This is a genomic window from Bradyrhizobium sp. NAS80.1, from assembly GCF_001908205.1.
Classification (GTDB): domain Bacteria; phylum Pseudomonadota; class Alphaproteobacteria; order Rhizobiales; family Xanthobacteraceae; genus Bradyrhizobium.
Genome location: NZ_LGHL01000123.1, coordinates 1 through 57,326, shown reverse-complemented (window position 1 = coordinate 57,326; position 57,326 = coordinate 1). Strand labels below are relative to the sequence as shown.

Here is a 57,326-nt window from a genome sequence, read left to right as displayed (position 1 = left end):
CTGGATTTCGGACTCGCTCAGGCCGGCCTCGCGCAGCACTTCACGTGAATGCTCGCCGAGGCGCGGCGCCATACGGTGGATGCCCGCCGGGCTTTCGGAGAATTTTGTCGCGGGACGCGCCTGCCTGATACGTCCTTCCGAGGGATGATCGATATCTGCAAACAGCCCGACGGCGGCGAGATGCGGCTGCTCACCGATCTCGGTGAGCCGGGCGAAAGCGGTGTGTGGCACGTCCAGCCGCAGCAACAACTCCTCCCACTCCACCGTGGTGCGGGTCGGCCCGATCTCGCTCATGCGGTCGTAGATCCGGTCGATGTTCTGCGAACGCTGCACAGGATCGCGCACGCCGAGTTCCTCGATCAACTCGGGGCGGCCAACGGCTTCGAAGAAGGCGCACCAGTTGTCCCCGGAATAAGGCAGCATCGTCAGCCAGCCGTCTTTCGTCTGCACCGGACGCCGCTCTTTCATCCGCTTGTAGCCGGTCGGGCCGATCGGCGGATCGAAAGCGTGCCCACCCAGCATCTCGATGCTGTTGAAGCCGGCGATCGTTTCCAGCATCGGCACTTCGACCATCTGGCCCTGCCCGGTGCGCTCGCGCCGGAACAGGGCCGCGGACACCGCGCCGACCATTGCCAGCGCACAGATCTTGTCGCCGACGAGGCTCGGGATGAACTCCGGCTCCTCGTCCGATCCGATCGACGACGCGAGGCCCGACGCCGCCTGGATGATCTCGTCAAATGCGGGCCGCGCCGCCCACGGTCCGTCCTGGCCGAAGCCGGTCGCCGCGGCGTAGATCAAACGCGGGTTGAGCTTCGCGCAGGCGTCATAGCCGAAGCCGAGCCGCGCCATCGCTGCCGGACGCACATTGGTGACGAGCGCATCGACTGTCGGGATCAATCGCGCCAGCGCGGCTTTGCCGTCCGGGTGCTTCAGATCGAGCGCGAGACTGCGCTTGTTGCGGTTGACCGCCATGAACTGGCCGCTCATGCCGCGGTTTCGGAACACGCCGGTGTAGCGCCAGGTATCGCCCGCGGGCGGCTCGACCTTGATGACATCAGCGCCCCAGTCTCCGAGCATCTGCGCGGCATAGGGACCAAACAGCACACTCGTCAGATCGAGAACGCGAATGCCGCTGAGGGGACCGGTCGGTGTCATCATCTCTTCACGGGGGCTGGAGGAAGCGATCACTGCGGGGCAAGGCAAGTCGGCAAGACAGGTAGACAAGACAAACGGGCAAGGCTGGTGCCCTGCCCGCCCGTCACGATGCATCGATACTATTCGCCGATAACGTCGCCGAACAGCTCCCACGACTTTCCGTTGAAGCGCGCCATCTGCAACTGCCGGATCGGCGTGGCCTGCTCGGCCGAGGTGTTGAGCTTGATGCCCGGCAGCAGCATCGGCAGTTCGACGTCCTTGAAGGACTGCGTCTGCTTCATCAGATTTGCCCGCGTGAGATCGTTGCCGGCGCGTTGCAGCACCAGCTCCATCATCTGCGCCATAGTGTAGCCGGTGACATTGAAGATGTCGGCCGGATCCGCGCCCGAATTGTAGGTCTTCATCCACTCGCGCCAGGCCTTCATGCCGGGATCATCGGCCCAGCGCGGATCGCCGGGATCCTTCTGAAACGCGCCGGTGACAATGCCGACGGAATTGTCGAGACCGGCCGGCGTCAGCACGGAGCCGACGGAATTGGAGACGGCCGGAAGGATGATCTGCGGCTTCCAGCCGAGCTCCGCAACTTTCTTGATCGCCTGCGCCGCGAATTTCGGCGTGCACTCGTTGAAAATAACGTCTGCGCCGGCGGCCTTGAACTTGACGATCTGGGAGTCGACGGTCGGATCCGACGTCTCATAGACGGCCTCCGACACAATCTGGTTGACGTGCTCGCCGAGTCCCTCCATGAAGCCGGCGAGATAGTCGCGCCCCGGATCCTCGTTCGGCGTGATGACGGCGATCTTGGCGTCCGGCTTGTTCGCCAAAATCCACTTGGCGTAGATCCTCCCCTCGGTCCTGTAGGTCGGCTGCGAGCCGGTGGTCCAGGGGAAATGCTGCGAATCGTTCCAGCGGCTGGCACCGCTCGACGGGAACAGCTGCGGGATCTTCTTGGCATTGAGGTATTTCTGCGCGGCGATGTTCGGGCCGGTCCCGAGCATCGAGAACATCGCGAACACCTCGTCACTCTCGGCGAGGCGCCGCACCTGCTCCACCGTCTTCGCCGGCGAATAGGCGTCGTCCATGCTGAGGAGTTCGACCTTGCGGCCGTTGATGCCGCCCTTGTCGTTGAGCATCTTGAAATAGGCGATCTCGGCACGGCCGATCGCCGAATAAGCGGAGGCCGGTCCCGAATAGGGCATGGTCTGCCCGAGCTTGATCGTCGTATCGGTCGCGCCCGTATCGTAGTTTCCGGCTACAGCCGCCGAAGCAGCTCCCAGGACTGCGAACAGAGCGACAGCTCCACGAACCAGTCCGCGTTTATTTCCTGGCATCCTCGGGATCTCCTTCACAGGCAGGAGGCATCGACGCGCGCGCGCTCACAGGCCGCCGTCGGCGTCCTCCACTGTTTTCTTGGTTATCGTCAGCCGCATCGATCGCGATGCCAGCGATTGCGACGATACCCCGATTATACAGCGTGAGATGTAGCGGAGAATTCAGATGCGTATGCGCATCTTGCAGCCGTTCTATTTTGCGCGTTCGTCACGCGGAATGTGAGCGTCACACCTCGAGCCACTCCTGGCGCACGGCGGCATTCGCCTTGAGCTCGTCCGGCGTGCCTTCGAACACGACGCGGCCGTGTCCCATGATGTAGACGCGCTTCGAAATCCGCATCGCGATCGACAGCTTCTGCTCGACCAGCAGAATGGCGACACCGGCCTCTGCGATACGCGCGATGAGATCGCCAACCTGCTGCACGATCAGCGGCGCGAGACCTTCGGTCGGCTCGTCGATCATGATGAGATCGGGATCGCCCATCAGCGTCCGGCACGTCGTGAGCATCTGCTTCTCGCCGCCGGACAGCACGCCCGCGGGCGTGTCGGCGCGGGCGGCAAGATTGGGGAACATGTCGAGCATGTCCTGGAGCCGCCATTTGCCGGGACGGCGCGTATCCTTGATCCCGAGCACAAGGTTCTGACGAACCGTCAGGCTCGGAAAGATGTCGCGATGCTCGGGAACATAGCCGAGGCCGAGGCGCGCGATCTTGTAGCTGGGAAGACCGGCGATGTCCTTGCCCTTGAAGCGGATCGTGCCTTGCGGGGCGACCTCGCCCATGATCGCCTTGACCGTGGTGGAGCGACCGACACCATTGCGGCCGAGCAGGCTCACGACCTCGCCTGCGGCGACATCGAGGTCGACGCCCTGGAGAATGTGGCTCTTGCCGTAATAGGCGTGGAGATCCCTGACCTCGAGCATCAGTGCGCTTCCTCGCCGAGATAGGCTTCCTTGACCTTTGGATCGCGCCGGATTTCTTCCGGAGTGCCCGATGCGATGATATGGCCGTAGACCAGCACCGAGATGCGGTCGGCAAGGCCAAACACGACGCTCATGTCGTGCTCGACGATCACCAGCGTCTTTTCCTCGGTCAATCGGCGGATCAGCGATACTGCGCGGTCGGTTTCGGCGTGGCTCATGCCGGCGGTCGGTTCATCCAGCATGACGACGGTGGCGCCGCTCGCGATGGTGATTCCGATCTCGAGCTCGCGCTGCTCGGCATAAGTGAGCAACCCGGCAGGAACGTCGCGCCGGTGCGTGAGATGGATGTCGTCCAGGATTTGCGCCGTCCGCTCACGCACTTCGGGCAGACTGTCGACGTTCTTCCAGAACGCATAGCGGTGACCCGTTGCCCACAGCACGGCGCAGCGGACATTTTCCCAGACCGTCATACGCGCAAACACGTTGGTGACCTGGAACGAGCGCGACAGGCCGCGCCGGTTGATCTCGAACGGCCGCAAGCCGGAGATCAAATCGCCGTTCAGCTTCACCTCGCCCGAGGTTGGCTTGATGTGGCCACTGATCAAATTGAACGTCGTGGACTTACCGGCTCCGTTCGGACCGATAATGGCGTGCCGCTCGCCTTTCGCGACGCTGAGATTCAGATCGCGGATGATGCCGACATTGCCAAAGCGCTTTTCGACAGCGCGGACTTCGATCGCTGCGGTCATGCCAGATACCCCCGGTCACGGGCGACCGTCGCAGCCCTGTCCCAGGCGTCCGCGATCCGCCGCCAGGTCAATCGCGCGACAAGGAAGCCGCCGACCAGCAGAACAGCAGCGGCGATCCATGTCACCCGCGAGGCCGGATTGAAGGCGATGCCGAACAGGTTGATGGCATCGCCGCCGGAATAGCGCGCGATGATCTCGATGGTCAGGATCACGCCGCAGGCGAGCGCCACGGTCGGTACGATGGCCACGAGATAGGACGGAATCACGGTCCACAGCGTTCCGGCGCGAACCAGCGGCCGGTGCATCATCACCAAGCCGGCGATGCCGCCGGGCGCGAACATCACGATGCCGATGAAAATGATGCCGAAATAGAGCTGCCAGACACTGGTGACGTTGGTCAGCCCGAGCTGGAGATAGGTCACCAGGATCGCACCGAGGATCGGCCCGAAGAAATAGGCGGTGCCGCCGATGAAGGTCGCGAACAGCACGAGGCCTGACTGGATCGCGCCAAGATAAGCGGAGTTTGCGATCTCGAAATTGATCGCGGCGAGACTACCGGCAACGCCGGCAAAAAAACCGGCAAAGCAGAAAGCGAGGTAGCGAACGACGTGAGGATCGTAGCCGATGAACTGGACGCGTTCGGGATTGTCTCGGACTGCGTTGCTGATCCGTCCCAGCGGGGTTCGCGTCAATGCGTACATCGCGATCGCCGACAGCACCAGCCAGAACGCGATCAGGTAGTAGACCTGGAGCTGCGGCCCGAACGACCAGCCGAGCATCTTTGGCAAGGCCGTGCGGTCGGTTGTGATGCCGGCTTCGCCGCCGAACACCGAGCGCAGGATCAGCGAGGACGACGCCACCAGCTCGCCGATGCCGAGCGAGATCATCGCGAACACGGTGCCGGCGCGCTTGGTCATCACCCAGCCGATGATGATTGCGAAGACGAGGCCACCCAGCCCGCCGAACAACGGGATGAAGGGAAGCGGGATCGGCCAGCCATGTGACACCACCGCATTCATCATGTGGCAGGCGGCGAAGCCGCCAAGGCCGTAGTGTACGGCATGACCAAACGACAGCAGGCCGGTCTGGCCGAGCAGGATGTTGTAGGACAGCGCGAAGACGATCGCGATGCCGATCAGGCTGAAGGATGTCAGCGAGCCGCCCGACGAGAAGACCAGCGGCAGGACGATCAGCACGGCGATACCGATCAGCCAGACGCCGTAGAAGCGCAGGCTTCCGCCGGCTTGGTCTGCCGCCGCCTTGGATGTCGAAGTCGAAACCGTGGTCATGATTCGCGCGTCCCCATCAGGCCCATGGGGCGTACGATCAGAATGACCACCAGCAGAAGATAAGGCACTATCGGCGCGACCTGAGCGATCGTGACGTTCCAGATGTCGGTGAGAACGGACGGCCCCGCCGACGGATCGAGCGGTCCGAAGGCACTCGCCAACGACCCGTTCAGCGCCACCGCGAAGGTCTGCACCAGGCCGATGACCAGCGAGGCGACGAAGGCGCCGGGCAAGGAGCCAAGGCCGCCAAACACGATGACCACGAACAGGATCGGTCCGAGCGCCGCAGCCATGTCGGACTGCGTCACCAAAGCGGGGCCGGCAATGACGCCGGCAAGACCGGCCAGCGCGCTGCCGACGCCGAACACCACCATGAACACGCGCCCGACATTGTGGCCGAGATGCCCGACCATGTGGGGATGCGTCAGCGCCGCCTGCACGATGAGGCCGACGCGGGTGCGCTTGAGCACGAGCAGGAGCGCTATGAAGATTACGACCGACACGACCAGCATGAAGATCTTGTACGCGGGATAGTTGGTCGAGAACACGGTGAAGGCCGGGAAGTCGAGCAGCGTCGGCACGCGGTAATCGACCGGGCTCTTGCCCCAGATCATCGACACGATTTCTTCGATCGCAAAAGCCAAACCAAAGGTCAGCAGCAACTCCGCGACATGGCCGTGCTTGTGGGTGTTGCGCAGGCCGTAGCGCTCCACCGCCATGCCGATGGCGCCCACCAGCAGCGGCGCGAGCACCAGCGCCGGCCAGAAGCCGATCCACTTCGTGAGCTGGAAGCCGAAGAACGCGCCGAGCATGTAGAAGCTGGCATGGGCGAAGTTGAGCACGCCCATCATGCTGAAGATGACGGTGAGCCCGCTCGACAGCAGGAAGAGCAGCATGCCGAACAGCACGCCGTTCAGGGTCGAAATGACAATGAGTTCAAGCACAGCGCACTCATCTCTATCCGGAGCCTGATGGCCCCGGCGAACATCGCCCAATCAAACGCATTCCGGCCGCCGCCTTCCCGCAACCGATGGCGGCCGCGGGAAGGCGACGTGCTTCGTGATTACGGCCGCACCATCTTGCAGGTCGTGGAGACCATGGCCTGCGGCGTGTCGACCTTGGAGACCAGATGCCAGCCCCAACCGGTGTTCTCCTCGTCGAACGGCTCGTTCGCGGCGAGCTTGCCGAAGGAGGAAATATAGATCGGCTGGAAGAACTGGTGGTCGTCCTTGCGCATGAAGCCCTGGCCGCCGTCGAGGACCTCGAACTTCAGGTCCTCGAGCGCCGCCGCGACCTTCACCGGATCGATCGAGTTGGCCTTCTCGGCCGCCGCCTTGAACATGCGCATCTCGTTGACCGCGCGCGGATACCAGAGCGACATGTTGACCTTGGCGCGGAAGCCCTTCTCGAAGTCCATCGCGGCCTGGTTGCCCGAATTGGCGAAGCCTTCGGTGATCTGGAAGACCTGGTGGTCGAGACCAGTCTGCTTGATCGCGGTCGGGCCGCCGGCGCCGCCGGCATAATAAGTGTACCAGTTGACCTTCAGACCGGCATCGGCAGCGGCCTTGAGCAGCAGCGCGATGTCCTGGCCCCAATTGCCGGTAACGACGCTGTCCGCGCCGGAGGCCTTGATCTTGGCGATGTAGGGCGAGAAGTCAGTGACCTTCAGCAGCGGATGCAGTTCGTCGCCGACGATCTGGATGTCAGGACGCTTCGCGCCCAGCATCTTGCGCGCATCGGTGCGCACCGACTGGCCGAACGAATAGTCCTGGTTGATCAGGTACACCTTTTTGATCGACGGGGTGTCCTTCATGTAGCTGGTGAGCGCTTCCATCTTGATGTCGGAGCTGGCGTCCCAGCGGAAATGCCAATAGCTGCACTTCTCGTTGGTCATGCTCGGATCGACGGCAGCGTAGTTGAAGTACAGAACTTCCTTGCCGGGATTGCGCGTGTTGTTCTTGGTGACGAAGTCCGAGAGCGCCGCGCCGACGGACGAGCCGTTGCCCTGCGTGATGTAGTGGACCCCGGCGTCGATTGCCTTCTGGGCCTGCACCAGGCTCTCTTGCGGATTGGTCTTGTTGTCGAGGGGAACGATCTCGACCTTGTGACCGAGGATGCCGCCCTTGGCGTTGAGCTCGTCGGCCAGATACTGGAACGTCTTCAGACCACCCTCGCCGACGCTGGCGCCGCCGCCGGAGAGCGGATCTATGTAGCCGATCTTGACTGTATCCTCGGCCGACGCCGCATGACCGAGCATCGGGGCGATCACGGCAATGGCCAAAGTAAGCTTGCGCATTATTTCGTTTCCTCGCTGACTATCGACTTTAGTCGATGGGCTTTTTTGCGCATGTTGCGGCGCAATTTCGGGCCCCAATGAGCAGAACGAACTTTGATTTTCAAGCTCAACAGGACATGGCTCGGGCTGCCGCTATGAAATGTGAAGGCGGTCGCCTGTCTGTGCCGCAAAGTTTTCCGCCTCGTGAAATGGAACGCTAGCGGGAACCGCCTCTGGACTACGATGGTAGGGACGGCGCGGCGGTGCTTCGTCAGCCGGCCTTATACGCCCAGCGCCTTCCGGTTGAACGTCCTCAGGGCGCGCAGCGACAAGGTCCGGACATTCGCGACGTTGAGGAGCCACGCCGCGGCGGCGTAGGCAGCGCCGCCTGCGAGGCTGACGATGATGAGCGCGACGAGGCCGGTGCCGTTGACTTGCGACCGCGCAGCGAGGATCGCAGCCGCCATCGCCGCGGCGGAGACGGCAACGCCGGCGAGGCGGTTGAAGTCGAACGGCACGGGATGGGCGCGGTGCATCAGGACGACCGCGACGACGAAGCCGATCGCCTCGGTCGCGACCGTCGCCAGCGCCGCACCGTAAAGGCCATGGCTTGCGACCAGCGCGAACATCAGCGCCACGCTCAGGACGAGCGTGAGGAACGACTGCGCGGCCAACATGAAGGGCCGCTCGGCGAGCTGAAAGCTGAGTTGTACATAGAACTGGTTGGCGATGCCGAAAAAGCGGGCGACCACCAGGGTCGGCAGCAGCGCCGACACGCCGGCGCGGAAGTCCACGCCGACCAGCGTGCCCGCGACCTGGTCCGCCGCAAGCGCAAGCCAGACCGCGACGGGCGTCACGGTGACGAGCAACAGTTCGAGGCTTTCGGTTAGGCGCTCCCGCGTCAATGCCGTGTTCTTCTCCGGCAGCGTCCGGAATACCAGAGGCACGGTGGCCGAGGCAACACTTGCGGCGATCATGACCATGAACTGGCGCGGCAGATCGGCGACGACGCCGAAGATGCCGGCCGCGTCCTTGCCGAGCATCCACGCGACGATGAGCCGATCGCAAGTCGAGTAGAGCGCGACGGAAAGTCCAGCCAGCGTCAGCGGGAGGCCATAGCGCGCCAGCTGCACAAACTGGCTGCGCTGAAAGCGCGCGATCCTGGTGCGGTCACCGACCAGATTGAGAATGATGCCGGTCAGCGAGCCCATGCCGAATGCCGCGAGCAGACCCATGCCGCCCCAGCCGAGCCATATGCCGAGCAGCCCGAAGCCAACGCTCGACACACTGCGCACGATCGCGATGGCCGCGAAGCGGTAGGGCCGCAGCTTGGCGCGTTCGAACTCCTGGCCGACATCGACCGCATTGGCCATGATCGCGACGAACATGCTGGCAAGCAGCAGCTCGACGCTGACATCGTTGCGAAACAGGACAACGAGTGGAGCCGTGGCACAGAGGACGGCGACCGTGAGCGCGAAAGCGACTATCGCCGTGCCACGAAAGTCCACCTCCGCCGACATCGCCTGATAGCGCGACACCGACAGCTTGATCCAGGCGAAGAAGACCGCGCCCAGGATGCCGGCAAGGCTGAGGCCGACGACATAGACGCCGTACTCCGCCGGCGTCAGCAGCCTTGTGTAGGCGGTGACCGCGAAGAAGCCCACCGCCGCAGGCAGGATGTAGGCCATGAGGTAAATCGAGAAATGGCGGTTCAGCATGCGAGCACGGGACCAGTGGCGGTCTTGCGGTTTGGGCGGCCGTTCATCAGTCGGCCATTAATCAGTTGGTCATGGCGTGGCCATCGGACTGCGGCGCAGCATCCTCGAAGATAGTCACATAAGTCTGCAGATCGGACGTCGAATGGCGCGGAGAAGCCGGTTTCACGCGTTAGCGTTAAATTTGCCCTACACTGACGAAGCTATCGGGCTTGGGTTAACCCAACCGTCGGAAAGCACGGCGTGGCACGGCGCCGCTTGGTACGATCACGCGTTGGTTCCGGAAGGAATGCCGCCACGTGATCAGGCTCGACAGACGCGAATTTCTCCTTGGCAGCGCCGCGACGCTCGCGGCAGCTGTACCTGAGTCCGCAACGCCAGCGTCACGATTTTCTCAGCGCCGTCCCGGCTACGGTGCTGCGACCAACCTCTGGAACCTGCAAGCCGATCCAAGGTTCGGCGAAGCCATCAGCACCTATTGCACTCAGGTGGTGCCGGAGGTCGAGCTGAAATGGCCCATGCTGCGGCCAGACGCGCACACCTTCGCCTTCGAACGCGCCGACGCGATCCTGGATTTTGCCCGACAGAACGAGCTGGCGATGCGCGGGCATGCGCTCGCCTGGTATCATGACATTCCGGACTGGACCAGGCAGATCAAGGATGCGAAAGGCGTCGAGCGCGCGTTCGTCGATCACATCGCGACCGTCGTCTCCTATTACAAAGACAAGCTGACGTCGTGGGACGTCGTCAACGAGCCGATCCCGGACAATCCGAAGAGCCTCACCGACAGGCGGGATTCGTTCTGGTCGCAGAATCTGGGCAACCACTGGATCCCCCTCGCCTTCCGAACGGCGGCTGCGGCGGATCCATTCGTGAAGCTCGCGATCAACGAATACGACATCGAACAGGCCAAGGACTCGTTCATCGCCAAGCGCGCCGCCTTCCGCAACCTCATCATGGACCTGCTCGACCAGGGCGTCCCGCTCCACGCCGTGGGCCTCCAGTCGCATCTGCATGTCGAGCTCGAGATCGACACGCACGGGCTGGCCGAATTCGTCACTGAGCTCCGCTCCTGGGGTCTGGAGGTGCTCATCACCGAGCTCGACGTCGACGATCAGAAGCTGAGAGGCGATCCGGCCCAGCGCGACGCCATCGTCGCCAAGCGCGTCGATGATCTCTTGACCGCGATCTCGACCAGCGGACCGGTACGCTCGATCCTGACCTGGGGCATCTCGGATCGCCATAGCTGGATAAACAGCACCTTCGCCCGCAAGGACAAGCAGCCAAACCGCCCCTTGCCGCTCGATGCCGAGTTCAAGCCAAAGCCCTTCATGGACGTCATTACGAAGTTCACGAAGGACGTTTGACGGGAAGAAGCACGAGAGCCATTTCCGTTCCGATTGAATCGGAACGGGGTTTAGATTCTTGTTGGCGCGATTTCTTTCATCGCATCGGCCTGTACACGGACGGGCGCGTCCCCTCCCAGCTCATTGACCAGCTGCAACGCCTGCTTCAGGTCCGGCGTGAGGAAACCCTCGTCGAACTTGCCGACGATCGGCACGAGCAGGAGGCTGGCATGCTCGCGCTTGCCAGCCTCATGCAACAGGCGCGCGAGGCTCACGGCGGTGCGCAGCTCCCAGGACAACGCGCCCTGTTTGCGCGCGACCTCCAGTGACTGGCCGAACAGGTCCTCGGCCTCATGCACCGACCCCGGGTCGCCGTCCGCTAGCGTGATCTCGCCTTGCAGGCGATAGACCTCGGCGAGGTAGGAGTGATCGCCGGTTCGTCTGGCGATCGCGAGCGCGCCGTCCAGCGCGCGCAAGGCCGCATCGCGCATCCCGACCTTGGCATAGGCTTCCGCGAGCAGGCAGCGGAACCAGCAGCCGGCAAGCCAGGAATCCATCGCCTCGTATTCGTCGAGGCCAAAGCGCATCTGGCTCAGACCTTCATCGGCCTCACCGAGCTGGGCCAGCGCCCAGCCGCGCAGGATCGCTGCCTGCTGCTTCCAGTGCAGGAAATTGTGCTCGGTGGCGATGATCATGGCGCGGTTGGCGTGATCGCGCGTGCCCTCGACGTCACGCAGATGCTGGCAGAGATAGGCGCCGAACATGAGCGCGAAGGCCAGCGTGAAGGGGTGGCGGATCTTCTCGGCATTCGCGATCGCCTGCTCGCTATGCTGGCGCGCCGCGTCGGGCCGACCAAGGAACCACAGGAGGTAGCCGAGATAGGACAGCGAGACGACGCCGGGATCGATACCGTGGCGCTCCATCAAATCGGAGTGCAGGTCGGGGCTGTAGAGGTTGATGCAGCGATGCAGATGATGCTGCGCGGCGGCAAAGCGGCCGCGATAAAGCATGGTCATCGCGATCGAGCGGTGCGCCTCGATCAGATAGCCGGTCTGCTGCGCCGGCTGGGTCTGCTCGTTCAGCCGTTCGCGCTTGGCGAACTTCAACAGCTCGACGCTGAGATCGTGCGCGCGGGTGAGATCGGCGCGAATGAAATGACACACCCACAGCCCGCGGGTGGCGGCGAAGACCTTCTCGTCGTCATTGAGCTGCTGACCGAGCTCGAGCGCGCGGATGTAGTTCTCCTCGACCTCCTGTACCGCGTAGCCCTTGGCGGCGATCAGCGCATTGCCGAGCGCGATGCGCAACTCGAGCTCCCTCTCGTCGGCACCTTGCATGCGCGCATGGGCCTGGACGACGCCGAGGCCCCGACGCAGATGGCCGATCGCCTCGAGATTGGCGCCGCTCCTGGCCGCCTGCTTGCCGGCCTTGAGCCAGAAACTTGCGGCGCCCTCGCTCTGGCCGGATTCGGTCAGATGATGGGCGAGCAGCTCCGGCTCGCGGTCGGTCTTCTCCGGATACATCTCGGCGAGCACCTGTGCGATGCGCGCATGCAGCTTGCGCCGCTCGCTGTGCAACAAGCTCGCATGCGCGGCATTCTGAATCATCACGTGCTTGAAGGAGTAGAGCGCATCCGGCGGATGACCGCGGCGCATGATCAGCCCCGCTTCCTCCAGATGATTGAGCGCGGCCTCGATCTGCTCTGCCGGCGTGTTGGCGACCGCGTGCAGCGTCTCGTAGGAGAACTCGCGGCCGATGGTGGCGCCGATCTGCGCGATCCGCTTGAACGGCCCCATCCGGTCCAGCCGCGCCATCAGCGAGTCCGTCAGGGTCGCCGGGATCGCGAGCTGCCGCCATGGGCCCGACAGCACGTAGCGCCCGTGGCGCTCGGTCAGCAGGTTGGATTCGAGAACGGTCTTGGTGAGCTCTTCCAGGAACAGCGGTACGCCGTCGGTCTTGACGATGATCTCCTCGACGACCTCCTTGGGCAGCTCTCTCCCGGCGACGCGCTCGACGAGCGTCGTGCGCAAATGACGGCTCAGGCGGTTCAACACCACGGTGGTGATGTGCGAATGCGCATTCCAGCTCGGCTGGAATTCGGAGCGCGCGGTGATGATGAGCAGGATCGGCCGATTCTGCACCCGGTCGACCAGCAGGTCGATGACCTCACGGGAGGTCGGGTCGATCCAGTGCAAATCCTCGAATGCGATCACCAGCGGCATCTCGCGCGCGAGGCCGAGAAAATGATTGACCAGCGCAGAGACCGTCGCCTCCTTCTGCTGCTGCGGCGACAGCTCGAGCGGCGGATAACGGTCTCCGGTCGATATCGACAACAGCGCGGCAAATAGCGGCGTGACCTGTTCGATGTCGCCGTGGGCGGCGGCGATCGCGTTCTCCAGGCTCGCGAGCGATGTCGCGGATGGGTCCTCGCGATCGAGGCCGAGTGAGAATTTGAGCTGCTCGGCGAACGGATAGAATGCCGTGGAGGTGTGATAGGGCGAGCACTGGAACGAGACCTGTCCGTGCCGGTCGCCCGCGATCCGCTCGAAGATTTCCTGGATGATGCGCGACTTGCCGATGCCGGGCTCGCCGAACTTGACCACGACCTGGCCGTCGCCGTCCTTGATCTGTTGCCAGCGCCCCATCAGCAGCGCGATCTCCTTCTCGCGATCGACGAGCGGGGTCAGCCGCGAGCCCATGGCGGCTGCGAAGCGGGTCTCCACCCGCGAGGCGCGCACCACGTGCCAGGCCTGGGTCTTCTCCGAGATGCCCTTCAACGCGTGGGCGCCGAGATTGCGGTAGTCGAACTTTCCCTTCAGCAGCGACTGGGTCGAGGCGGAGATCACGACGCCGTTGGGCGGCGCGAGGCTCTGCAGGCGCGCAGCAAGATTGACCGTTTCTCCGACCGCGGAGTCGCGCTCTTCGGTGCCTTGCCCCACGAGGTCGCCGACCACGACGAGGCCGGTCGCGATCCCGATGCGGACGGCGGGCGCATGGCTGAGCGCACCGCACGGCTCGATCGCGCGGGCGGTCGACAGCACCCGCACGATCTCGAGCCCGGCGCGCACCGCGCGCTCGGCATCGTCCTCATGCGCGGTCGGATAGCCGAAATAGACCAGAATGCCATCCCCGACGAAGCGGGCGGCAAAACCTTCGTAATGCTTCACAACGCGGACGCAGGTTTCGCGGAAGCTCGCGATCATGTCGCGCACGTCCTCCGGGTCGAACTGCACCGAGAGCGAGGTGGAATCCACCATGTCACAAAACATGGTGGTGAGCTGACGCCGCTCGGCGCCGACCTCGGTCCGGGCTTGCGGGCGAGCCGCCGCGTCGGGCTTCTCAGCGGTCTCGGCCTGGAACAGCCCGGTCATGGCCCGCTGGAGCCGCTTGCGATCGCCCAGAGGCAATCCGAGCTCGACCAGATCGGACTCGGTCAGATCTCCCATGACATCGAGATCGAGACGGTGCTGCGCAAAGAGATCGGTGTAGTGACCAAGACCGATGCCTTCGAGCCAGTGCTTCAGCCCGCCTTCCGTCCTCGTGCCCGGTTCATTCTCCAGCATGGTGATTCTGCCCCACCATCACTCCGTCGAAGGGCTTTGGGCCCCTCAACCACAGATTCTGGGACCCGAACTTCACCTCAGACTGGACGCCTTCCCTAAGTTCCAGGAAGAATAGCCCAATCAGATCAAAAGGGAATGGCATTGTCGGACATTGCAGCCGGTGCAGGAGAGAGATCAGCCGAAACCGTTGCCCATATCGGCGGCATTCTCGACGAGGGCCAGCCGGTGCTGCCGATCGACCAGACCTGGCTGTCGCTGATGCTCAGGGAGCGTCCGACGGTCAATCACCCGTTCATGCAATTAAAAGAGCGAACTGCTCGATGGTCTTATGGTCGGCGAGTGGATGGCCGAACTCATCGCGTTGCTGGGGGCGACCTTCGCCCAACCCGACACGCCGCTCGGCCGGTTGCTCGACCGTAGGGCGGCATGACCAGCTGTTTCAGAACGGGCCGATAGGGGTTCACTCGCCAAAGCTGTGATTGACCAAGTAGCATCTTGATTATTTGCCGCCACCGCGCAAGATTATTCCCGCGTTTTGATTTTTGACGATTATTTTCAATCGGGGGATGTTGTGGGTTTCATCAAATTTACCAAGGGCAACTCGCTGAGCGACAAGGACCGTAAGGCCCTGCAAAAGTTGCTGACCGTCGAGAAGAAGTAGGGCTCGTCGGCCGGGACGCCGCACGAATCTTCGGCTTCATTTTTCGGACGTTTGTCATTCGCGCGTCGAGGTCGGGCCTCGCACAAGCTTGCGAACGTAAACCAGCCCGCGAATCGACAAGAATTTGCCCGGGTGGACCGCTAAGAGCGCTCCACTAGTCGATTCTTGCTCAGTTGATTCTTCCGTCAGGGTTGGGGATTTGGCCTCCGCCTGACGCTAAAGGCCCTATTGATGGCAGACGACAGGATTGAACTGTTTGTCGGACTGATCGAGACCATTGACGCGCCGGGCACGGCCGATGCGTGCCGTCGCCTGCTCTCGGTCGACGAACGGGTCCGCGCCGACCGCTTCATGTTCGAGCGGCATCGGCGGCAATATATTTTCGCCCACGCCATGCTGCGCCTGGCGCTTTCGCAGGTTGCACCCAACGTCGCGCCCTCCGACTGGTCCTTTGCCGCCGGCCGCTATGGGCGGCCGTTCATTGCAGCGCCCGCAATGTCGACCGCGCTGCATTTCAGCCTGTCGCATGCCGACGGCTGCGTCGCCTGCGTCGTGTCCAGGCACGAGGCCGTCGGCGTCGACGTCGAAACCGTGTCACGGCGTGTCGCGCCGCTGTCCACCGCGCTTCGCTTCTTTGCGCCGGAGGAAGTCGAGACGCTGCGCCGCCTGCCGGAGCCAACGGCGATCGAGCGCTTTTTCGACTATTGGACGCTCAAGGAGGCCTATCTGAAGGCCAGGGGGTTTGGGCTCAACCTGCCCCCCGACGCATTCGCGATGCAGGTGTCACGCGAGGCTATCGAGATCAGCTTCAAGCCCGATATCGCCGACGATCCGCGCGGCTGGCGCTTCTCGCTGTGCTCGCCGTCGCCCTCGCACCGCCTCGCGATCGCCGATGGCTCCCGCGCGGACGGCGGCCTTCCCATCAGCCGCAATGCCTGGCCGCTCCAGGAAGCGGCTGAATGACGAACTCGCGGCTGCGCCGCCTGTAACGACGGATATGAATGCCTCCCTGCCCTCACGAAGAGGGAAAGATCACCGCGCCTCTTCGAAGCCTGCCAGCACCGAGGTCAAGTTAGCGCCCAAAATATCCGAGAGATAACCGCCCTCCTGCACGAATACGGTCGGAAGGCCCATCCTGGCGATGGCCTGGCCGATGCGGCGGAAGCCGGGCGTGGTAACGGCGAGGCCGCGGAGCGGATCATGCTCGGAGGCGTCGAGGCCGAGCGCGATGACGAGGGCGCCGGGCGCAAAGGACTCGATCGCCTTGCGCGCGACGTCCAACGCCTGGATGTAGCCGTCGTCGCCGGTGCCGATGGCCAAGGGAATGTTGAGATTGGTGCCGAGGCCGGGTCCTTCGCCGCGCTCATGCGCGTAGCCCCACACGTAAGGATAGTACGCGATGGGATCGGCATGGATCGATATCGTGTAGACGTCCGGTCGCGCGTAGAAGATGCCCTGGGTGCCATTGCCGTGATGGACGTCGACGTCGAGGATCACGACGCGCTCGTGCTTGAGCCGCAGATGGGCAGCGGCGATCGCGCTGTTGTTGAGAAAGCAGAACCCGCCGGCCATGTCGCGATAGGCGTGATGGCCGGGCGGACGGCAGAGCGCGTAGGTCGCATCCTCGCCGTCCATCACCATCTGCGCCGCGGTGACCGCCACGTCTGTCGCGGCGCAAGCCGCGGCCCAGGTGCCGGGGCCGATCGGCGCCGCGGTGTCGGCGGTGTGCCAGCCGAGCTTGCCGACGATGTGGGTCGGATAGGTCGCCGCATGGCGCACGGGATGGATGTTGCCGATCATCTCCGGGCCGGAATCGCCGAGTGCGGTCCAGGCGTCCCAGGCTTCGCTCAGGAACGACAGATATTCCGGACTGTGAATGCGCGCACGAGGCCCCTGCCCGAATCTGGCCGGCTCGACCAGTTGATGCTTGCCATCCTTCAGCCCCTTGAGCAGGCGGTCGGCGCGTTCGGGCTGCTCGGTGGTGCGCTTGACGACACCGCGAACCAGGAAGAATTGCGGATCGTGGCTGCGATGCAGTTCAGTATGGACGGCTTTCACTCAAACACCTCGTAATCGCGTGCTCTTTGAATGGTACCGCAGATGTCTTGGTCCCTGCAGCGGCCAGATGCAAGCAGGAAGAATGCCGTCCTCACCGCACTGTTCTGCGCTCGGAGCAGAGTCGCCTCTGAGCTCAGCAACGCCCGCGCTGGAGGCAGTGCTCGCGGCCCTGCTGGTCGGTGCGGAAGGCCTCGATGAAGCCGCCCTGGCGCTGCGTGACGAAGACGGTCTTGCCGTCGCTGCCGCCGAAGGCGAGGTTGGTCGGCTCCTTGCCCCTCAGTGTGATCTCGCGCTCGACCGCGCCATTGGGCTTCATCAGCGCGATCGTCCCCTTGAGGATGCGCGCAACATAAAGACGGCCGCTGACGTCGGTGCGCAGACCGTCGATGGTGTCGGGCTGGAACGTCTTGACGAGTTTTGCGCCGGTGAGCTCGTTGCCATTGATCGCATACGACCAGATCTGGCCGTTGCTGGATTCCCCGACATAGAGCGTCTTGCCATCAGGACTGAGATCGATGCCGTTGGTGGTGCCCATCGCGCGCGGCGCCGACATGACTTGCCCCTGCACCGACCCATCGGCGGCTTTGGAGATGCGCCAGACGTGGCCTTCGCGGCCTTTCCAGTTCGGATCGCTCGCATAGATCGTGCCGTCGCGGGCAACCGTGATGTCGTTGGGCTGGTTCATCTCGTCCGAGTGAAACCAGACGATCGGATCGGTCGCGCCCTTCGGGATCGCGAAGATGTTGTGCTTCTTGTAGTCGGCGATGAACATGGTGCCGCTGCGATCGAAGCGAATGGCGTTGCCGACGCTGCCCACGGGAAGCGCTGTGAATTGCTGCGAAGCGACGCCGCCTGCCGGCAACTTGCCGATGGTGCCGGGCTTGCCGAAGTTGACGACGAAGAGATTACCGTCAAGGTCGGCGGCGGGCCCTTCGATGCCGAAGGTGTATTCGCCTGAAGGCGTCAGCTGCGCGCTCTCGAACAGCTTCGTTTCCGCCTGGGCGGACGCCGTCGCGATGACGAGGAAAACGCTACTGCACAGGCACCAGAAATTCCTGCCGGATGTAATAGCCATCGCCGTCGGTGCACTCGCCATTCAGATAGGGATCGGCCGGCCGAAAGAATCGGCTGAAGCCAGGTTTGTCTACAGCGCTCCTTTGTGTCACGACGACGACCTTGGCGGCCGGTATTTCGCCGCATTCCTTTTTGGTTTTGCCAAAGAACTTGCGCTGCGGCGGACCAGGCTTGATCCGCATCCGCGTACCCGGAACCATTTTCGCGACCAGCAAATCCGCGGTGTCGAGCAGACGCGCATAGCCGAGCTCGGTCTTCGGCAGGCTTTCGCCGCCCGGCGGCATCAGCTTCTCCGCGCCGAGACCGCGCAGCCGGGTGCGCAGCTTGCCGGAGTCGGGATCATCAGGATAAATCCAGCCATCCTGCGACAGCATGAAGCGCAGCACCGTGGCGTCCTTGTCCGCGTCAGATTGGCCCGGCTTCAGTCCGAAATCGGAATGGCAACCGACGCAATGCTTCTCGACGAGGCCCTTGCGCAGCGTGGTGAGCCGGACGCTGTTCTGCGCGTCCCTGGCGACGAAGGCCTCGAGCTGGTCGATCATCGCCTGGCTGCGCATGTCGCAGGGCAATGGCTGCGGCGGATCGCCCGCGGCGCGGTCGATTCGGATCACGGTCTGGTTCTTGTCCTCGACCAGCCAGATCGCGCCGTCCTCCGCAACCGTCATGCCGACCGGCGCGCCTAGCGGTCGCGCACCGTTAACGCGGTGCCAGCCGGCGATCAGCTCCTCGAACGGCGCGGCGGCGACCTCGCCAGCGTCGGTCTGAAAGCTGTGGGTCGGGTCGGCCGCGCAACTGACGTGGTAGCGCACCGGCGCCGGGCTCGGCTTGGGGAAGCCGTGATCGTCCACATCGTAGATCAGGACGCGGCTGCCGGTCGGGCGATAGCCGTGCAGGCCGACCAGCAGCTTGCCCTCCAGCTCCGGAAATTTGGCGCCGTGATAGTAGAGCATCGCGAGCGGCGCCCCGTGCGGCGGCAGCAGCGAGAACGGCGCCTTGTAGAGCGCATTGGCCGTGCAGAGCGACTTGTAGACCCCGGATTGCAGCACGAGCTTGAATTCGGGGCTCGGCGTCGAGAGGTCGTAACAATAGGGCCAGCCATAGTGCATGCCCTGCTCGAGCGCGTTGATCTCCTCGTTCGGCTTGAAGATATCAGGCAGATCGCGGCCGTTCTCGCCTTGCAGGAAGGCGTAACCGGTATCGGGAAAATTCGGGTGCAGCGCCAGCGCCATCGAATTGCGCAAGCCGCGCGCATAAATGGTGTGTGGCGGATCGGGATCGTTCGGCTTCAAGGCCGGAAAGACGCCGCCTGCAGGCGGCGTGAACAGCCAGATCGATGCCATCGCGGCAGCGCCCTCGGCGGCCGCGCAAGGCCGTATGATCGGGGCTGGCGTGATGCAGGCGTCGCTGTGCGAGCCGATGTTGACGAACAGCCGGCCGTTCCTGTCGAACACGAACTGCTTGAGCGGATGGGCACTCTCGTCGAGCCTGGTGCCGTCAGGAAGCGTGATCCGCCGACCGGGCATGTGCCGGATGATGGTCTCGACCGTGCCGCGCGGATTGTCGGCGAGCGGGTCGAACCGGAAGATCGTCTCGGCGGTCGAAGCGTAGAGCTTCTTGTCCGGGCCGATCACGAGGCCGAAGGGATATTCGATCGCAGTCAACAGCTCCTTGAAGCGCTGCCCTTGGGGCGCATGCGGATCGAGCAGCAGCAACCGGCCGTCGGTATGGCCCCAGCCGCCCATGTCGGCGACCACGAACAGGTCAGGGCCCGGCACCTGGACGATCGAGCGCGGAAATTTGAGATGGTCCTCCTCGCTGGCAACGAGGCCGGCGCAAAATCCCGCTTTCATGTCGATCTGGATTCTGGGAAAGGCAAGATTGCCACTGCCACAGGTTTCCGTGCCGATCGCATAGCCGCTTTTCCTCACCGGTTCGGAGGTGGCTCCGGAGGTGAGGCCGAGCAACGCTCCGACGACGACCGCCGCAAACAGGCGCAGGCTTCGGCGCTCACGCCAGAATGTGAGGTGGTTCACGGCGGCCTCCCGGACTTTCCGTCCAAAGTTGTTCCATGCCGCAGGGACGCCGTCCAGTTGAGATCACCCCCCTGTGATCAAACCCACGGGGGTCTTCGTGGCGACCAATCTCCGTAGATTCCCTCACCGGGCTCGCCCCGAATGTTTCGCGAATGCCTCGGGTGGTATCGGTTTGCCGTCCCAATCGCTCCCTACAGGAGGGGCATATGGTCCAGGTCTATTTTCACTGCTCCAACACCGAGGGCACGCTGATCGATCGCAGCGGCACCGCGGTGACCAGCCTGACCGAGGCGCGAGACCGTGCTGCCCAGATCATGCAATCGATGATCCTGACGCCCGGTGCTGAGGACTGGCGCGATTGGGTGATCCATGTCAGCGACTCCGACGGCGAGGAGATTTTCGATCTTCCCTTCACCGCCATGCTCGGCAAGCCGCATTGAGGTGATGCCGTGCTGTTCGCTTCACTGACCTTGCTCTGCCAGCCCCTGAACTTCGTCGCCACCAAATGGCAGAAGTTGGTGCGGATCGTGGGCAACCCCTACCGCCCCGAGCTTCATTACATGCGCGGGCCAGGGCCGAAATGGCGCGCCAAGCATCGCACTGGCCGCAGCGACGGGGCGCTCTGAGCGCAGTACGCGACTCTTCCCCTACTTGCCAGTAAACTTCGCCTTGCGCTTCTCGACGAAGGCGTTGCGGCCTTCGATTGCGTCGGCGCTCTTGCGGATCGTGGCCTGAAGCTCGATCTCGCGGCGGAACTGCGCCTCATAGGTCGTGTGCTCGCTCTCCTCGATCAGCGCGCGGGTCGCGACCAAGGCGCGCGTCGGACCATCGGCGAGGCGGCGCGCCAGGGTCAACGCCTCCTCCATCAGCTTCGCATCGTCGACGACCTGCCGCACCAGACCGATTTCCTGCGCACGTTCGGCCGTCAGCGGCTCGTTCAGGAGCATCAGCTCGAGCGCGCGCTGCCGGCCGATCAGCCGCGGCAACAACCAGGTCGAGCCGAGATCCGGCACCAGCGCGATGCGACTGAACACCTGGATGAAGCTCGCCGACCGCGCCGCAACAATCATGTCGCCGGCCATCGCCAGGCTGAAGCCGCCGCCAGCAGCCACACCATTGACGGCGACGACAACGGGCACGTGGCATTCGCGCAGCGCCTTGAACGCCGGCCAGTAGAAGCGCATCACGCCAGCGGCGATATCCTCGCCCAGCGCGTCCGACGCCTTCAAATTCTGTCCTGAGCAAAAACCGCGTCCAGCGCCGGTGAGGACCAAGGCGCGGACATCCTCATCCCTCGTCATCTCCGCGACGGCGGCGGCGAGCGCACCGAGCAGGTCCGGCGTCATCGCGTTCAGGCTCGCCGGCTCATCGAGCGTCAAAATCCCGACCGCGCCATCCCGCGCCTGTTTCACACCTGTCATGTCGCTTCTCCCTTCTGTTGTTCTCGTTGGCGGCAATGTGCCATTGTCCGCGGGCTTCGCCAATTGCGGAGCTTCAAAGTCAGCGCAACGAAGCCAAGACAACCGAAGACAGCGCACAAGGCGACATCATGCCCCATCAGTTCAGCCTCGCCCAAACCGTTCGCAAACCCGCCGTCAAATCCAGAGGCGGCATCGTAGCCTCGCAGTCGCGGCGGGCGGCCGAAGTGGGGGCGCAAGTGCTGGCGGCAGGAGGCGACTGCGTAGATGCGATCGTCGCGACCACTTTCGCGCTGAACGTGCTGGAGCCCTGGAACAGCGGCATCGGCGGCGGCGGCGCGATGGTGCTCTACCGCGCCAAGGAAAATCGCTACGAGGTGATCGACTACGGCATGTGCGCCCCGCAGAGCCTGCGGGTCCCCGACTATCCCCTCAGCGGCGAGGGCGCAGCCTCCGATCTCTTTCCCTGGCCGCGGGTGAAGGACGACCGCAACATCCATGGCCCCGGCTCGATCGCCGTGCCCGGTGTCGTCGCCGGCATGGAAGAGGCGCATCGCCGCCACGCCAGGCTGCCATGGAAGGACCTTGTCGCGCCGGCAGCTGCACTCGCCGGCGAAGGCCTGCTGGTCGATTGGTGGACCACGCTGATGATCACGGGCTCGGCCGCCGATCTTCGGCGCTATCCCGCGAGCGCGGCATCTTTCCTGAAGGACGGGCTGCCACCGAGCGCGTCATGGGGCATCAAGTTCGAGACGCGGCTGCCGCAGGACGCGTTGAGGGCGACGCTGTCGCACCTTGCAGAAGCCGGACCGCGCGACTTCTACCAGGGCGATCTCGCCAAGAGCATCGCGTCCGACATCAAGGCCGACGGCGGCTCGCTGTCGGTGGAGGATCTCGCCGCGTTCCGCAGCCACCTGCGCGAGCCGCTGGCGATCCCATATTGCGGCGGCAAGGTGTTTGCGACGCCTGAGCTTACGGCCGGACCGACAATGGCGCATGCGTTGCGCCTGCTGCAGCAGAATCTGAATCCGGCGAGCGCGCCGGACGCGAACGCCTACGTCGAATATGCGCTGGCTTTGCAAGCGGCTTTCCGCGAGCGGCTCAAGGACATGGGCGATGCCGACGGCAAACGCTCGCTCGGCGCCGAATATCTCGCGCCCTCCTGCACAACGCATTTCTCAGTGGTCGACCGCCACGGCAACATCGCGGCGGTGACGCAGACGCTGCTGTCGTCCTTCGGCTCGAAATACGTGACGCCGCACACCGGCATCCCCATGAATAACGGCATCATGTGGTTCGATCCGACGCCAGGCACCACCAACTCGCTTGCTCCCGGCAAGCGCTGCCTTTGCAACTACACGCCTGTCATTGCCGAAACGAAGGATGGCAAGCGGCTCGCGGTCGGTGCCTCCGGTGGCCGCCGCATTCTCCCGTCGGTGATGCAGCTCGTGTCCTTTGCGATGGATTATGGCATGGACCTGGATGCCGCCATCGACCAGCCGCGCATCGACGCCAGCGAAGGCGCGATTGTAATCGGCGATATCAGACTGCCGGCAGAAGCGCGCAAGACGCTGGCCGCGCGCTTCGACTATGAAGAGAGCCGGGTGCAGGCTTTGCCGCCAAAGTTCGCCTGCCCGAGCGTGGTGATGCGCGAGGGCGACGTCAATTCCGGCGCGGTCGAGATCTTCCAGCCCTGGGCCGACGCGGTAGCGGAGGGCTGAGCGCCACTACTCCTCCATAGTTGCGCGCGACACCGCGATCGATGTCCGTTTCATCGAACGGGCATATGCGTGCCTAAGAGGAGAGATTTAGGATGAAGAAGCTTGCGCTCGCCGCAGCATTGATCGTCGCGACCGGCGTCACGATGCCGAGCACGGCATTTGCCAAGGGCGGTCACGGTCACGGCCACCACGGCGGATACCATGGACATCGCCATGGCGTGCCGTCCGGATGGTATCATGGGCGCAAGGTTGGTTGGCGCGGCGGAGGGTGCCCGCCCGGACTGTGGAAACAGGGCCGCTGCTAACGCTCCCACCTGCAACTCATGCGAGGCGCCGCCCCTGACCGGGTGGCGCCTTTTTCATATCCCCAGCCGGTCGCGCACACGGCCCGCGATCACGGCAGTCGTCACACCCACCGGCCAAAACGCATGCATCGGGATCGGCTTGATACCGGTGACCGGCATGTCGATCTCGGCCCTGGCGCCGCCGATCAGGCGGCGTGCAAGTTGTGCGCCCATCGCGGTCGAGAGCGCGACACCGCGGCCATTGCAGCCGAGCGAGATCAAAATGTTGTCCGCCGGCTCGTGAACATGAGGATAGTGATCCTTGGTGATGGCGAGGCGGCTGTTCCAGCCATGAGTCCAGGCAACGCCCTTGATCTGCGGCCAGAGCCGCTCGGCGTAGCGGATGAGATAGGCGACATCGTACGGCGACTTGATCCAGCGCATCGGGCCGCGGCCGCCCATCAAGAGGCGGTTCTGCTGATCGATGCGGTAATAGACTGTAATGTGGCCGCTCTCGTAGAGAACAGGACGCGTCGGCATGATCGAGCGGGCGACCTCGTCCGAGAGCGGCGCCGTCGCAGCGATTGAGGAAAACACCGGCACGATGGTGCGGCGTAGCGCCGGCCAGAGATCATCGGTAAAACCGTTGGTGGCGAGCAGCACTTTTTCGGCATGCACGATCGCACGCGGCGTCTCGATGCGCCAGCGGCTACCATAACGGCGGAGTGACAACGCCGGCGTCTCGCCATGAACTTTCGCGCCTGCCGAGATGGCAGCACGCGCGAGACCACGAGCGTAGCTGAGGGGATGCAGGTCGCCGCCGCGCGCGTCGAGCATGGCGCCGATGTAGCGGTCGGTGCCGGTCATCTCGCGCAATTGCTCGCGGTTCAGGTACGTCACCGGCATACCGCGGCGGATGCATTGCTGCGCGGTCTTCTCGATCGCAGCGGCGCTGGCCTCGTTATAGGCCGCCCGCAGCGTTCCGTTCTGCCGCGCCTCGCATGGGATCTGGTAACGGCGGATCAGCTCATGCGTGAAGTTCGTTGTCCCGTACGAGAAGTCGATCATGCGGCGACCAAGATCGGTGCCGAAATCGGCTTCGATCTGATCGGGATCGTGCTTCAAGCCAGGATTGGTGTGGCCGCCATTGTTACCCGACGCGCCCCACCCCGGCTCCTGCGCCTCAAGCACCAGTGCTTCGACACCTTGCTCCGCCAGATGCAACGCAGTGGACAGTCCGGTGTAGCCACCGCCGACGATCGCGACGGAGACGGTCTTGTCACCATCGAGCGGCGGCGTGGCAACCGGCGCAACGGCTGTGTCGGCATAGAGCGAGGGTGGCAGGGGCAGGCGCGCATTCATGGCGAAGACCGGTCAGAGCGGATGCAGCACGCGTCGCAGAAAGTCCTGCGTGCGCGGATGCTGGGGTTGATTGAGCAGCGCCTTGGCCGGCCCCTGCTCGACGATGACGCCGCCGTCGATGAACAGCACGCGGTCGGCGACGTCGCGGGCAAAGCCCATCTCATGGGTGACGACAACCATGGTCATGCCTTCGTCGGCGAGCTTGCGCATGACGCCAAGGACGTCGCCGACGAGCTCGGGATCGAGCGCCGACGTCGGCTCGTCGAACAGGATCGCCTTGGGCTGCATCGCGAGCGCACGCGCGATCGCGACGCGCTGCTGCTGGCCGCCGGAGAGCTGCGGCGGATGCACATCGGCCTTTTCGGCAAGCCCGACCCGGGCGAGCAGCGCGCGACCGCGCTCGAACGCCTGCGCGCGCGGCTCCTTCTTCACGAAGAGCGGCCCCTCAATGACGTTTTCCAGCGCCGTGCGATGCGGAAACAGGTTGAAGCGCTGGAACACCATCGAGACCTGGGTGCGAATGTTCACGATCGACGGCGCGTCGCGATCGACTTTCAGGCCCTCGATACTGATCTCGCCGCGGTCGTAGCTTTCGAGCCCGTTGATGCAGCGCAGGATGGTGGACTTGCCAGAGCCAGACGGGCCGATGATGCAAACCACCTCGCCTTTCTGGACGGAAGCCGTGATGCCCTTGAGCACCTCGACCCTGCCGAAGCTCTTGTGGACGTCCTTGAGCTCGATCATCGCTTGCCGGCCCGCTTCTCGAAGTGACGGACGAGCAGGATCAGTGGAATGCTCATGGTGAGATACATCAGCGCCACCAGCGTGAACACGCTGGTGTTCTTGAAGGTCGAGGACGCGATCAGCTTGCCCTGCAGCGCGAGCTCGGCGACCGTGATGGTCGAGGCTTGCGAAGAATCCTTCAGCATCATGATCATGACGTTGCCGTAGGGCGGAAGCACAATGCGCACCGCCTGCGGCAGCACCACGCGGCGCATGGTGAGCCACCAGCCCATGCCGATCGACTGCGCCGCTTCGATCTGGCCCTTGTCGATCGCCTCGATGCCGGCGCGGAAATTCTCGGCCTGATAGGCCGAGTAGGCGATGCCGAGCCCGAGGATCGCGGCCTGCAGGGCCGAGAGCGTGACGCCGAGATCAGGCATCACGAAGTAGAGATAGAACAACAGCACGATGATCGGGATGCCGCGGATCACGTTGATCAGGCTGGCACTGAGCATCGACAGCGCCTTGATGCCGGAAACCCGCATCATCGCCCAGATCAGGCCGAGCACCGTCGAGAGCAGGAGCGAGCCGATGGTAACGACGATCGTGAGCGCGACGCCGTTCATCAGGATCGGGAAGAAGTCGGCAGCGTCGTGCCAGAAGCCTTTCATCGGGCAGCCTTCGATCAGCCTCTATCGGTCAGCCCTGTGCCTTCAGGCCCCATTTGTCGAGGATCTTGTCGATAGTGCCGTTGGCCTTCAGCTTCGCGAGCGAGGCGTTGATCTTGCCGAGCAGCGCAGTCTCACCCTTGCGCAGGCCAATGCCCACCGAGCCCATGGTGACGGGCTTGTAGCCGTCGACGAGACGCACCTCGGGGAAACCGCCCTGCTTCAGATTGTAGGCGAGGATCGGATAGTCGGCGTAGCCGGCCTTGAGGCGGCCGGTGTTCACGTCGCGCAGGATGTCCGGGATGGTGTCGTAGGCCTTGACGTCGGCGAACAGGCCGGACTTCTTCAGCGCGTCGACGAAGGCAGTGCCGACCTGGGCCCCAACCGTCTCGCCCTTCAGATCATCCTGTGTCGCATAGGCCTTGGTGTCGCTCTTCGGCACCACCAGGCCTTCGCCGTAGGTGTAGATCGGGTCGGAGAAGTCGACGACTTCCTTCCGCGGCGGGGTGATGAACATCGCGGCCGCAATGATGTCGATCTTGCCCGAGGTGAGCGATGGGATCAGCGCCGAGAACTGCATCGGCTCGATCTGCACGTTGAAGCCCGCATCCTTGCCGATCTCGGTGACGAGATCGACCATGATGCCCTGGATGGTGTTGGTCTTGGTGTCGAGGAAGGTGAAAGGAATGCCGGTCGGCGTCGAGCCGACCTTCAGCACCTGCTGCGCCGAAGCCGGTGCCGGTGCCACGGCGACTACTGCGAGTGCCGCGACCGCGGCCTGAACAAAACGCTTCAACAGCATCGCATCCCCTTTGGGCTTGCCGATAACGGCGCTCGCGCATGTCGTAATCGCAGACGTTGCGGGCCAAGCCGTTTCGGCCTATTTTCACCAATATGAAAATTTGGTCACACTTTCGCGGACGATGCAAGCGGTTTTCATGCACATGAAGGAAGCGGTTTGACGTGAGCGGTGGCAAAAGAATGCGCAAACCGGCCGCCGCAAAGCCGGCGAAGAAGGTGAAGGCCAAGGCCATTACCAAACAGGCCGAGCCCGCGATGGACGTTGCGGTCGGCCGCCGCATCCGCGATCTCCGGCGCGTCAGGCAATTCTCGCTCGAAACGGTGGCAGAGCGCACGGATCTTTCGATCGGCTTCCTCAGCCAGATCGAACGCGGACTGTCGTCACCATCGCTCCGCGTGCTCGCAACATTGGCGGACGTGCTCGGCGTCGGCATCGCCGCACTGTTCGGCGCAAGCCCGAGCGCCGATGGTGCCTCCGATCAGGTCGTGACGCGCGAGCTGCAGCGCCCCGAACTGAAACTCTGGCGCACCGGTGTGTCCAAGCAATTGCTGAGCCCGGCGACCGCGGACAACCACCTCAATCTGTTCCTGGTACATCTGGAGCCCGGCGGCTCCACTGGCGATGAGCTCTACACCCATGACGGCGAGGAAGCCGGGCTCGTGCTCGAAGGCGAGATGATGCTGACGGTGGACAGCGAGACGTGGTCGCTGAAGACCGGCGACAGCTTTAGATTTGCGAGCCGCCGGCCGCACCGGTTTTCCAATCCGGCGAAAGATGCGAAGGCAGTCGTGCTGTGGGTGAATTGCGTGACAGGGACGGGGTAACTGCTCACCCTCTCCCCGTTCTTACGGGGAGAGGGTCGGGGTGAGGGGCCCTCTCCACGCGAACGGTGTGAGCGAAACTCGCGGAGACTCCCCCTCACCCGGAATTTGCTACGCAAATTCCGGCCTCTCCCCGCACGCGGGGAGAGGCGAAGAAATCACCCAAACCTGTGCGCGTACCGGTCCACCGTCAGCGCGCTGACGTCGACGTCCGGCTTCTTGCCGGAGAGCATGTCCGCGAGCACGCGGCCGGAGCCGCAGGACATGGTCCAGCCGAGCGTGCCGTGGCCGGTGTTGAGGTGCAGGTTGGCGTACTGCGTCGGACCGATCACCGGCGGGCCATCCGGCGTCATCGGACGCAGGCCGCTCCAGAATGTCGCCCTGGAGAGATCGCCGCCGCGCGGGAACAGATCAGTCAAGAAGTGATCCAGCGTGGCGCGGCGCGCGTCATAGAGCTTGGTAGAAAAGCCCGAGATTTCGGCGGTGCCGCCGACGCGGATGCGACTTCCAAGGCGCGTGATCGCGACCTTGTAGCTCTCGTCCATCACGGTCGATTCCGGCGCGCCGGAGGCATCCTTGATCGGCACCGTGATCGAATAACCCTTCACCGGATATACCGGCAGCGAGATGCCGAGCGGCGCAACCAGATGCGACGACCAGCTTCCGAGCGCGAGCACGTAAGCGTCGGCCTGCAACATGCCGGCGCCGGTCGCGACACCGCTGACGCGCGCGCCGTCTGTTACGATGCGATCAATGCTGGTGTTGAACATGAAGCGCACGCCGAGCGCCTCGGCATGCTTGGCCAGCGCCTGCGTAAACATGTGGCAGTCGCCGGTCTCATCTTGCGGCAAGCGCAGTCCGCCGACGAACTTTTCCTTCACACCGGCGAGCGCAGGTTCGACCGCAATGCAGCCTTCGCGGCTCAGCACCTCGAAAGGAACGCCATATTGCTTGAGCACGGCGATGTCCTCGCCGGTACCGTCGAGCTGGGCCTGGTGGCGGAACAGCTGGAGCGTGCCTTGGGAACGCTCGTCATACCTGATGCCGATGTCGCGGCGCAGGTCACGCAGACAATCGCGGCTGTATTCCGCGATCGGGATCATCCGGCTCTTGTTGACCGCGTAGCGCGCGCTGGTGCAGTTGCGCAGCATCTTGAGCAGCCAGACCCACATCACGGGATCGAGCTTCGGCCGAACCACCAGCGGACCGTGCTTCATCAGAAGCCACTTGACCGCCTTCACCGGCACGCCAGGGCCAGCCCATGGCGAAGAATAGCCGGGCGAGACCTCGCCGGCATTGGCAAACGACGTCTCCAGCGCCGGCTCGGGCTGACGATCAACGACCGTCACCTCGTGACCGGCACGCGCAAGGTAGTAGGCAGAGGTGACACCGATGACACCGCTGCCGAGAATCAGAACTTTCACGCTTCGTTAAACTCCTGCGATATCACGCTCGCCGCTGCAGGATTAAACTCCCTCAGCGGCGAGAGCAATTATCAAGCCACCTTCTTGATGGCGTCGCCGAGGATCGAGACCATCTGGTCGATGTCGCTCTTCTCGACGATGAGCGGAGGCGACATCGCGAAGGAGTCACCGCTCATGCGCAGGTAGAGGCCGGTATTGAAGCAATCGACCATGACGTCATAGCCGCGCGCGCCGACAGCGCCGTCACGCGGCGCCAGCTCGACCGCACCCATCAGGCCACAATTGCGGATATCGACGACGTTGGGCAAGCCCTTGAGCGAGTGCAACGCGTCGCGCCAGTATTCGGCGATCGACGCACCGCGCGTGAGCAGACCCTCGTCCTTGTAGATGTCGAGCGTTGCGATACCCGCGGCGCAGGCCGTCGGATGCGCAGAGTAGGTGTAGCCGTGGAACAGCTCCATCTGGCTCTCCGGACCGACCATCAGCCCGTCATGCACCTTGCGGCTCGCGAACACCGCGCCGCAGGGAATGGTGCCGTTGGTGATGCCCTTAGCCGTCGTCATCAGGTCCGGCGTGACACCGAAGAAGTTGGCGGCGAACGGCGTGCCGAGACGGCCGAAGCCGGTGATGACCTCGTCGAAGATCAGGAGGATGCCGTGCTTGTCGCAGATCTCGCGCAGGCGCTGGAGGTAGCCCTTCGGCGGCGGCAGCACCGCGGTCGAACCCGGCACCGGCTCGACGATGACGGCAGCGATCGTCTCGGCGCCGTGCAGGCCGACCAGGCGCTCGAGGTCGTCGGCGAGCTCGACGCCGTGATCGGGCTGATCCTTGGCGAAGGCGTTGCGGCCGAGATCATGGGTGTGGCGGATATGGTCGACGCCAGGCAAATGCGTCGCGAAGGCGCGGCGGTTGGCGACCATGCCGCCGACCGACATGCCGCCGAAGCCGACACCATGATAGCCGCGCTCGCGGCCGATCAGGCGGGTGCGGCTCGACTGGCCGTTGGCGCGGTGATAGGCGAGCGCGATCTTCAGCGCGGTATCGACCGACTCCGAGCCGGAGTTGGTGAAAAAGATGCGGTCGAGGCCCTTCGGCGCGATCTCGGCGAGCCGCTCGGCGAAGTCGAACGCCAGCGGATGGGCCATCTGGAACGACGGCGCGAAGTCCAGCGTCATGAGCTGGCGCTCGACAGCTGCGGCGATCTGCTTGCGGCCGTGGCCGGCGTTGACGCACCAGAGGCCGGCGGAGCCGTCGATCACCTTGCGGCCGTCGACGGTGGTGTAGTGCATGCCCTCGGCCGAGGAGAACAGGCGCGGCGCCTTCTTGAACTGACGGTTGGCCGTGAACGGCATCCAGAACGAGTCGGTCTTGATAGTGTTCGGAATCTGATGAAGGCTCACGGGCCACGCTCCTTTGCTGACCCACAAGCAGAGCCACGGCTGCAATAGGTCAACAAGTCCTTTTTTGGAGACCTGCAAACCATTGATTTAACTGGGTCAGCCGGTCCATATTTGCGCGATCCGCAACACCTGCAACAGGGACCAAGGGCATGAGCGTCGACATCGGTGGACGGCTGCGATTCATCCGGGCGCGCCACAAGCTGTCGCAGCGGGAACTTGCCAAACGCGCCGGCGTCACCAATTCGACGATCTCGCTGATCGAATCCAACCAGATGAACCCCTCGGTCGGAGCGCTCAAGCGCATCCTCGACGGCATCCCGATGGGGCTCGCCGAATTCTTCGCGCTGGAGCCGGAGAGCCGGCGCAAGATCTTCTACCGCGCGGAGGAGCTGACGGAGGTCGGCAAGAAGCCCATCTCATTTCGCCAGGTCGGCGACAATCTGTTCGGTCGCAGCCTGCAGATTTTGAAGGAGCGCTACGAGCCCGGCAGCGACACCGGGCGCGTTCACCTCGTCCATGAAGGCGAGGAAGGCGGCATCGTGATCTCGGGAAAGCTCGAAGTCACCGTCGAGGACGAGCGACGCATCCTCAATCCGGGCGACGCCTATTATTTCGAAAGCCGCCGCCCTCATCGCTTCCGCTGCGTCGGTGGCAAGCCGTGCGAAGTGATCTCGGCGTGTACGCCGCCGACGTTTTGAAGCGCGAACGACCGCATCCGGGATCTTACGGGGCCACCGATATCTTGCGGAGCTTGAGGCATCGCAATCTCCGCGAGCCAAACAAGGCCCCTCCGGCGTAAGCTGAACTAAGTCGGGTCACGAAAGCAGATTTACCGGCCCCCTCCTGAACCGGGAAGACATTGCGGGCGACCAAAGGGCGGAACCCCGACCCGCTTCGTCTACGAGCCGCCCCCATGTCCGCCTTTTTCCGCGTCGCACTGCTTGCTGCGGTGGCGTCGCTTGCCTCAGCCACATCTCACGCGATGGACGCTGACCTGCTCGCCAAGAGCCGCGAGCCGACTGCCATCGCGCTCTGCGGTGAGGTCAATAGCGACGGCATCGGCTTCACAGCGGCAGACTGCAACAAGGCCGGTTACGACAAGCTCGTCGCTGCGATCGACAGATCGTTCGATGCCGCGCTGGCGAAAACGCCGGCCAATATCCGGCCGCTTCTGAAGCGTGATCAGGCCTGGTTCAACGAAATGATCCTTGAAGCCGCCGGCACCGTCCAGGAAGCCGACGAGGGCGAGCTTCGCGAAAACTTCGTCGCAACGCTTCGCAAGCGCGCCGCGGTACTGGACGACGTCGCACAGGGATTTGGACGCAGCGGGCTCGCCGGCAAGTGGGTTTATGCGTTCGGGAGCGTTGCACTGACCGCGGCCGACAACGGCACGTTTCGTCTCGCGACGGACATGCAGGCCTATTACGGCAGCGACAAGCATCGCTCCTGCAGGTTGAATGCGGTCGTCGCGCCGGCCGCGGGCGGCTGGCTGAGTGGCCCGATCCTGCCTCAGGAGGGCAAGCCGGCACGCGCCGGGGAGCAAAAGACGACGGCCGAGGCGAAGTCTCTGAAGCCACCGTCCATCAAAGTTCGCCATCAGGGCGACTCGCTGCGCGTCGTCATGATCGACGGCGATAACGAATGGAACAACAAGCGCGACGACTGCGACTACATGTGGCAGATCACGGGCAGTTACTTTGCGAGCGGCCGGCAGGATGCGGCCGATAAGGCCGACACGAGCTTCGTGATGCCGACCTTCGACTGCCTGCGCCCGGACACCGCGACCGACGAAGAAATCTGCGCCGACCCCGACCTCGCCGAAAATGACAGGCGGCTGAACCGCGCCTGGAAGGCACTCCTCCCGAAGCTCGACGATGCGACCCGGCGCGCACTGACGGAAGACCAGCGCAACTGGGTCGGTGCCCAGGCACAAGAGTATCCCGAATTCCTGCATCCGGCCTGGGAGAAACAGACGGCGCAGATGCATTTCACGGCCAACGCGCGCGACCACGTCGATGGCCTCCAGCGCGAGCGTATCGCGTTGCTCGAGGGCTTCGACGACAAGCGCACCGGTCTTGCAGGTGTCTGGCTGGCTTACGACGCCATCATCAAGATCACCGTCGACAAGGAGGGCCGGCTGAAGGCGAAGGGCTGGAAGTGGGATCAGGGTGACTGGAAGGCGGGCTGCGACTACGACATGAACGGCAAGATCGCCGATGGCACCTTTCGCTCCGACCAGCAACGCAAGAACCCCGACACGCTGGAACGCGATCACGCCATGCTGATCGTAAACCGGCTCGATGATCTCTTTGCAAAGAAGCGCACGGGCAAGGAGAACGAGGATGAGGAGAAGTGCAGGCGCAGGCTCGACAACTCCTCGACCGCGAGGCTTTTTCCTGCCCGTCCCTCGCCCGACATCGACAACCTTCCCGGCTTTATCCGCTAGCCGCACTCGACCGGCGAAGGCGTCATGCTGCCGCAGCACGCGGCAGCATGACGAGCATCAGAGCTATTTCAGCAACTCCTCGATCCGGATCGGAAAGCGACGGACACGTACGCCGGTCGCGTGCCAGACCGCGTTGGCAACTGCGCCGGCGCTGCCGGTGATGCCGATCTCGCCGACACCCTTGATGCCAAGCGCATTCACATGCGGATCGTGCTCCTCGACCGTGATCACGTCGAGCGGCGGCACGTCGGCATTCACCGGGATGTGGTATTCGCCGAGATTGGCATTCATGATCCGGCCACTGCGGCGGTCGGTGATGGCTTCCTCGTGCAGCGCGAAGGACATGCCCCAGATCATGCCGCCGAAGAGCTGGCTCTTCACCAGATGCGGATTGACGATGCGCCCCGCCGCGAACGCGCCGACCATGCGCGTGACGCGGATCTGGCCGAGCTCGGGATCGACCTTCACCTCCGCGAACACCGCGCCGTGCGCGTGCATCGCATACTCTTCCATCGCAGCAGGATTGGGCGCGCCGGTGCCGCGGGCTTCGACCTCGGCGACGCCGGCACGCGCGAGGATCTCGGCATAGCTCTCACTGCGGCTTTCGTCGTCGCGACGGATCAACCTGCCGTCGCGCGCAATCACGCCGGCATTGCCGGCGCCGAACAACGGTGACCGCTCGTCACCGGTTGCGAGATCGGCAAGCTTGGCGATGACGGCTGCGCCCGCACTGTGAATCGCAGCACCGGCGGTCGCCGTGTGCGCCGAGCCGCCGGCAATGCCGGCATCGGGCAGGTCTGATGTACCCGCCTTGAACTCGACGCGGTCAATATCGAGACCGACCGCATCAGCCGCGATCTGGGCGAGCGCCGTCCAGGCGCCCTGCCCCATGTCGTGCGCGCCGATTTCCATCGCGCCGCGACCATCGCGGCGGATCGCCGCGCGCGCTTCGGCCTGGAACATCAGCGCCGGGAAGGTCGCAGTACCCATGCCCCAACCGACCAGGAGGCCGGAATCGTCACGCATCCGACGTGGCTGCAGCGACCGCTTTGACCAGCCGAAGCGCGCCGCGCCCTGCTCGTAGCAGGCACGCAGCGCCTTCGAGGAGAAGGGCTTGCCGGTCATCGGCTCGACCTCGGCGTAGTTCTTCAGGCGGAAGGCGAGCGGATCGATGCCACAGGCCCAGGCCATCTCGTCGATCGCGCTTTCGAGTGCGATCGATCCGGTCGCCTCGCCGGGTGCGCGCATGAACAGCGGCGTGCCGGTGTTGACGCGCACAGCGTCATGCGAGGTGCGGATCGCAGGAGCCGCATAAAGCGTGCGCGAGGCGTCGGCCGCGGGCTCGTAGAAGTCGTCGAACGTGCTCGAGACGGTCCTGGCGTGGTGATCGAGGGCGGTGAGACGTCCCTCGCCGTCCGTGCCGATACGCAACCGCTGACGCGTCGGCGCGCGATGGCCGACCGGACCGTACATCTGCTCACGGCGCAGCACGAGCTTGACCGGCTTGCGAACCAGCTTTGCGGCCATGACGCCGAGCACTTGCGGGCCGGCCATGAATCCCTTCGAGCCGAACCCACCACCGAGGAAGGGGCTGCGGATGTGGATCTTGTCGTGCGCGATACCGAACAATTCGGCAACGCGCGCAAGCGACAGCATGAGACCCTGGGTAGGCATGTCGAGTTGCAAACTGTCGCCGTCCCAGGCGGCGACGATGGCATGCGGCTCCATTGCGTTGTGATACTGCGGCGGCGTCTCGTAAACCGCCTCGATGTGCTTCTCGGCCAAGGCAAGGCCCGCCTCGACATCGCCGCGGTGATTTTCGGTGGGGTTGCCGACACCGACGACGGGCGGCACGAAGCTCTCGCCGGCATCCAGGCCAACGAGCGCAGGCAGCGTCTCATAGCGCGGCGCCAGCAGCACCGCGCCTTCCGTCGCCACCTCCAAAGTTTCGGCGATCACGACGGCAATAGGCTGGTTGGCGTAGCGGACCTCATTGCTCTGCAACACCTCCATCCGGAACACGAACGGGTTGGTCTTGATTTCAGGATCGATCGCGAGCGGCGGCTTGTGGTCCGGCGTCATGACGTCGACGACGCCGGGATGGCACTTGGCGGCAGTGACATCGAGCGAAGTCACTCGGCCGCGCGCGATGCTGGAGACCGCCATCACCGCAAACAGCATACCCGGCGGATGATTGTCGGCGGCGTAAGTCGCCTGCCCCCTGACCTTGAGGATGCCGTCACGGCGGGTCAGCGGCTGGCCGATGTTCGAGCCGTGGCGCAGGTGGGCGGGCGCGCTGGTCAGGTTGAGCTCAGGCATGAATGGCTCCGGACGTCGAGGCAAAGGGTGAGGCCGGCAGCGCCGGCATACGCGCCGGCGTACCGGCGGCAGCGAGGGTCAGCGCGCGCACGACGATGCGGCGCGCGAGCGCGATCTTGAAGGCGTTGTCGCCGGACGGCTTCGCGTCGGTGAGTGCACGCCATGCGGCTTCCTGGAAGACATCTGCGGTGGGCGCGACGCCCCTGAGCACGTCTTCCGCGGCACGGGCGCGCCAGGGTTTTGCGGCGACGCCGCCGAGCGCAAGCCGCGCTTCGCTGATCTTGCCGTTCTCTATCCGCAACGCGGCCGCGGCCGAGACCATGGCGAAAGCGTAAGACGTGCGCTCACGAACCTTGAGATACCGCGCATGTGCGGCAAAGCCGCGCGCCGCAGGCGGCAGGCGGACTGCGACAATCAGGTCGCCGTGCTCGAGCGCCGAGTCGCGCTCCGGCGTGTCGCCGGGCAGGCGATGCAGTTCGTCGAGCGCAATCTCGCGCCGGCCGTTCTTGCCCTCGATCTCGACGATGGCGCCAAGCGCGACCAGCGGCACGCAGAAGTCCGATGGATGCGTGGCGATGCAGTTCTCGCTCCAGCCGAGCACGGCGTGCGTGCGGTTCTCACCGCCGCGGGCATCACAGCCGCTGCCGGCATCGCGCTTGTTGCAGCGGCTGGCGGTGTCGTAGAAATACGCGCAGCGCGTCCGTTGTAGAAGATTGCCGCCGACGGTGGCGGCATTGCGCAGTTGCGCCGATGCGCCGGAAAGAAGGGCTTCGGCGACGACCGGATAGGACTTTGCGAATTCTGGATCATGCGCAAGATCCGCATTGCTTACGAGCGCGCCGATGCGCAAGCCGCCATCGGCGAGGCGCTCGATTGCATCGAGGCCCTCAAGATGCGTGAGATCGACGAGGCGATCCGGACGGCTGACGCCGCCCTTCATCAGATCGAGCAGATTGGTGCCGGCAGCGAGATAGGTCGCACCCGGCTGCGCGGCAGCGGCGACCGCCTCGGCGACCGTGGCAGGCCTGACGTAATCGAACGGTTTCATGCGGAGCGCCTCTGATTGGATTCATCCATGCCGGCCTGCGCTTCGAGCACGGCATCGACGATGCCGGCATAGGCGCCGCAGCGGCAGAGATTGCCGCTCATGCATTCGCGGATGCGCTCGGGATCGCTACCGGCCTGGGCTTCACGCATCATGCCGATCGCGCTCATGATCTGGCCGGGCGTGCAGAAGCCGCACTGAAATCCGTCATGGGCGATGAAGGCGGCCTGCACCGGATGAAGCTGGTCGCCGCGCGCGACGCCTTCGATGGTGACGATGTTGGCGCCGTCATGGCTGATGGCGAGCGCGAGGCAGGAATTGATACGTTTGCCGTCGACGAGAATGGTGCAGGCGCCGCATTGGCCGCGATCGCATCCCTTCTTGGTTCCGGTCAAATGGAGGCGCTCACGCAGGAGATCGAGCAGCGTCACGCGCGGATCGTCGAGGACGAATTCGCGCCGCGCACCGTTCACGGTGAGGCTGATGGAGTGGTTCATACAAGGCTCCGATCAGATATGGACATGAGTGATCGTGCGGCGCGCCACCGACGTGGCCGCCGTCGATATCGCGCCGTTCGGACATGATCCGGCCGACGTGTCAGCGGATATACGGAGGATCCCTCCGGTTAACAAGGGCCGCCGGGAAAATATTGGAATCCGTCAAAAGCCCGTGCGCAAACAACGCGGTGCAGCCCTGCATGGGTTCAATCTAACCAATTCGTGATCTACATTGCTGGCATGGATGACCACACCGACCAGACCCGCAAGCCGCGTGCCGATGCCGTGCGCAATCGCGAGCGCGTGCTTGAGGCTGCGAAAGCCGTGTTCAACGCCGGCGGTCCGGAGGCGAGCCTGGAGGCCGTGGCAAAACGCGCCGGCGTTGGCATCGGCACGCTCTACCGCCATTTCCCGACGCGCGAGGATTTGTTCGAGGCAGTCTACCGGCGCGAGGTCGAGCAGCTCAGCGAGCTCGCCGAGCAGTTGAAGAATGCAAAGGACCCGGTCGAGGCGCTGCGGCGCTGGCTGCGCTCCAACGTCGAATTCGTTGCCACCAAAAAAGGCATGTCGGCCGCGCTGGCGCTGACGTTCCAGAGCACGTCGGAGCTCGCGGCGTTCTCGATGGACCGGCTGACCAAGGCGATCGGCTCGCTGCTCGACCGCGCGGTCGCTGCCGGCCAGATGCGTGGCGATGTCAGCCCGGAGGACCTGCTCAGGGCCCTGGTCGGCATGTGCTACATGCACGACCAGCCCGGCTGGCAATCGTCGGTGCTGCGCATGCTCGACGTGTTCGTCGACGGATTGCGCGTGCAGCCGGCCGGCAAGGTCAAGTCGAGCGCTGCCAAACCGGCGAGGCCGGCTGCAAAGCGGAAGCGGTAGCCGCGCGCGCGGATGTGCCAGAATCGACGCCGCCGCGTCGGAGCAACACACTCGGTCAGTGCGAGCTGGGGAGCCGATACGCCTCGTATCGAATCCCGTCGCGCTCAGGCGGCGTATTCCGGCCTCGCCTTCACGACCTTCATCCGCGAACGGATCAGCAACGTCAGGACGATGCCGACATTGACCGCGTTCCAGGCGACGCCGTTGGCGAACGCCGCGGCATACGAACCGGTCGCATCAAAAATGACGCCCGACACCCAGCCGCCGAGGGACATGCCGAGCACGGAGGCGAAAACCACGATGCCGACGCGCGTTGCGGCTTCGCTCGCCGGCATCGCCTCGCGCACGATGATGGCGTAGCTCGGCACGATGCCGCCCTGGAACAGGCCGAACATCGCCGAGATCAGATAGAGCGAGGTGAGGCTGTCGAAGAACAGATAGAACACCAGCGCAAAGCCTTGCGCCAATGCCCCGACCAGCAGCGTGGGGATGCCGCCGATCTTGTCGGCGAGGTAGCCCGAGCCGATCCGGCTGACGATGCCGCAGGCCATCATCAGGGACAGCATCTCGGCGCCGCGCGCCACGCCATAACCGAGATCGCCGCAATAGGCGACGATGTGGACCTGCGGCATCGCCATGGCGACGCAGCAGGCAATGCTGGCGATCGAGAGCAGCACGGTCAGCGTGTTGGTCGAGAGCTTGAGATCGACGCGCGGCGGCGGCGCGTTGGCGTGGTCGCGGACCTTGTCGTGGCCCATCTGCATGCGCAGGACCAGCACAAGAATCGTCATCAGAATGGCGCAAACGATGCCGATGCCGATATGGGTCGTGCGCCAGCCCGCGGTTTGCATGCCCCAACTCACGATCGGCGGCCACATCGTGCCGGCGACATAGTTGCCGCTCGCGACGATGGTCACGGCCAGCCCGCGATAGCGCTCGAACCAATGCGAGGCCTCCGCCATCAGCGGCGCGAAAGTTGCCGAGGTGCCGAGCCCGATCAGGAAATAGGCCGCCACGAATTGCCAGAGGTGGGTCGACAATCCCGCCAGCACATTGGCGACGCCGAGGAAGGCGATGCTGATCGCCATCGCCGGCACGATGCCGAAACGGTCGGTGACCTTGCCGGCGATCACGCCACCGAGGCCGAAACCGAACATCATGAGGGTGAAGGCCAGCGACACTGCGCCGCGCGTGGCGCCGAATTCAGCCTGCACGACGGGAATCACCACCACGATCGCCCACATGCCGACGGCTCCGATCGAACCGATCAGAAGCGCAATGACGAGCCGCACCCACGCCTGACGGGAATCAGGGGTGAAGGAGGCCGGTCTCTGTCCTGGATGATTTGGTGCGTGCACGGGCCGGACCATGTTCGCTGATCGCCGCGCGGTCAAGCATCGTGCCGCGATAATGGGCATGCGCTGTGCACTGCGGTAAGAAGAGCTTGGCGAAACGCCGCTTTGCAATTAGGTTGCAATCCGCGCGTGCGACATTGCCGCGCGCAAAGAGCATGTCGGCGGAATGTTGCTGCAATTGACGCGATCGATGCGGATCAGGGTGGGGCGGTTTGTCGCCCTCGCCTATTTGTTCTGCGTCCTTGCGCCGGCCGCAGCTCTTGCCTGGGGCAGTGGTCCAGCGCCATGCCTTGGCGATGACCTTGTGCTCGCCGACCTCGTGCCGGCGCATCACCAGATGCAGGCCGACCACCTGCATGGCAACGTGTCGCATGACCACACGGGAATGCACGCACATCACCAAGCTGCCGCGCAGGACGCACCGGTCCACCACCATGACGGCAAGGGCAAGGCTGGCCCGTGTTGCGCGATGATGTGCGTGAGCGCGCTGCCGGCCGATCTATCTGCTGTCGCCAAGCCGGTTCAGCCGGTTTCCGCCTGCTCGCCCGAGATCGTAGCCAGCCTGCACAGCGGACCGCCGCCCCTGCTCTACCGCCCTCCCATCGCCTGATCTGACACACGACGACGTCAGGCCGAGCGCACATCTACGCGCGCCTGTGGTCTTCAGACAGATCAGGGATAAATCATGCTTACGCTTTCCGGGGCGAAGTCCGCCGCCGCATCCGCGGCGCGTGGAGGACACTTTCGATTCTATTGGCCGCTGCTGGCCTTAACTGCATTGGCGTTGTCTGGCTGCATGCCGGCAACGACACAAATGGCCGGCGTGGATCCGGCCGATCCGGCAGCGAGGGTCGCGCGCGCCGGCTATCGTTCAACTATCACGCCCTACAACAGCCTGCGGCCTGCGACGCCCGCGTCATGGCGCGAGCGCAACGACGGTGTCGCGCCGCCCGCCCGGCAAGACCGATAGGAGCGCGCCGTGGCACATCATTTCGCGCGGAGCCTGCTCGCTCTCGCCTCGATCGGCCTCTCCGGCTGCGCTGCGTTCTCTCCCGACAGCGGCATGAATGCGGTTTCGGAGCTGACGAGCCAATCCATTCACAAGGACGTCGCCTTCGTCCGAACGGCCGAGGGGGCCGGCGCGGTCGACGTGCGCGTTCGCCAGCTGTTATCGCGGCCGCTGACCGCAGAGACCGCCGTGCAGATCGCACTGCTCAACAACAAGGGGCTGCAAGCGGCCTATAATGAGCTGGCGCTGGCCGAGACCGATCTCGTCGAGCAGAGCCTGCCGCCCAATCCCGTGTTCTCGATCTCGCGGATATCAGGCAATGGCGCCAGCGAAATCGAGCGCCAGGTGGTCGGCGACATCCTCGCGCTGGCCACCCTGCCATTCCGCTCCGACATCGCCCGCGACCGCTTCAGTCAGGCACAATTGCGCGCGGCACTGGCCACGCTGCGGCTCGCCACTGAGGTGCGGCGCGCCTATGTCCGCACCGTCGCCGCCAATGAGATGGTGGTGCTGCTCACGGACGCGAAATCCACAGCGGAATCGACTGCACAGCTTGCGGTGAAGCTCGGCGAGACCGGCTCGCTCAACAAGCTCGACCAGGCGCGAGAGCAGGTGTTTTACGCCGAAACCACAGCCGACCTTGCCACCGCGCGGCAGGCGGCGACGAGCGCGCGCGAGAAGCTGGCACGGCTGATGGGTCTTTGGGATGTCGGCCTCGACTTCCGTCTGCCCAATCAACTGCCGCCATTGCCACGCCGGCCGCAGGCATTGCCCTCGATCGAGGCTGATGCCGTGGCGCATCGCATCGACCTGCAGATCGCGCGGCTGGAGCTGACGGCGCTAGCCAAGTCACTGAACCTCACCGAGGCGACGCGGTTCGTGACGCTGCTCGATCTCGCCGGCATCTCCCGCCGCACCAAGGATCCGGAGGGCCCGCCGTTCCGCGAGAGTGGTTTCGACGTGCAATTCCAGATCCCGATCTTCGACGGCGGCGAGGTGCGCGTGCGGCAGGCGGCAGAGACCTACAACCTCGCCTTCAATCGCCTTACCGAACGAGCGGTGAACGTTCGCTCGGAAGCACGCGACGCCTATCGCACCTACCGATCCACCTACGACATCGCGAGCCACTACCAGCGCGAGATCCTGCCACTGCGCAAGATCATCACCGAGGAGATGCAGCTCCGCTTCTCCAGCATGCAGGTCGACATCTTCGCGCTGCTGACCGAGGCGCGGCAACGCCTGGCATCGCTGCGCGGCGCGATCGACGCCAGGCAAAGGTTCTTTCTCGCGCAGTCCGACCTGCAGACCGCCGTCAACGGCGGTGGTTTGCCGGCGGGCGACAGCGACAATCCGACCACCATCGCCGCGGCAGCGCCTGCCGATGGCGGCCACTGATGGAGGCCAACATGTTCTCACGCCGAGGATTCCTGGGCACCGCCGCGCTTGTCAGCGCATCCGCGATTCAGGGCCGCGTGCAGGCCGCGTCGATCCCGGAAGCGCCGCACATGGACAAGGCCGTGATGCAGCCGCCGCTGCATCCCGCCAACGGCCCGGACTATCGTCCAGTCGTCACGCTGAACGGCTGGTCGCTGCCCTTCCGCATGAACGGCGACTGGAAGGAATTCCACCTCGTCGCCGAGCCCGTGGTGCGCGAGTTCGCCGAAGGCATGAAGGTGAATCTGTGGGGCTACAACGGCCAGTCGCCGGGGCCGACGATCGAAGCCGTCGAAGGCGACAAGGTCCGCATCTTCGTCACCAACAGACTGCCCGAATACACCAGTGTGCACTGGCACGGCATGATCGTGCCGAGCGGCATGGACGGCGTTGGCGGACTGACCCAGCCGCACATCCAGCCGGGAAAGACCTTCGTCTACGAGTTCGAGATGAAGAAGAGCGGGACCTTCATGTACCACCCGCATTCCGACGAGATGGTGCAGATGGCGATGGGCACGATGGGCATGGTCGTCGTGCACCCCCGCGATCCGAACTTTCGGCCCGTGGACCGCGACTTCGTCTTCGTGATGAGCACCTATCTCGTCGACCCCGGCACTTACCTGCCGAAGGTCAACGAGATGACCGATTTCAACATGTGGACCTGGAATGCGCGCGTGTTTCCCGGCATCGATCCACTGCCCGTGCGGCTCGGCGACAAGGTGCGCGTGCGCATCGGCAATCTGAGCATGACCAATCATCCGATCCATCTGCATGGCCACAGCTTTGCGGTGACCTGCACCGACGGCGGCTGGATTCCGGAGAGCGCGCAATATCCGGAGACGACGACCGATGTTCCCGTCGGCGCGGTGCGCGTGTTCGACGTGCTTGCCGACAATCCCGGCGACTGGGCGTTCCACTGCCACAAATCGCATCACACCATGAATGCGATGGGGCACGACATGCGCAATCTGATCGGCGTCTCGCGCAAGGATCTCGCCAAGGCCGTCGGCAAGCTCGCGCCCGACGCCATGGTGATGGGCCAGTCCGGCATGGCGATGGGCAACATGGAGATGCCCGCGCCCGACAACACGCTGCCGATGATGACCGGCGCCGGCCAGTTCGGCCCAATCGAGATGGGCGGCATGTTCACGGTGATGAAGATCCGCGAGGGACTGGCGCGCGACGATTATCGCGATCCCGGCCCCTACCAGTTTCCCCAAGGCACCGTCGCCTACGAGGTCGCGGCACCCAGCGCGGAGCCCGCGAGGCAGCCCGGCACGCCGATGCAGAAAATGAAGATGTGAGCGTTTTCGATGAACCACCAACTGGAGAACAAGATGAGGACCATCAAACTCGCCCTGGCGCTGGCCGCGCTTTCGATCGCGCCGGCCTTTGCCCACGACAAGCATGGGCATGAGACCTTCTCAGCCGGCGAGCCCGGCGATCCCACGAAACCGGCGCGCACCATCGAGATCGCGATGAGTGAGATGGACTACGAGCCGTCCAGGATTGAGGTCAAACGCGGCGAGCAGATCCGCTTCGTGCTGCGCAATGTCGGCAAGGAGGACCATGAATTCCTGCTCGCCACCACCAAGGAGAATCTCGCGCATGCGGAGGTGATGAAGAAGCATCGGCACATGGAGCACGACGATCCCAATGGGGTGCGGCTCGCGCCGAACAAGACGGCCGAGATCCTCTGGAAATTCACCAAGGCCGGCTCGTTCGAATTTTCCTGCCTGATCCCCGACCATCGCGACTACGGCATGGTCGGCCACGTCACCGTCAAGTAAGCAATGGAGACTCTTATGAACTGGATCATCCGCATCGCAGCGACGCTCGCGCTGACCGTGGGCGTTGCCACTGGATCCTTGGCGGCCGGGGGGTGCCGCGATCAGCGGCGAGGTCAAAAAGGTCGATGAGGGTGCCGGCAAGATCACGCTCAAGCACGGCCCGGCCAAAAGCCTCGGCATGGATGAACCGATGACCATGGTCTACCGCGTCAAGGACCCCGCCCTGCTCAAGCTGGTGAAGGTCGGCGACAAGGTGACCTTCGAGGCCGAGGAGGCGTCGGCGGGGTACACGGTGACCAAAATCGATAAGGCGAAGTAGGGACGGCCCTCCCTGATCCGCCATTACGGGGCGATGCGCAGAATCGAACCATTGGTGCGCGATTGCGCACCTGAGACTCTCGAGATTCCGGGTTCGGCTCTGCGAGCCGCCCCGGAACACCCCGCCCTCACCTCCTGCCACACCCTTCGTTAACCCTTTGCTAACCATACACCGGGCAAAAATTGCCGGGTGAAGTCGAGTGTCGTCAGCCGCGTAGAACGGGAGCCCCCGTGGACGCCAGTGCGGTGCCTCACTTTCGGAACGGCGGCCCATCGGCCGCCGCGCAGACGTTTGGGGCGCGCGGCCGGCGATCGCGCGGGGAGGCAGCTACCATGGTCGACGTCACCGCGGGACAGGGCGTAGGCGCAGCGAAGCCCGGCATCCCCTCCCTCACCGAGATCGTCAACATCCTCAAGCGCGGCGACATCGCGCTTGCGCTCGGCATCCTCACCATCCTGGTGGTGCTGATCCTGCCGCTGCCCTCGATCGTGCTGGACTTGTTCCTGGCGATCTCGATCACGCTCTCGATCCTGATCCTGATGACGTCGCTGTTCATCCAGGCGCCATTGGAATTCTCGGCCTTCCCGACCATCCTCCTGATCTCGACCATGCTGCGCCTGTCGCTCAACATGGCCTCGACCCGCCTGATCCTGTCCCACGGGCACGAGGGCACCGACGCCGCCGGTCACGTCATCGAGGCCTTCGGCAGCTTCGTGATGGGCGGCAATTTCGTCATCGGCATCATCGTCTTCGCCATCCTGATCATCGTCAACTTCGTCGTCATCACCAAGGGTTCGGGCCGTATCGCCGAAGTCGCCGCCCGCTTCCACCTCGATGCCATGCCCGGCAAGCAGATGGCGATCGACGCCGACCTCTCCGCCGGCCTGATCGACGAGAAAGTCGCCAAGCAGCGGCGCAAGGAGCTCGAGGATGAGAGCGGCTTCTTCGGCGCCATGGACGGTGCCTCCAAATTCGTCCGCGGCGATGCCATCGCTGGCCTCCTGATCGTCTTCATCAACGTCGTCGGCGGCATGATCATCGGCGTGGCGCAGCAAGGCCTCTCCTTCGCCGATGCCGGGCGCAGCTATACGCTGCTGACGGTCGGTGACGGCCTCGTCACCCAGGTGCCAGCGCTGATCGTCTCGACCGCCGCCGGCCTGCTCGTCTCCAAGGCCGGTGTTTCCGGCGCCGCCGACAAGGCTCTGATGAAGCAGTTCTCCGGCTATCCGCAGGCGCTTGCGATGTCCTCGGCGGTCATGCTGGTGCTGGCCGCCCTGCCGGGCATTCCAACCATCCCCTTCCTGGCGCTCGGCGCCGGCGCCGGCGCCCTCGCCTGGCACGCGCGCAACCACAAGCGCACCGCCGTCAAGGCCGAGGAAGCCGCCAAGGCCGCGCCCGCAGCCGGTACGCCCGGAGCACCCGGGGCTGCCGCAGCCGAGGAGCCGATCTCGGCGGCGCTCAAGATCGACGACCTCAAGATCGAGCTCGGCTATGCCCTGCTTCCGTTGGTCAACGGGCCCGACGGCACCGACCGCCTCACCGAGCAGATCAAGGCGCTGCGCCGTTCGCTCGCGATCGAGATGGGGTTCGTGATGCCGGCGGTGCGTATCCTCGACAACGTCCAGCTCGAGGCCAACACCTACATTATCAAGATCAAGGAGGTCGACGCCGGCACCGGCAAGATCTGGCCGAACCAGTTCATGGTCATGGACCCCGGCGGCGGTCAGGTGCAGGTGCCCGGCATCCACACCACCGAGCCGACCTTCGGCCTGCCCGCGACCTGGGTCGACGCCAGCCTCAAGGAAGAAGCCTCGCTCAAGGGCTACACCGTCGTCGACGCCGCGACGGTGCTCTCGACCCACCTCACCGAGCTGCTCAAGGCCAACATGTCGGACCTGCTCTCCTACGGCGAGGTGCAGAAGCTGCTCAAGGAGCTGCCGAAGGAGCAGAGCGAGCTGGTCAAGGACATCGTTCCGGGACAGGTCACGGTCTCCGGCATCCAACGCGTGCTGCAACTGCTGCTCGCCGAGCGCATCTCGATCCGCGACCTCTCGACCATCCTCGAAGGCATCGCGGATTCGCTGGCCTTCTCGCGCAATCCCGCCACCATGGTCGAGCATGTCCGTGCCCGCCTGGCCCGGCAGATCTGCGCGCAGAACACGTCCTACGCCGGCTATTTGCCGCTGATCGCGCTGTCGGCGCGCTGGGAGCAGGCGTTTGCCGAATCCATTATCGGCCAGGGTGAGGAGCGCAGCCTCGCCATGCAGCCCTCGAAGCTTTCGGAGTTCATGACCGCCGTACGCGAGGCCTTCGAGCGCGCCGCGCGCGAGGGCGAGGCCCCGGTGCTGGTCACCTCTGCGGCAATTCGTCCCTTCGTGCGTTCTCTGGTCGAGCGGTTCCGTGCCCAGACCACCGTGCTGTCGCAGGCTGAAATCCACCCCAGGGCGAGGTTGAAAACGGTCGGAAGCGTCTGATTTGCCTTAAGAAGCCATGTGTTTTTCGGCCACAGGCAAATGATTTTTGAATTCTTGGCACCTTGTCGACCAAATGCAGGCAAGGCGCCTTGCAGGCACATTACAATATTGAAATAGTTATATAATTGAACGATCAAGGATCGCTTCAGATCGCGTTTTTTCACAAGCATTCACGCTCTTGTGATGACCTCTTGGGAACGAATCCTCCCGATACTACGTTAATCGGCATCGGAAGCATGAACCTGCCGAACAGGCTGGAGACTACTTCGGGTAGATGGCGGCAGGAGGCTTCCATGAACCACTCGATCTACAGCGCAGATCGCTCGACCCATGTGAAGATTGTGGTCGTGGCGCTGGTCGCAGGGATCGCGGTGGCGGGCCTCGGCATTACGGCGCGAGCGACGGGTTCGGATGAAGGCTTGACCCAGTCGGCTCGTGTTATCAAGGCCGGCAAGCCGGTCGTTATCACCAGCTCGAACGCGTCTCTCGTTCGCTAAGGAGATTTGAGTTTCAGGAATTCACGCGGCTCTTTACCAGCCCCCCAAAGTCGCCACGTGGATATGTAGACGACCCAACCCCAAGTCGACTACAGAAAGCGCCCGCCCCCCACGGGCGCTTTCTCATGTCTGGGGTGACGATTCCGCTGCAAATGCAGCCCGGGCATCCCTTCACAAATGCTGTCATTCCCGGCGAAGGCGGGAAATCCAGCACGCCGCGGCTTCTCCGTATCCCTTCACCGTCTCTGGAATACTGGATCGAACGCCCCAGTGCGCAAGTGCGCACAAAGCTGACGATGACACTGGTGAGTGACGAACGACGAGATCACCTCGCTCGATAGCGGCTACTGCGCCCCATAGGTCCGCGGCGCCTGCACGGTTGCGGCCGCGGCGAGCGGCTCAGGCCTCGCGCACTTCCGACGGCGTCGCGCCAAAGCGCTTGCGGAAGGCGCGGTTGAAATAGGACAGATCGGAGAAGCCCGAGGAATGCGCGATGTCGCTGATCTTGCGGCTCCGGGCACGGGGATCGCCGAGCAGCTTTCGCGCCAGCAACAGGCGCTGCTCCAGCACGAACTCGGTGAAGGTCGTGCCGGCCTGCTCGAACAAGCGCTGCGCCTGGCGCGGACTGAGGCCCGAGCGCGTTGCGATCTCGGACAGGCAGAGATCGCTGCGGCCGAGCCCGGCCATGACGTCGGCGCGCATGAGATCGAGGCGGGCTGCCGCCTGTCCCCGCCCGCGGGCCAGGTTCGCATGCTCCGCATCGGTGCCGAGCAGGAGGCCGACGAGATCGACCATGTGCTGTGCGGTCAGACGTTGGCCGACGGCGTCGAGATGCGGCGCGTGATTGGCGGCGAGCGCGTGGTAACGGAAGATCGTCTCGGCGACTGCACCGTCGGAGAGCACCCGCGACAGCTTGTCCTCGGCGCGCGGATTGATGTCGAGCAACGCGCGGCGCGGCATGCGGATGGTGGTGAAGCGATCTTCGTCGGTGTGGCCGACGGTGCCGGTGAGGCTCATGTCGACGAGCACCATTTGCGCGGGCGCGAGCTCGACGGTGTGGCCGTTCTGCCCGACGCGGACGAGGCCCGCATGGGCAGCAATCAGGATGAGATCGTCGCTGCCGTCGGCAAGGCCGCCCTGCGTGCGCGAATATTGCGCGGAGGCGCCTTCGGGAATGGCCAGCGCGATATTGTCGACCACGCTGATCTGGAGCCGGCAATCGATGCTGTCGCCATGGCTCGGCCCGATATCGAGGCCGCAGGAGCCGAAGGCCCGCTCGCGCCAATGTTCGAACGCGGGACCGTGCGGCAGCCCTGCATATTGGTGGACGAAGATGCCCGGCGTCCTTGCTGCATCCATCTGATTTCTTGCCCCTCCGCGGCACCGCAACGTACGGGGCCGACTTCAAATTCCGGGCATTTGACGCCGCAAATTGCAGAGAGGTTCAAATCAAGAGCGGATTCGGCGAGATTTGTCGAATTGCGACGGCGATATGGACCATGGCGACAATCAGGCCTGGTTGCGCGTGCTCGCAACCGCATGAGCGAAAGCGACATGCGGAAGCCGACGTCCCGGATATCGCTTTCGCTCATCCGCGTACGACGACTACTTCTTCGCCGGGGCTTGCTGTTGTGGCTGAGACGGCGGTACGGTCTCGATCAGCTTGCCGGAAAACACCGGCGCCGAGGTCGGCTGGCCGTTGGGCGAGCCGCCAGCCTGCTCGACGGTGACGGCATAGGTGGCGCCATTGACGACGTCGGCATCGTAGGAGCCGAGCACCGGACGCGCGGTGAAGTCGCCCGTCCCGATCACGCCGAGCGAGCGCGGACGCGGCAGCTTGTCGGAGATCAGCCAGAGCTCGAAGCTCTTGCCGGGCTCCAGCGTCGCACCGACCTTGCGCACCGTGAAATTCCGCGTTGCACCGTCGATGGTGAGAATGAAGGCCGCGCCGCCGCCCTGGCCCTGCAACAGCGCGACAAATTGCGAAGACGCCGTGAGCGGCGCAGGCGTCTTCACCTCGACCGTCTGGATGCGCGGTGCAGGCCGCAGCGCGCCGGGCAGCGCGTCGGGCTGGAAAATCTGAAGCGACAGCGTCACGAGCAGCGCGGCCGCGAGCGCGCCAAGCGCGGATGCGATGGTGCGCCAGCGCTTCACACGGCTCTCAAGCCCAATCACGTTGGTGCTGTCGACGACCGGCACCTGCAGCGCGCGCGCGACTTCCGGATCGGGCGCATGAACCTGCGGCATGAAGATCGGCAAGACGTCGGGGGGGCGCATCGGGCGCCGGGCGCGCCGTCTCGGGCTGCTCCGCTTCGGGAGGCTGCGGCTCCGGTTGCTGCGCGTCCTCCGATGGCGCCTCCGGCGGCGAAGTATCGAGCGAGGAAAACTCCGGCACAGGTGGCGAAGGCGGCGCGGCTTCGGGCAGCGCGGGCGGCTCCTGCGCAAAGGTCGTCCGCGCGAGCTCCGACCTGATGTTCTCCCACACGATCGGACGCGGCTCGACCGAGCCGACCATCTGGTTGAGGGCACCGAGCCGGAAGGCCCAGGCCTGCACAACATCGGCGAATGCCTTGTCCACCGCCATCATGGTCTCGACCTGCGCGCGCCCGTCGGCATCGAGCGTGCCAAGCACATATTCCGCGGCGAGCGCGATATGGTCCTCCGTGTAGGCCATCAATTGCAGTCCAGAACCACCCTCGCCAGTCCGGCCCTCATAGTCCGAGGCACTCCCGGATATCCAACATGCTGCGCCGCAACCACGTCTTCACCGTGTTGACGGGCGCGGCGAATTTCTCCGCCAATTGCTCGCGGCTCCAGCCGTTGTAATAGGCGAGAAGCACGAGCCTCTGACGATCCGGCTCGAGCCGGCCGATACATTCCAGGAGCCGCTTCAACTCCTCGGTCATCTCCCGGCGCGCCAGCGGATCGGGGCTGTCGGCCGCAACCTCCATCGCCTGAGGCTCTTCCTCGATCGAGGCTTCCGCCTTCTTGCGCACGATGTCGATTGCACGGTTGCGGGCGATCGACGCCATCCACGTGATCGGCGACGACAGAGCCGGATTGAACTGGCTCGCGCTGTTCCAGATCTTGACGTAGGTCTCCTGAATGACCTCCTCTGCGAGATCCTGTCGGCGCAAGATACGGAGCACGACGCCATAGAGTTTCGCGCGCGTGGCGACATAGAGGCGCTCGAACGCGGCCTGATCGCCCTTCGCCACCGCCTCAATCAACCCGACCAGCTCCGCTGGCGTCAGCATTCAGCCCCCCAACGCGCGGGTCCCGACGCTTCCGCGCAGACCCTGGCACCCCGCTACCATAGCGCGCGACAAAGCCGACCACCAAGGGGCGCCGCGCCAGACTGTGGACAGCAAATACGAAAACCCGGACCTTGCGGGTCCGGGTTTACGAATTCTCGGCGGTCTGGGGGCTAGCGCCTCAGGCGACGGCGCCGATGCGGGCGCGCATCAGGCCGATGCTGTCGAGGTCGGCCTGCTCGCGGGCGTTTTCTTCGGCGCGTTCACGGGCCTGGTCGCGCTCGTCGAGGAGCTCGACCTTCTTGAGTTCCTCGAAAGCCTCGGCCAGCGCGGCCTTGGCTTCGTCGAGCTGGACCTTCAGCTCGTCGGCCGAACGGGTCAGGTTCTCGCGGCGCTGGATCGCGGCCTTGGCGTAGGTCGGATAGGCGAAGTGCGAGGGATCGTTGATCCCGGCACGCTCCTGCTCGGTCGTGATCTCGCGTTCAAGATCGGTCGACATCCGCTGGAAGTCGGCGATCATGGTCTCGATCTGGGTGACCCGGCGGCGCTTCTCGTCGACCTGAAACTTCTTCAGGCGGATGAGGGTATCTCGTGACTTCATCGACTCATACTCCCCAGAAGTCCCCTAGCTGCACGTGGGACGTCACCGGTCTCCCCAAAGGCCCGACTGGGCCAAGACCGGCTCTATTACTCTGTGGGATCGGATGATGACCGGACAAAGTTAGCGTTCCGTTTCCAAGTTACCAAGGATTTGCGCCAACTGGCGGTAGCCGTCCGCAAGTGATGCATTTTCGTCCTTGCGCTGGCGCAGGAAGGCCTCCAGCGGCTCGTGCAGCCGGATCGCCTCGTCGACCTCTGGGCTGGAGCCCGCCCGGTAGGCCCCGAGCCGGATCAACTCCTCCATGTCGGCATAGGTCGCCATCACCTGGCGCGCCCGCTGGATCGTCGGCCAGAACTGCGGATCGGCCGATTTCGGCATGGTGCGGGAGACGGATTTGAGTATGTTGATCGCGGGGTAGCGGCCGCGCTCGGCGATCGAGCGCTGCATCACGATATGGCCATCGAGGATGCCGCGGACGGCGTCGGCGATCGGCTCGTTGTGGTCGTCGCCGTCGACCAGCACCGTGAAGATCGCGGTGATGGCACCCTCTCCTAGGCCCGGGCCGGCACGCTCCAGGAGTTTCGGCAGCTCGGTGAAGACGGTCGGCGTATAGCCCTTGGCGGTCGGCGGCTCGCCGGCGGACAGGCCGATCTCGCGCTGGGCCATGGCAAAGCGTGTCACCGAGTCCATCAGGCAGAGGACATCCTTGTCCTCGTCGCGAAAATATTCAGCGACCGCGAGCGTCAGATACGCTGCCTGCCGGCGCATCAGGGCTGGCTCGTCCGAAGTCGCAACCACCACGACGGAGCGCGCCAGGCCCTCCTCGCCGAGGTCGTCCTGCAGGAATTCCTGGACCTCGCGGCCGCGTTCGCCGATCAGCCCGATGACGCTGACAGCGGCATCGACGTTGCGCGCAAGCATCGACAGCAGCACCGACTTGCCGACGCCGGAGCCAGCGAAGATACCCATGCGCTGGCCACGGCAGCAGGTGAGGAACGTGTTCATCGCGCGGACGCCGAGATCGAGCGGCGCGCCGACGCGCTTCCTCGAATGCGCCGGCGGCGGCGCGTTGCGGAACGGCATCGGCGAGGCACCCTGCGGTAGCGGCCCCTTGCCATCGATCGGCTCGCCCAGCGCATTGACGACGCGGCCGAGCCAGGCCGACGAAGGCCGCACCTGGTTCGCGGCATTGGCGATAACCGCCTTGCAGCCGCGGCGCACACCGTCGAGGCCGGCGAACGGCATCACGACAGCATTGTTGCCGGAGAAGCCGATCACCTCGCAGGGAATGGAACGGTTGGCACCGGTCTCGATCACGAGCCGCGCGCCGACCGACATCGCGTGAATCGGCCCGGCCACTTCGACCATCAGGCCGCGAACGCCGACCACGCGCCCAAAAATGTTGACGCCGTCGATATCGCCGATCTGTTCGGCAAGAGCCTTCATAAGAGGGCCTTCATGAGGGGCGCTTTCCTTAAGATCCTTAAGGGCTTAATGGCGAAAGCATTAAGTTTCGCCACATTTCTGAACGGCGCTTAACTTCGTGTTTACCCGCATCATTAATCATTGCGTCACTGTCTTTGTGACTGAGCGCGACTCCCTTTCAGAGGAAGGCCGAGTCGCGGGAGTCGGTTAGGCCCGTCTCTTAAAGTGGAGCTTGAACGGAATCGGGTGACAAAAGCTGCTTCGCGCGCAAGACCTTAGGGCGATTCGACAAAAATTGCACCGGGGGGGACTTGCGTTCCAGAATCAGAGTTTGTTAACCATCTGTTGTCAGGATCCGAATCAGTTGTTCAAAGGCGTTTTGTTGAGTGCCGCGAATGCGGCCGACCTGACGCCCAGGAGCGGCGACTATGGGGAACTGGCATGCGCGTTTTGCTGATTGAAGATGACAGCGCCGTCGCGCAGTCGATCGAGCTGATGCTGAAGTCTGAGAGCTTCAACGTCTACACGACCGATTTGGGGGGAAGAAGGCGTCGATCTCGGTAAACTATACGATTACGACATTATTCTTCTCGACCTCAACCTGCCCGACATGTCCGGCTACGACGTGCTCAAGCAGCTCCGGGTCTCCAAGATCAAGACACCGATTCTGATCCTCTCCGGCCTCGCCGGCATCGAGGACAAGGTCAAGGGTCTCGGCGTCGGCGCCGACGACTACATGACCAAGCCCTTCCACAAGGACGAGCTGGTGGCCCGCATCCACGCGATCGTGCGCCGCTCCAAGGGCCATGCCCAGTCGGTCATCCAGACCGGCGACCTCGTCGTCAACCTCGACACCAAGACGGTGGAAGTCGGCGGCCAGCGCGTGCATCTGACCGGCAAGGAATACCAGATGCTGGAGCTGCTCAGCTTGCGCAAGGGCACGACCCTCACCAAGGAAATGTTCCTCAACCATCTCTACGGCGGCATGGACGAGCCGGAGTTGAAGATCATCGACGTCTTCATCTGCAAGCTCCGCAAGAAGCTCGCCAACGCCTCCGAGGGACGCAACTTCATCGAGACCGTGTGGGGCCGCGGCTACGTGCTGCGCGAGCCGCACGAGCACGAAGAACGTATCCCCGCCTGACTTTGGGTTAAATCGCGAGCCCCCAGGGGCTCGCTCCTCCCAGCCTGGACCCCGCCGCAAATGGCGGGGTTTTGTTTTTTGGGGACGCGACGGTGGCTTCGTCGCCCTCGCGCGGTTGAACCGCTATCCTCCTCCTGCCGACGAATGGTCGCTGCACGATGGGGAACGATGATCCTGCAATCACTCGCTGGCCTGCCCGCCTTCCTGGTCTATTTCTGCACCGGGCTGATCGCGATCGTGGCGTATCTGTTCGTCTATACCCGCATCACCCCGCACAACGAGTTCCAGCTCATCCGCGACAACGATCCGGCCGCGGCGATCGCGCTCGGCCTCAGCCTGCTTGGCTTCGTGGCGCCGCTGGTGAGCGCGATCGCGCATTCGGCCAATGTACTGGACTGCCTGATCTGGGCGATGATCGCGCTGATCGTCCAGATCGTCGTGTTCTTTCTCGTGAAGGTCCCGGTGCCGAACCTATCGGCACGGATCGCCGCCGGTGAGCTTGCCCCGGCAATCTGGCTCGGACTGTCCTCGCTCGCCGCGGGCCTGCTGAACGCTGCCAGCATGATCTACTGACATGGCCGGCAAACCCACCAAGGAGTTCGGCAAGCGCCGGCCGGCGCCGGTGCCGGCGGCTCCACAGGAGCCGGTGAAGCGCTCCGGCCATGTCGCCCTGCTGGTGATGGGCACGATCGCGGTTGGCAGCACCGCCTACACGCTGATGCCGCGGCAGAATTGCGATCCGCCTCCTCCCGGAGCTGTGCCGGGGCAGACGAGCACGACATGCAGCACCAGCCGCAGCTCCTCGAGCGGCGGCAGCAGCAGCTCGCGCTGGTCGTCGCGATCGAGCTTCTTCAGCAGCGACTCTTCCAGCCATTCCTCGTCGGGGACGTCGTCCGATTCAGGCTCGAGTGGCGTGACGCGCGGCGGCTTCGGCTCCTTTGCACACGGCTTCTCGGGCGGCGGCTAAGACGCTAGGCTTTGAATTCAACGCCGCGCGCGGCTCTGCTTAGGTAGCGGCGCGGGAGGAAGCGGGATGAAACGTTCGCGCAGGGTTGTGCTCACTTTGATGGGCAGCGCCGCAGCCGGCGCGGTCTCGATGGGACTAGTGAAACGCGAACAACCCTGCGGCCCCGGCCTCGAAGGTGTTCCGGGCATCGGCGGCAAACCCTACTGCCGTCCGACCTATGGCGGCTTCGGCGGCACGCTGCATCACATGCACGGCCACGGCGGCCATGGCGGCCATGGCCATGGTGGTCACGGCCATGGCGGCCACGGCGGCGGCTGACCCATGCAACGCATCACCTGTCTCGAGCGCGATGATTGGCGCGAGACCGCCGAACGATGCGGCTTCGCCTTCCACACCATCGACGGCGAGCGCTATTGGGACGAGCGCGCCTATTACGGCTTCACGCTCGACGAAATCGAGCGCGGCATCGAGACCCCGACCGGCGAGATCGACGCGATGTGCCTGGAGCTTGCCGGCCGCGTGATCGGCGACGAGCGCCAGCTGCGACGACTGGGAATTCCGGAAGCCTTCTGGAATCTGATCGCGGAGAGCTGGGAACGCGACGACCGCAGCCTGTACGGCCGGCTCGATCTGAGGTTCGACGGCGAGGCTCCCGCCAAGCTGCTCGAATACAACGCCGACACACCGACCTCGATCTTCGAGGCCGCCGTGTTTCAATGGACCTGGCTCGAACAGGCAATCGAACGGCGCATCATCCCGTCGCGCTCCGATCAGTTCAACTCCATCCACGAGCGGTTGATCGAGGCGTGGAAGGCGATCGGCGCCGGCCACCATCTGCATCTCACCGGCGCCACGGACAATGAGGAGGACGCCGGCACGCTGGCCTACCTCGAAGACACCGCGCGTCAGGCGGGGCTTGTGACCACGCTGCTCGACATCGAGGAGATCGGTTGGCGAGACGAGGCCGGCGGCTTCGTCGATCTCGACGACCGCGACATTGCGCTCGTCTTCAAGCTCTATCCATGGGAATGGATGTTCCACGACGCCTTCGGCGCAAAACTCGCGGGTGCGACGACGCGCTGGATCGAGCCGCCATGGAAGGCTGTGCTCTCCAACAAGGGCATCCTGCCGCTGCTCTGGGACATGTTTCCGAACCATCCCAATTTGCTGCCGGCCTTCTTCGAGGACGATCCGCGCGCAGCCGAGCTCGGCAGTTCCTATGTGCGCAAGCCGCTGCTGTCGCGCGAAGGCGCCAATATCACGCTGGTCTCTGGCGGGATGCCGCTCGACGAGCACGCAGGCCCCTACGGCGCGGAAGGATTCGTGCGCCAGGCGCTGTCGCCGCTGCCGAACTTTTCAGGCGTCTATCCGGTGGTCGGAAGCTGGCTGGTTAATCACGAGCCGTGCGGTCTGTCGATCCGCGAGGACGAGAGCCCGATCACGGGTAACGACTCGCGCTTCTTGCCGCATGCGATCTTGTGACGTCTTCTCCCTCTCCCCGTTCTTACGGGGAGAGGTACGAGTCCTCACCTCGCTGCGGCGACCTTCAACGGCTGTGGCATCAATCCGCCCATGGGACGGCCGGAGCGCGCCGGGTTGAGCTGATAGAGACCGCGGCGGTCGACGAGGGGACGGAACGCATCGGTGATGCCGACGACGGATTCGGCGGCGCCAAGCAGCAGCGTGCCGTCGGCCTCCATGCACTTCGCCATCCGCTCGAAGATTACGGCCTTGGTTTCCTGGTCGAAATAGATCAGCACGTTGCGGCAGAAGATGACGTCGAACGTGCCGAGATGGGAGAAGTCCTGCAACAGATTGAGCTGGCGGAACTGCACCATCGCGCGAATGTCGGCATTGAGCTGCCAGAGCTCGCCCGTCTGCGTGAAGTACTTCATCAGGTGCTGGATCGGCAGGCCGCGCTGCACCTCGAACTGGCTGTAGACGCCGGCGCTGGATTTCTCCAGCACCTCCTGCGACAGATCGGTGGCGACGATCTCGACACGCCAGCCGGCGAAGGCGGCGCCCATCTCCTTCACGCACATGGCGATCGAATAAGGCTCCTGCCCCGTCGACGACGCCGCCGACCAGATGCGCAGCGACTTGCGCGCCGCTCGCGCCTGGATCAGGCCCGGCAGGATCGTGTCGCGCAGATGATCGAACGGGATCTTGTCGCGGAAGAAGAAGGTCTCGTTGGTGGTCATCGCCTCGACCACGTCGGTCGCAAGCCGACCATCGCCGTTCCTGATCTTCAGCACGAGATCGGGAATGCCGGAAAGGCTCGCCTTGCGGGCAAGCGGCAACAGGCGGCTCTCGATCAGATACTGCTTGTCAGCGGACAGATCGAGGCCGGAGCGTTCTTTCAGGAATTTGCGCAGATACTCGTAGTCCGTGGGCGTCACGAGCGGTCTCCCGCGAACAGGCGATTGACCTTGGCGCCGATCTGGTTGAGCGGCAGGATCGCCGCGCAGATGCCGGCATTGGCCGCCGCGCCGGGCATGCCCCAGACCACGCTCGAGGCTTCGTCCTGCGCGATGACGCTGCCGCCGGCCGCGACGATGTCCTTGCCGCCGCGCATGCCGTCCGAGCCCATGCCCGTCAGGATCACGGAGAGGATGTTGCCATGCCAGATGTCGATGGCTGAAGTGAATAGCGGATCGACCGCTGGCTTGCAGAAATTGACGGCGGGACCGTCGTCGAGTGCGATCACCACGTCCGCGCCGTTGCGTGCGACACGCATGTGCTTGCCGCCGGGTGCCAGATAGATCCGCCCCGGCTTCACCGGCTCGCCGTCAACCGCCTCGCTCGCCGGCCGGCGGCTCGAACGCCCCAGATGCTCGGCAAGAATGGTGGTGAAGGTCGGCGGCATGTGCTGGGTGATCAGCACCGGAAAGCGATCGATCACCGGGCCAAGTTCGGTGACGAGCGACATCAACGCCTGAGGACCGCCGGTCGAGGAGCCGATCAGCAGCACCTTCGGGGCCTGGGTCGAGAACGGGCGCGTGGCCGTCGACAGTGATGACGGCGCATGCACGGCCGGGGCCGCTGCAGGCGCGGCAGGCCGCGCAACAACCGGTCCA

General features: G+C 64.3%; 51 protein-coding genes and 4 pseudogenes (1 of these 55 running past the window's edge). 24 read left to right on the top strand and 31 right to left on the bottom strand.

Annotated elements, in window-relative coordinates; translation table 11 throughout:
- The 8 genes from AC629_RS26670 to AC629_RS26635 all read right to left on the bottom strand — a co-directional run.
- Window positions 1–1,158 carry the 5' portion of a CaiB/BaiF CoA transferase family protein gene (locus AC629_RS26670; RefSeq protein WP_084807891.1) on the bottom strand. Its footprint begins 39 nt before the window's first position, so only the first 1,158 of its 1,197 coding nucleotides appear in the window; it begins with the start codon at window positions 1,156–1,158; the stop codon falls past the left edge of the window.
- A 116-nt stretch (window positions 1,159–1,274) separates the two neighbouring features.
- Window positions 1,275–2,486 (bottom strand): ABC transporter substrate-binding protein, encoded by a 1,212-nt coding sequence (locus AC629_RS26665; protein WP_084807890.1) that lies wholly within the window; start codon window positions 2,484–2,486, stop codon window positions 1,275–1,277.
- A 226-nt stretch (window positions 2,487–2,712) separates the two neighbouring features.
- Window positions 2,713–3,408, bottom strand: a complete 696-nt coding sequence (locus AC629_RS26660) for an ABC transporter ATP-binding protein (protein ID WP_074120702.1) — start codon at window positions 3,406–3,408, stop codon at window positions 2,713–2,715.
- Window positions 3,408–4,157: an ABC transporter ATP-binding protein gene (locus AC629_RS26655; protein WP_084807889.1), complete on the bottom strand. Its 750-nt coding sequence runs from the start codon at window positions 4,155–4,157 to the stop codon at window positions 3,408–3,410. The genes AC629_RS26660 and AC629_RS26655 overlap by 1 nt, the downstream gene beginning before the upstream one ends.
- The gene (locus AC629_RS26650) at window positions 4,154–5,446 is read right to left on the bottom strand and encodes a branched-chain amino acid ABC transporter permease (protein ID WP_084807888.1); all 1,293 of its coding nucleotides are present in this window, start codon (window positions 5,444–5,446) and stop codon (window positions 4,154–4,156) included. Before AC629_RS26650 ends, AC629_RS26655 begins: the two co-directional genes overlap by 4 nt.
- Window positions 5,443–6,390: a branched-chain amino acid ABC transporter permease gene (locus tag AC629_RS26645; RefSeq protein WP_084807887.1), complete on the bottom strand. Its 948-nt coding sequence runs from the start codon at window positions 6,388–6,390 to the stop codon at window positions 5,443–5,445. The genes AC629_RS26650 and AC629_RS26645 overlap by 4 nt, the downstream gene beginning before the upstream one ends.
- A gap of 119 nt (window positions 6,391–6,509) precedes the next feature.
- Entirely contained in the window at window positions 6,510–7,742 is a 1,233-nt protein-coding gene (locus tag AC629_RS26640; RefSeq protein WP_084807886.1) for a branched-chain amino acid ABC transporter substrate-binding protein, read from the bottom strand.
- 260 nt (window positions 7,743–8,002) lie between these two features.
- Window positions 8,003–9,439, bottom strand: a complete 1,437-nt coding sequence (locus tag AC629_RS26635) for a lipopolysaccharide biosynthesis protein (protein WP_084807885.1) — start codon at window positions 9,437–9,439, stop codon at window positions 8,003–8,005.
- A gap of 296 nt (window positions 9,440–9,735) precedes the next feature.
- Here AC629_RS26635 and AC629_RS26630 point away from each other — a divergent pair, with 296 nt between their 5' ends.
- Window positions 9,736–10,803, top strand: coding sequence for an endo-1,4-beta-xylanase (locus AC629_RS26630; RefSeq protein WP_084807884.1), 1,068 nt, complete (start codon window positions 9,736–9,738; stop codon window positions 10,801–10,803).
- 50 nt (window positions 10,804–10,853) lie between these two features.
- On the opposite strand, the gene AC629_RS26625 is transcribed toward AC629_RS26630, so the two are convergent.
- Window positions 10,854–14,345 (bottom strand): ATP-binding protein, encoded by a 3,492-nt coding sequence (locus AC629_RS26625; protein WP_084807883.1) that lies wholly within the window; start codon window positions 14,343–14,345, stop codon window positions 10,854–10,856.
- Window positions 14,346–14,531: 186 nt separating this feature from the next.
- Between AC629_RS26625 and AC629_RS50710 the strand changes: the two are divergent.
- Window positions 14,532–14,775 (top strand): annotated as a pseudogene (locus tag AC629_RS50710) (hypothetical protein); the annotation flags it as partial.
- A gap of 462 nt (window positions 14,776–15,237) precedes the next feature.
- Complete coding sequence (locus AC629_RS26615) at window positions 15,238–15,969, top strand: 4'-phosphopantetheinyl transferase family protein (protein ID WP_084807882.1); 732 nt, start codon at window positions 15,238–15,240, stop codon at window positions 15,967–15,969.
- Between the two features lie 69 nt (window positions 15,970–16,038).
- Here AC629_RS26615 and AC629_RS26610 read toward each other — a convergent pair whose 3' ends face one another.
- From AC629_RS26610 to AC629_RS26600, 3 genes are all read right to left on the bottom strand, one after another.
- Window positions 16,039–17,064 (bottom strand): histone deacetylase family protein, encoded by a 1,026-nt coding sequence (locus tag AC629_RS26610; protein WP_084807881.1) that lies wholly within the window; start codon window positions 17,062–17,064, stop codon window positions 16,039–16,041.
- 133 nt (window positions 17,065–17,197) lie between these two features.
- The gene (locus AC629_RS26605) at window positions 17,198–18,139 is read right to left on the bottom strand and encodes an SMP-30/gluconolactonase/LRE family protein (protein WP_084807880.1); all 942 of its coding nucleotides are present in this window, start codon (window positions 18,137–18,139) and stop codon (window positions 17,198–17,200) included.
- Window positions 18,096–20,171 (bottom strand): PQQ-dependent sugar dehydrogenase, encoded by a 2,076-nt coding sequence (locus tag AC629_RS26600; protein WP_084807879.1) that lies wholly within the window; start codon window positions 20,169–20,171, stop codon window positions 18,096–18,098. The genes AC629_RS26605 and AC629_RS26600 overlap by 44 nt, the downstream gene beginning before the upstream one ends.
- A gap of 206 nt (window positions 20,172–20,377) precedes the next feature.
- On the opposite strand from AC629_RS26600, the gene AC629_RS26595 reads away from it, so the two are divergent.
- The gene (locus AC629_RS26595) at window positions 20,378–20,611 is read left to right on the top strand and encodes a DUF6894 family protein (protein WP_084807878.1); all 234 of its coding nucleotides are present in this window, start codon (window positions 20,378–20,380) and stop codon (window positions 20,609–20,611) included.
- Between the two features lie 9 nt (window positions 20,612–20,620).
- On the top strand, window positions 20,621–20,797 hold the full coding sequence (locus AC629_RS47100; RefSeq protein WP_168195588.1) for a hypothetical protein: 177 nt from the start codon (window positions 20,621–20,623) through the stop codon (window positions 20,795–20,797).
- Window positions 20,798–20,818: 21 nt separating this feature from the next.
- Here the strand turns inward: AC629_RS47100 and AC629_RS26590 are convergent, their stop codons facing one another.
- Entirely contained in the window at window positions 20,819–21,592 is a 774-nt protein-coding gene (locus AC629_RS26590) for an enoyl-CoA hydratase-related protein (protein ID WP_084807877.1), read from the bottom strand.
- A gap of 128 nt (window positions 21,593–21,720) precedes the next feature.
- Between AC629_RS26590 and AC629_RS26585 the strand changes: the two genes are divergently transcribed.
- Both AC629_RS26585 and AC629_RS26580 read left to right on the top strand, forming a co-directional pair.
- Window positions 21,721–23,310, top strand: a complete 1,590-nt coding sequence (locus AC629_RS26585) for a gamma-glutamyltransferase family protein (RefSeq protein ID WP_084807913.1) — start codon at window positions 21,721–21,723, stop codon at window positions 23,308–23,310.
- A 92-nt stretch (window positions 23,311–23,402) separates the two neighbouring features.
- Window positions 23,403–23,615 carry a hypothetical protein gene (locus AC629_RS26580; RefSeq protein WP_084807876.1) on the top strand — a complete coding sequence of 71 codons (213 nt, stop codon included), beginning with the start codon at window positions 23,403–23,405 and terminating at the stop codon, window positions 23,613–23,615.
- Window positions 23,616–23,669: 54 nt separating this feature from the next.
- Here AC629_RS26580 and AC629_RS26575 read toward each other — a convergent pair whose 3' ends face one another.
- The 4 genes from AC629_RS26575 to AC629_RS26560 are packed head-to-tail and all read right to left on the bottom strand — an operon-like array spanning window position 23,670 to window position 27,149.
- Window positions 23,670–24,956, bottom strand: coding sequence for an NAD(P)/FAD-dependent oxidoreductase (locus AC629_RS26575; RefSeq protein ID WP_084807875.1), 1,287 nt, complete (start codon window positions 24,954–24,956; stop codon window positions 23,670–23,672).
- A gap of 12 nt (window positions 24,957–24,968) precedes the next feature.
- Window positions 24,969–25,700 (bottom strand): amino acid ABC transporter ATP-binding protein, encoded by a 732-nt coding sequence (locus AC629_RS26570; protein WP_084807874.1) that lies wholly within the window; start codon window positions 25,698–25,700, stop codon window positions 24,969–24,971.
- Window positions 25,697–26,350, bottom strand: a complete 654-nt coding sequence (locus tag AC629_RS26565; protein ID WP_084807873.1) for an amino acid ABC transporter permease — start codon at window positions 26,348–26,350, stop codon at window positions 25,697–25,699. Before AC629_RS26565 ends, AC629_RS26570 begins: the two co-directional genes overlap by 4 nt.
- A gap of 28 nt (window positions 26,351–26,378) precedes the next feature.
- Window positions 26,379–27,149, bottom strand: a complete 771-nt coding sequence (locus AC629_RS26560) for an ABC transporter substrate-binding protein (protein ID WP_084807872.1) — start codon at window positions 27,147–27,149, stop codon at window positions 26,379–26,381.
- Window positions 27,150–27,328: 179 nt separating this feature from the next.
- Between AC629_RS26560 and AC629_RS26555 the strand changes: the two genes are divergently transcribed.
- Window positions 27,329–27,973, top strand: a complete 645-nt coding sequence (locus tag AC629_RS26555; protein WP_084807871.1) for a helix-turn-helix domain-containing protein — start codon at window positions 27,329–27,331, stop codon at window positions 27,971–27,973.
- Window positions 27,974–28,128: 155 nt separating this feature from the next.
- Here the strand turns inward: AC629_RS26555 and AC629_RS26550 are convergent, their stop codons facing one another.
- Both AC629_RS26550 and aptA read right to left on the bottom strand, forming a co-directional pair.
- A complete protein-coding gene (locus tag AC629_RS26550) occupies window positions 28,129–29,394 on the bottom strand; it encodes a D-amino acid dehydrogenase (RefSeq protein ID WP_084807870.1) in 1,266 nt (421 codons plus the stop codon).
- Between the two features lie 71 nt (window positions 29,395–29,465).
- A complete protein-coding gene (aptA, locus tag AC629_RS26545; protein ID WP_084807912.1) occupies window positions 29,466–30,794 on the bottom strand; it encodes an omega-aminotransferase AptA in 1,329 nt (442 codons plus the stop codon).
- Between the two features lie 149 nt (window positions 30,795–30,943).
- Here aptA and AC629_RS26540 point away from each other — a divergent pair, with 149 nt between their 5' ends.
- Window positions 30,944–31,492, top strand: coding sequence for a cupin domain-containing protein (locus tag AC629_RS26540; protein ID WP_074123004.1), 549 nt, complete (start codon window positions 30,944–30,946; stop codon window positions 31,490–31,492).
- 215 nt (window positions 31,493–31,707) lie between these two features.
- A complete protein-coding gene (locus tag AC629_RS26535; RefSeq protein ID WP_084807869.1) occupies window positions 31,708–33,240 on the top strand; it encodes a lysozyme inhibitor LprI family protein in 1,533 nt (510 codons plus the stop codon).
- 63 nt (window positions 33,241–33,303) lie between these two features.
- On the opposite strand, the gene AC629_RS26530 is transcribed toward AC629_RS26535, so the two are convergent.
- From AC629_RS26530 to AC629_RS26520, 3 genes are read right to left on the bottom strand one after another with little or no spacing between them, the layout of a single operon-like run.
- A complete protein-coding gene (locus AC629_RS26530; protein ID WP_084807868.1) occupies window positions 33,304–35,559 on the bottom strand; it encodes a xanthine dehydrogenase family protein molybdopterin-binding subunit in 2,256 nt (751 codons plus the stop codon).
- Entirely contained in the window at window positions 35,552–36,607 is a 1,056-nt protein-coding gene (locus tag AC629_RS26525) for an FAD binding domain-containing protein (protein WP_084807867.1), read from the bottom strand. The genes AC629_RS26530 and AC629_RS26525 overlap by 8 nt, the downstream gene beginning before the upstream one ends.
- Window positions 36,604–37,101, bottom strand: coding sequence for a (2Fe-2S)-binding protein (locus tag AC629_RS26520; protein ID WP_084807866.1), 498 nt, complete (start codon window positions 37,099–37,101; stop codon window positions 36,604–36,606). Before AC629_RS26520 ends, AC629_RS26525 begins: the two co-directional genes overlap by 4 nt.
- Before the next feature lie 240 nt (window positions 37,102–37,341).
- Between AC629_RS26520 and AC629_RS26515 the strand changes: the two genes are divergently transcribed.
- On the top strand, window positions 37,342–37,980 hold the full coding sequence (locus tag AC629_RS26515; RefSeq protein ID WP_210419113.1) for a TetR/AcrR family transcriptional regulator: 639 nt from the start codon (window positions 37,342–37,344) through the stop codon (window positions 37,978–37,980).
- 104 nt (window positions 37,981–38,084) lie between these two features.
- On the opposite strand, the gene AC629_RS26510 is transcribed toward AC629_RS26515, so the two are convergent.
- On the bottom strand, window positions 38,085–39,350 hold the full coding sequence (locus AC629_RS26510) for an MFS transporter (RefSeq protein ID WP_084807864.1): 1,266 nt from the start codon (window positions 39,348–39,350) through the stop codon (window positions 38,085–38,087).
- Window positions 39,289–39,693 carry a hypothetical protein gene (locus tag AC629_RS48990; protein ID WP_245332005.1) on the bottom strand — a complete coding sequence of 135 codons (405 nt, stop codon included), beginning with the start codon at window positions 39,691–39,693 and terminating at the stop codon, window positions 39,289–39,291. The genes AC629_RS26510 and AC629_RS48990 overlap by 62 nt, the downstream gene beginning before the upstream one ends.
- A 27-nt stretch (window positions 39,694–39,720) precedes the next feature.
- On the opposite strand from AC629_RS48990, the gene AC629_RS48985 reads away from it, so the two are divergent.
- The 8 genes and pseudogenes from AC629_RS48985 to AC629_RS26470 all read left to right on the top strand — a co-directional run bounded on the left by AC629_RS48985 (window position 39,721) and on the right by AC629_RS26470 (window position 46,858).
- Window positions 39,721–39,945: a hypothetical protein gene (locus AC629_RS48985; protein ID WP_245332004.1), complete on the top strand. Its 225-nt coding sequence runs from the start codon at window positions 39,721–39,723 to the stop codon at window positions 39,943–39,945.
- 75 nt (window positions 39,946–40,020) lie between these two features.
- Window positions 40,021–40,305, top strand: coding sequence for a hypothetical protein (locus AC629_RS48980; RefSeq protein ID WP_084807862.1), 285 nt, complete (start codon window positions 40,021–40,023; stop codon window positions 40,303–40,305).
- 9 nt (window positions 40,306–40,314) lie between these two features.
- A complete protein-coding gene (locus tag AC629_RS26495; RefSeq protein ID WP_084807861.1) occupies window positions 40,315–41,739 on the top strand; it encodes a TolC family protein in 1,425 nt (474 codons plus the stop codon).
- 11 nt (window positions 41,740–41,750) lie between these two features.
- Entirely contained in the window at window positions 41,751–43,082 is a 1,332-nt protein-coding gene (locus AC629_RS26490; RefSeq protein ID WP_084807911.1) for a multicopper oxidase family protein, read from the top strand.
- Window positions 43,083–43,115: 33 nt separating this feature from the next.
- The gene (locus tag AC629_RS26485; RefSeq protein WP_168195586.1) at window positions 43,116–43,568 is read left to right on the top strand and encodes a cupredoxin domain-containing protein; all 453 of its coding nucleotides are present in this window, start codon (window positions 43,116–43,118) and stop codon (window positions 43,566–43,568) included.
- 15 nt (window positions 43,569–43,583) lie between these two features.
- Window positions 43,584–43,887 (top strand): annotated as a pseudogene (locus AC629_RS26480) (copper-binding protein).
- A gap of 332 nt (window positions 43,888–44,219) precedes the next feature.
- The gene (flhA, locus tag AC629_RS26475) at window positions 44,220–46,361 is read left to right on the top strand and encodes a flagellar biosynthesis protein FlhA (RefSeq protein ID WP_084807859.1); all 2,142 of its coding nucleotides are present in this window, start codon (window positions 44,220–44,222) and stop codon (window positions 46,359–46,361) included.
- Between the two features lie 293 nt (window positions 46,362–46,654).
- Window positions 46,655–46,858, top strand: a complete 204-nt coding sequence (locus AC629_RS26470) for a hypothetical protein (RefSeq protein ID WP_084807858.1) — start codon at window positions 46,655–46,657, stop codon at window positions 46,856–46,858.
- A 399-nt stretch (window positions 46,859–47,257) separates the two neighbouring features.
- Here the strand turns inward: AC629_RS26470 and AC629_RS26465 are convergent, their stop codons facing one another.
- From AC629_RS26465 to fliI, 5 genes and pseudogenes are all read right to left on the bottom strand, one after another.
- Window positions 47,258–48,217 carry a helix-turn-helix transcriptional regulator gene (locus AC629_RS26465; protein WP_084807857.1) on the bottom strand — a complete coding sequence of 320 codons (960 nt, stop codon included), beginning with the start codon at window positions 48,215–48,217 and terminating at the stop codon, window positions 47,258–47,260.
- Between the two features lie 246 nt (window positions 48,218–48,463).
- A pseudogene (locus AC629_RS26460) lies at window positions 48,464–49,532 on the bottom strand (anti-sigma factor).
- Window positions 49,533–49,569: 37 nt separating this feature from the next.
- A complete protein-coding gene (locus AC629_RS26455; protein ID WP_084807855.1) occupies window positions 49,570–50,115 on the bottom strand; it encodes a sigma-70 family RNA polymerase sigma factor in 546 nt (181 codons plus the stop codon).
- Window positions 50,116–50,293: 178 nt separating this feature from the next.
- Entirely contained in the window at window positions 50,294–50,713 is a 420-nt protein-coding gene (gene fliJ, locus AC629_RS26450; RefSeq protein ID WP_084807854.1) for a flagellar export protein FliJ, read from the bottom strand.
- A 120-nt stretch (window positions 50,714–50,833) separates the two neighbouring features.
- Complete coding sequence (gene fliI / locus AC629_RS26445) at window positions 50,834–52,159, bottom strand: flagellar protein export ATPase FliI (protein WP_084807853.1); 1,326 nt, start codon at window positions 52,157–52,159, stop codon at window positions 50,834–50,836.
- 420 nt (window positions 52,160–52,579) lie between these two features.
- On the opposite strand from fliI, the pseudogene ctrA reads away from it, so the two are divergent.
- The 5 genes and pseudogenes from ctrA to AC629_RS26420 all read left to right on the top strand — a co-directional run bounded on the left by ctrA (window position 52,580) and on the right by AC629_RS26420 (window position 55,731).
- Window positions 52,580–53,282, top strand: a pseudogene (gene ctrA, locus AC629_RS26440) (response regulator transcription factor CtrA).
- 168 nt (window positions 53,283–53,450) lie between these two features.
- Complete coding sequence (locus tag AC629_RS26435) at window positions 53,451–53,855, top strand: DUF350 domain-containing protein (protein WP_084807852.1); 405 nt, start codon at window positions 53,451–53,453, stop codon at window positions 53,853–53,855.
- A gap of 1 nt (window position 53,856) precedes the next feature.
- A complete protein-coding gene (locus AC629_RS26430; RefSeq protein ID WP_084807851.1) occupies window positions 53,857–54,249 on the top strand; it encodes a hypothetical protein in 393 nt (130 codons plus the stop codon).
- A 66-nt stretch (window positions 54,250–54,315) separates the two neighbouring features.
- Window positions 54,316–54,567: a hypothetical protein gene (locus AC629_RS26425; protein ID WP_084807850.1), complete on the top strand. Its 252-nt coding sequence runs from the start codon at window positions 54,316–54,318 to the stop codon at window positions 54,565–54,567.
- Between the two features lie 3 nt (window positions 54,568–54,570).
- On the top strand, window positions 54,571–55,731 hold the full coding sequence (locus tag AC629_RS26420; RefSeq protein WP_084807849.1) for a glutathionylspermidine synthase family protein: 1,161 nt from the start codon (window positions 54,571–54,573) through the stop codon (window positions 55,729–55,731).
- A gap of 44 nt (window positions 55,732–55,775) precedes the next feature.
- Here the strand turns inward: AC629_RS26420 and AC629_RS26415 are convergent, their stop codons facing one another.
- Both AC629_RS26415 and AC629_RS26410 read right to left on the bottom strand, forming a co-directional pair.
- Window positions 55,776–56,648 carry a CheR family methyltransferase gene (locus AC629_RS26415; RefSeq protein WP_084807848.1) on the bottom strand — a complete coding sequence of 291 codons (873 nt, stop codon included), beginning with the start codon at window positions 56,646–56,648 and terminating at the stop codon, window positions 55,776–55,778.
- Window positions 56,645–57,326 (bottom strand): chemotaxis protein CheB (locus AC629_RS26410; protein ID WP_283847833.1); only part of this gene is annotated, 682 nt, incomplete at its 5' end. The genes AC629_RS26410 and AC629_RS26415, both read right to left, overlap by 4 nt.

Excerpts from the sequence above, each read along its gene's own strand:
- AC629_RS26665 (WP_084807890.1), bottom strand. The coding sequence starts at position 2,486 with ATGCCAGGAAATAAACGCGGACTGGTTCGTGGAGCTGTCGCTCTGTTC.
- AC629_RS26660 (WP_074120702.1), bottom strand. The coding sequence starts at position 3,408 with ATGCTCGAGGTCAGGGATCTCCACGCCTATTACGGCAAGAGCCACATT.
- AC629_RS26655 (WP_084807889.1), bottom strand. The coding sequence starts at position 4,157 with ATGACCGCAGCGATCGAAGTCCGCGCTGTCGAAAAGCGCTTTGGCAAT.
- AC629_RS26650 (WP_084807888.1), bottom strand. The coding sequence starts at position 5,446 with ATGACCACGGTTTCGACTTCGACATCCAAGGCGGCGGCAGACCAAGCC.
- AC629_RS26640 (WP_084807886.1), bottom strand. The coding sequence starts at position 7,742 with ATGCGCAAGCTTACTTTGGCCATTGCCGTGATCGCCCCGATGCTCGGT.
- AC629_RS26635 (WP_084807885.1), bottom strand. The coding sequence starts at position 9,439 with ATGCTGAACCGCCATTTCTCGATTTACCTCATGGCCTACATCCTGCCT.
- AC629_RS26625 (WP_084807883.1), bottom strand. The coding sequence starts at position 14,345 with ATGCTGGAGAATGAACCGGGCACGAGGACGGAAGGCGGGCTGAAGCAC.
- AC629_RS26615 (WP_084807882.1), top strand. The coding sequence starts at position 15,238 with ATGGCAGACGACAGGATTGAACTGTTTGTCGGACTGATCGAGACCATT.
- AC629_RS26605 (WP_084807880.1), bottom strand. The coding sequence starts at position 18,139 with ATGGCTATTACATCCGGCAGGAATTTCTGGTGCCTGTGCAGTAGCGTT.
- AC629_RS26595 (WP_084807878.1), top strand. The coding sequence starts at position 20,378 with ATGGTCCAGGTCTATTTTCACTGCTCCAACACCGAGGGCACGCTGATC.
- AC629_RS26590 (WP_084807877.1), bottom strand. The coding sequence starts at position 21,592 with ATGACAGGTGTGAAACAGGCGCGGGATGGCGCGGTCGGGATTTTGACG.
- AC629_RS26585 (WP_084807913.1), top strand. The coding sequence starts at position 21,721 with ATGCCCCATCAGTTCAGCCTCGCCCAAACCGTTCGCAAACCCGCCGTC.
- AC629_RS26580 (WP_084807876.1), top strand. The coding sequence starts at position 23,403 with ATGAAGAAGCTTGCGCTCGCCGCAGCATTGATCGTCGCGACCGGCGTC.
- AC629_RS26575 (WP_084807875.1), bottom strand. The coding sequence starts at position 24,956 with ATGAATGCGCGCCTGCCCCTGCCACCCTCGCTCTATGCCGACACAGCC.
- AC629_RS26570 (WP_084807874.1), bottom strand. The coding sequence starts at position 25,700 with ATGATCGAGCTCAAGGACGTCCACAAGAGCTTCGGCAGGGTCGAGGTG.
- AC629_RS26565 (WP_084807873.1), bottom strand. The coding sequence starts at position 26,350 with ATGAAAGGCTTCTGGCACGACGCTGCCGACTTCTTCCCGATCCTGATG.
- AC629_RS26560 (WP_084807872.1), bottom strand. The coding sequence starts at position 27,149 with ATGCTGTTGAAGCGTTTTGTTCAGGCCGCGGTCGCGGCACTCGCAGTA.
- AC629_RS26555 (WP_084807871.1), top strand. The coding sequence starts at position 27,329 with ATGCGCAAACCGGCCGCCGCAAAGCCGGCGAAGAAGGTGAAGGCCAAG.
- AC629_RS26540 (WP_074123004.1), top strand. The coding sequence starts at position 30,944 with ATGAGCGTCGACATCGGTGGACGGCTGCGATTCATCCGGGCGCGCCAC.
- AC629_RS26535 (WP_084807869.1), top strand. The coding sequence starts at position 31,708 with ATGTCCGCCTTTTTCCGCGTCGCACTGCTTGCTGCGGTGGCGTCGCTT.
- AC629_RS26530 (WP_084807868.1), bottom strand. The coding sequence starts at position 35,559 with ATGCCTGAGCTCAACCTGACCAGCGCGCCCGCCCACCTGCGCCACGGC.
- AC629_RS26525 (WP_084807867.1), bottom strand. The coding sequence starts at position 36,607 with ATGAAACCGTTCGATTACGTCAGGCCTGCCACGGTCGCCGAGGCGGTC.
- AC629_RS26520 (WP_084807866.1), bottom strand. The coding sequence starts at position 37,101 with ATGAACCACTCCATCAGCCTCACCGTGAACGGTGCGCGGCGCGAATTC.
- AC629_RS26515 (WP_210419113.1), top strand. The coding sequence starts at position 37,342 with ATGGATGACCACACCGACCAGACCCGCAAGCCGCGTGCCGATGCCGTG.
- AC629_RS26510 (WP_084807864.1), bottom strand. The coding sequence starts at position 39,350 with ATGGTCCGGCCCGTGCACGCACCAAATCATCCAGGACAGAGACCGGCC.
- AC629_RS48990 (WP_245332005.1), bottom strand. The coding sequence starts at position 39,693 with ATGCAGGTGGTCGGCCTGCATCTGGTGATGCGCCGGCACGAGGTCGGC.
- AC629_RS48985 (WP_245332004.1), top strand. The coding sequence starts at position 39,721 with ATGCACGCACATCACCAAGCTGCCGCGCAGGACGCACCGGTCCACCAC.
- AC629_RS48980 (WP_084807862.1), top strand. The coding sequence starts at position 40,021 with ATGCTTACGCTTTCCGGGGCGAAGTCCGCCGCCGCATCCGCGGCGCGT.
- AC629_RS26490 (WP_084807911.1), top strand. The coding sequence starts at position 41,751 with ATGTTCTCACGCCGAGGATTCCTGGGCACCGCCGCGCTTGTCAGCGCA.
- AC629_RS26485 (WP_168195586.1), top strand. The coding sequence starts at position 43,116 with ATGAGGACCATCAAACTCGCCCTGGCGCTGGCCGCGCTTTCGATCGCG.
- flhA (WP_084807859.1), top strand. The coding sequence starts at position 44,220 with ATGGTCGACGTCACCGCGGGACAGGGCGTAGGCGCAGCGAAGCCCGGC.
- AC629_RS26470 (WP_084807858.1), top strand. The coding sequence starts at position 46,655 with ATGAACCACTCGATCTACAGCGCAGATCGCTCGACCCATGTGAAGATT.
- AC629_RS26465 (WP_084807857.1), bottom strand. The coding sequence starts at position 48,217 with ATGGATGCAGCAAGGACGCCGGGCATCTTCGTCCACCAATATGCAGGG.
- AC629_RS26455 (WP_084807855.1), bottom strand. The coding sequence starts at position 50,115 with ATGCTGACGCCAGCGGAGCTGGTCGGGTTGATTGAGGCGGTGGCGAAG.
- fliJ (WP_084807854.1), bottom strand. The coding sequence starts at position 50,713 with ATGAAGTCACGAGATACCCTCATCCGCCTGAAGAAGTTTCAGGTCGAC.
- fliI (WP_084807853.1), bottom strand. The coding sequence starts at position 52,159 with ATGAAGGCTCTTGCCGAACAGATCGGCGATATCGACGGCGTCAACATT.
- AC629_RS26435 (WP_084807852.1), top strand. The coding sequence starts at position 53,451 with ATGATCCTGCAATCACTCGCTGGCCTGCCCGCCTTCCTGGTCTATTTC.
- AC629_RS26430 (WP_084807851.1), top strand. The coding sequence starts at position 53,857 with ATGGCCGGCAAACCCACCAAGGAGTTCGGCAAGCGCCGGCCGGCGCCG.
- AC629_RS26425 (WP_084807850.1), top strand. The coding sequence starts at position 54,316 with ATGAAACGTTCGCGCAGGGTTGTGCTCACTTTGATGGGCAGCGCCGCA.
- AC629_RS26420 (WP_084807849.1), top strand. The coding sequence starts at position 54,571 with ATGCAACGCATCACCTGTCTCGAGCGCGATGATTGGCGCGAGACCGCC.